Source organism: Pseudoalteromonas sp. R86517 (genome assembly GCF_042466295.1).
Taxonomy (GTDB): domain Bacteria; phylum Pseudomonadota; class Gammaproteobacteria; order Enterobacterales; family Alteromonadaceae; genus Pseudoalteromonas; species Pseudoalteromonas atlantica.
In genome coordinates this window covers 749,730-807,400 of sequence record NZ_JAXHCB010000003.1, presented here as the reverse complement: position 1 = coordinate 807,400, position 57,671 = coordinate 749,730, and the positions used below count along the sequence as shown (strand labels likewise).

At 40.7% G+C, this 57,671-nt stretch carries 50 protein-coding genes (2 of these 50 cut by a window edge); 38 read left to right on the top strand and 12 right to left on the bottom strand.

Annotated elements, in window-relative coordinates:
- On the bottom strand, positions 1-823 hold the beginning of the coding sequence (gene pqiB, locus SJY38_RS20290; RefSeq protein ID WP_029771939.1) for an intermembrane transport protein PqiB. 833 nt of this gene lie to the left of the window's left edge; the window shows 823 of its 1,656 coding nt (coding positions 1-823); its start codon is at positions 821-823; its stop codon lies off the left edge, out of view.
- Positions 820-1,986, bottom strand: a complete 1,167-nt coding sequence (locus tag SJY38_RS20285) for a paraquat-inducible protein A (RefSeq protein ID WP_273586432.1) — start codon at positions 1,984-1,986, stop codon at positions 820-822. Before SJY38_RS20285 ends, pqiB begins: the two co-directional genes overlap by 4 nt.
- Before the next feature lie 206 nt (positions 1,987-2,192).
- Between SJY38_RS20285 and SJY38_RS20280 the strand changes: the two genes are divergently transcribed.
- Positions 2,193-2,879: an ABC transporter substrate-binding protein gene (locus SJY38_RS20280; RefSeq protein WP_273586297.1), complete on the top strand. Its 687-nt coding sequence runs from the start codon at positions 2,193-2,195 to the stop codon at positions 2,877-2,879.
- A gap of 24 nt (positions 2,880-2,903) precedes the next feature.
- Here SJY38_RS20280 and SJY38_RS20275 read toward each other — a convergent pair whose 3' ends face one another.
- A complete protein-coding gene (locus SJY38_RS20275; protein ID WP_004588723.1) occupies positions 2,904-3,725 on the bottom strand; it encodes a thioesterase family protein in 822 nt (273 codons plus the stop codon).
- A 241-nt stretch (positions 3,726-3,966) separates the two neighbouring features.
- On the opposite strand from SJY38_RS20275, the gene dnaK reads away from it, so the two are divergent.
- The 9 genes from dnaK (at position 3,967) to SJY38_RS20230 (ending at position 13,267) form a co-directional block, all read left to right on the top strand.
- Positions 3,967-5,886, top strand: a complete 1,920-nt coding sequence (gene dnaK, locus SJY38_RS20270) for a molecular chaperone DnaK (RefSeq protein WP_273586298.1) — start codon at positions 3,967-3,969, stop codon at positions 5,884-5,886.
- Positions 5,887-6,087: 201 nt separating this feature from the next.
- A complete protein-coding gene (gene dnaJ / locus SJY38_RS20265; RefSeq protein WP_024031901.1) occupies positions 6,088-7,230 on the top strand; it encodes a molecular chaperone DnaJ in 1,143 nt (380 codons plus the stop codon).
- Positions 7,231-7,531: 301 nt separating this feature from the next.
- Positions 7,532-7,993 (top strand): Cys-tRNA(Pro) deacylase, encoded by a 462-nt coding sequence (gene ybaK, locus SJY38_RS20260; RefSeq protein WP_248443890.1) that lies wholly within the window; start codon positions 7,532-7,534, stop codon positions 7,991-7,993.
- A gap of 120 nt (positions 7,994-8,113) precedes the next feature.
- Complete coding sequence (locus SJY38_RS20255) at positions 8,114-8,518, top strand: DUF1761 domain-containing protein (RefSeq protein WP_004588719.1); 405 nt, start codon at positions 8,114-8,116, stop codon at positions 8,516-8,518.
- Positions 8,519-8,575: 57 nt separating this feature from the next.
- Positions 8,576-8,944: a response regulator gene (locus SJY38_RS20250; RefSeq protein WP_024031358.1), complete on the top strand. Its 369-nt coding sequence runs from the start codon at positions 8,576-8,578 to the stop codon at positions 8,942-8,944.
- Between the two features lie 148 nt (positions 8,945-9,092).
- Positions 9,093-9,344, top strand: a complete 252-nt coding sequence (locus tag SJY38_RS20245) for a hypothetical protein (RefSeq protein WP_054981853.1) — start codon at positions 9,093-9,095, stop codon at positions 9,342-9,344.
- Between the two features lie 186 nt (positions 9,345-9,530).
- Entirely contained in the window at positions 9,531-9,797 is a 267-nt protein-coding gene (locus SJY38_RS20240; RefSeq protein WP_004588716.1) for a hypothetical protein, read from the top strand.
- Positions 9,798-9,968: 171 nt separating this feature from the next.
- The gene (locus SJY38_RS20235; RefSeq protein ID WP_377110681.1) at positions 9,969-11,693 is read left to right on the top strand and encodes an ATP-binding protein; all 1,725 of its coding nucleotides are present in this window, start codon (positions 9,969-9,971) and stop codon (positions 11,691-11,693) included.
- Between the two features lie 155 nt (positions 11,694-11,848).
- Positions 11,849-13,267 (top strand): coniferyl aldehyde dehydrogenase, encoded by a 1,419-nt coding sequence (locus tag SJY38_RS20230; protein ID WP_055253983.1) that lies wholly within the window; start codon positions 11,849-11,851, stop codon positions 13,265-13,267.
- A gap of 71 nt (positions 13,268-13,338) precedes the next feature.
- On the opposite strand, the gene SJY38_RS20225 is transcribed toward SJY38_RS20230, so the two are convergent.
- Complete coding sequence (locus SJY38_RS20225) at positions 13,339-14,064, bottom strand: tetratricopeptide repeat protein (protein ID WP_024032214.1); 726 nt, start codon at positions 14,062-14,064, stop codon at positions 13,339-13,341.
- A gap of 597 nt (positions 14,065-14,661) precedes the next feature.
- On the opposite strand from SJY38_RS20225, the gene SJY38_RS20220 reads away from it, so the two are divergent.
- From SJY38_RS20220 to SJY38_RS20190, 7 genes are all read left to right on the top strand, one after another.
- Entirely contained in the window at positions 14,662-15,522 is an 861-nt protein-coding gene (locus SJY38_RS20220) for a DUF6279 family lipoprotein (protein ID WP_138579079.1), read from the top strand.
- Between the two features lie 417 nt (positions 15,523-15,939).
- Positions 15,940-16,959: an XdhC family protein gene (locus tag SJY38_RS20215; protein ID WP_138579077.1), complete on the top strand. Its 1,020-nt coding sequence runs from the start codon at positions 15,940-15,942 to the stop codon at positions 16,957-16,959.
- Position 16,960: 1 nt separating this feature from the next.
- A complete protein-coding gene (locus tag SJY38_RS20210) occupies positions 16,961-17,569 on the top strand; it encodes a nucleotidyltransferase family protein (protein ID WP_138579075.1) in 609 nt (202 codons plus the stop codon).
- Positions 17,570-17,763: 194 nt separating this feature from the next.
- The gene (locus tag SJY38_RS20205) at positions 17,764-18,252 is read left to right on the top strand and encodes a (2Fe-2S)-binding protein (RefSeq protein WP_029771953.1); all 489 of its coding nucleotides are present in this window, start codon (positions 17,764-17,766) and stop codon (positions 18,250-18,252) included.
- Positions 18,253-18,264: 12 nt separating this feature from the next.
- The gene (locus SJY38_RS20200; protein ID WP_138579073.1) at positions 18,265-20,556 is read left to right on the top strand and encodes a xanthine dehydrogenase family protein molybdopterin-binding subunit; all 2,292 of its coding nucleotides are present in this window, start codon (positions 18,265-18,267) and stop codon (positions 20,554-20,556) included.
- Positions 20,557-20,640: 84 nt separating this feature from the next.
- Positions 20,641-21,612, top strand: coding sequence for a GTP 3',8-cyclase MoaA (moaA, locus tag SJY38_RS20195; RefSeq protein ID WP_138579071.1), 972 nt, complete (start codon positions 20,641-20,643; stop codon positions 21,610-21,612).
- A gap of 143 nt (positions 21,613-21,755) precedes the next feature.
- The gene (locus SJY38_RS20190) at positions 21,756-22,793 is read left to right on the top strand and encodes a GGDEF domain-containing protein (protein ID WP_171036114.1); all 1,038 of its coding nucleotides are present in this window, start codon (positions 21,756-21,758) and stop codon (positions 22,791-22,793) included.
- An 8-nt stretch (positions 22,794-22,801) separates the two neighbouring features.
- On the opposite strand, the gene SJY38_RS20185 is transcribed toward SJY38_RS20190, so the two are convergent.
- Positions 22,802-23,740, bottom strand: coding sequence for a LysR family transcriptional regulator (locus tag SJY38_RS20185; protein WP_004588705.1), 939 nt, complete (start codon positions 23,738-23,740; stop codon positions 22,802-22,804).
- A 120-nt stretch (positions 23,741-23,860) separates the two neighbouring features.
- On the opposite strand from SJY38_RS20185, the gene SJY38_RS20180 reads away from it, so the two are divergent.
- The 5 genes from SJY38_RS20180 (at position 23,861) to SJY38_RS20160 (ending at position 33,118) form a co-directional block, all read left to right on the top strand.
- Positions 23,861-25,027: an efflux RND transporter periplasmic adaptor subunit gene (locus SJY38_RS20180; RefSeq protein WP_138579069.1), complete on the top strand. Its 1,167-nt coding sequence runs from the start codon at positions 23,861-23,863 to the stop codon at positions 25,025-25,027.
- A 9-nt stretch (positions 25,028-25,036) separates the two neighbouring features.
- Positions 25,037-28,189, top strand: a complete 3,153-nt coding sequence (locus SJY38_RS20175) for an efflux RND transporter permease subunit (RefSeq protein ID WP_377110675.1) — start codon at positions 25,037-25,039, stop codon at positions 28,187-28,189.
- Positions 28,182-29,591: a TolC family protein gene (locus SJY38_RS20170; RefSeq protein WP_054981863.1), complete on the top strand. Its 1,410-nt coding sequence runs from the start codon at positions 28,182-28,184 to the stop codon at positions 29,589-29,591. The genes SJY38_RS20175 and SJY38_RS20170 overlap by 8 nt, the downstream gene beginning before the upstream one ends.
- 14 nt (positions 29,592-29,605) lie before the next feature.
- The gene (locus SJY38_RS20165) at positions 29,606-30,634 is read left to right on the top strand and encodes a zinc-binding dehydrogenase (RefSeq protein ID WP_248450333.1); all 1,029 of its coding nucleotides are present in this window, start codon (positions 29,606-29,608) and stop codon (positions 30,632-30,634) included.
- Positions 30,635-30,862: 228 nt separating this feature from the next.
- Positions 30,863-33,118, top strand: a complete 2,256-nt coding sequence (locus SJY38_RS20160) for an acyl-CoA dehydrogenase (protein WP_004588700.1) — start codon at positions 30,863-30,865, stop codon at positions 33,116-33,118.
- Positions 33,119-33,292: 174 nt separating this feature from the next.
- On the opposite strand, the gene SJY38_RS20155 is transcribed toward SJY38_RS20160, so the two are convergent.
- Positions 33,293-33,550 carry a phage integrase N-terminal SAM-like domain-containing protein gene (locus SJY38_RS20155; protein WP_004588699.1) on the bottom strand — a complete coding sequence of 86 codons (258 nt, stop codon included), beginning with the start codon at positions 33,548-33,550 and terminating at the stop codon, positions 33,293-33,295.
- A gap of 240 nt (positions 33,551-33,790) precedes the next feature.
- Here SJY38_RS20155 and SJY38_RS20150 point away from each other — a divergent pair, with 240 nt between their 5' ends.
- The 12 genes from SJY38_RS20150 to SJY38_RS20095 all read left to right on the top strand — a co-directional run bounded on the left by SJY38_RS20150 (position 33,791) and on the right by SJY38_RS20095 (position 45,231).
- A complete protein-coding gene (locus SJY38_RS20150) occupies positions 33,791-34,186 on the top strand; it encodes a hypothetical protein (RefSeq protein ID WP_138628008.1) in 396 nt (131 codons plus the stop codon).
- 125 nt (positions 34,187-34,311) lie between these two features.
- Positions 34,312-34,545, top strand: coding sequence for a DUF6429 family protein (locus SJY38_RS20145; RefSeq protein ID WP_044056436.1), 234 nt, complete (start codon positions 34,312-34,314; stop codon positions 34,543-34,545).
- Positions 34,546-34,736: 191 nt separating this feature from the next.
- Complete coding sequence (locus SJY38_RS20140; protein ID WP_286743223.1) at positions 34,737-35,024, top strand: hypothetical protein; 288 nt, start codon at positions 34,737-34,739, stop codon at positions 35,022-35,024.
- 6 nt (positions 35,025-35,030) lie between these two features.
- Complete coding sequence (locus SJY38_RS20135; RefSeq protein ID WP_286743221.1) at positions 35,031-35,267, top strand: hypothetical protein; 237 nt, start codon at positions 35,031-35,033, stop codon at positions 35,265-35,267.
- Between the two features lie 100 nt (positions 35,268-35,367).
- Positions 35,368-35,853, top strand: coding sequence for a hypothetical protein (locus SJY38_RS20130; RefSeq protein WP_286743219.1), 486 nt, complete (start codon positions 35,368-35,370; stop codon positions 35,851-35,853).
- Positions 35,854-36,094: 241 nt separating this feature from the next.
- A complete protein-coding gene (locus SJY38_RS20125) occupies positions 36,095-37,069 on the top strand; it encodes a transposase (RefSeq protein ID WP_286743216.1) in 975 nt (324 codons plus the stop codon).
- 276 nt (positions 37,070-37,345) lie between these two features.
- The gene (locus SJY38_RS20120; RefSeq protein WP_286743213.1) at positions 37,346-38,305 is read left to right on the top strand and encodes a phosphotransferase; all 960 of its coding nucleotides are present in this window, start codon (positions 37,346-37,348) and stop codon (positions 38,303-38,305) included.
- Between the two features lie 144 nt (positions 38,306-38,449).
- A complete protein-coding gene (gene upp, locus SJY38_RS20115; protein WP_004586497.1) occupies positions 38,450-39,082 on the top strand; it encodes a uracil phosphoribosyltransferase in 633 nt (210 codons plus the stop codon).
- A gap of 9 nt (positions 39,083-39,091) precedes the next feature.
- Positions 39,092-40,330, top strand: a complete 1,239-nt coding sequence (locus tag SJY38_RS20110) for a uracil-xanthine permease family protein (RefSeq protein ID WP_054981874.1) — start codon at positions 39,092-39,094, stop codon at positions 40,328-40,330.
- Positions 40,331-40,466: 136 nt separating this feature from the next.
- Entirely contained in the window at positions 40,467-42,212 is a 1,746-nt protein-coding gene (locus tag SJY38_RS20105) for an HAD-IIB family hydrolase (RefSeq protein WP_286743208.1), read from the top strand.
- Positions 42,205-43,428: a hypothetical protein gene (locus tag SJY38_RS20100; protein ID WP_029771978.1), complete on the top strand. Its 1,224-nt coding sequence runs from the start codon at positions 42,205-42,207 to the stop codon at positions 43,426-43,428. Before SJY38_RS20105 ends, SJY38_RS20100 begins: the two co-directional genes overlap by 8 nt.
- 24 nt (positions 43,429-43,452) lie before the next feature.
- Complete coding sequence (locus tag SJY38_RS20095; RefSeq protein ID WP_004586493.1) at positions 43,453-45,231, top strand: sugar phosphorylase; 1,779 nt, start codon at positions 43,453-43,455, stop codon at positions 45,229-45,231.
- Between the two features lie 105 nt (positions 45,232-45,336).
- Here the strand turns inward: SJY38_RS20095 and SJY38_RS20090 are convergent, their stop codons facing one another.
- Together SJY38_RS20090 and SJY38_RS20085 are read right to left on the bottom strand one after the other, a co-directional pair.
- Positions 45,337-48,183 (bottom strand): TonB-dependent receptor domain-containing protein, encoded by a 2,847-nt coding sequence (locus SJY38_RS20090; RefSeq protein WP_377110673.1) that lies wholly within the window; start codon positions 48,181-48,183, stop codon positions 45,337-45,339.
- Between the two features lie 563 nt (positions 48,184-48,746).
- Positions 48,747-51,599 carry a TonB-dependent receptor domain-containing protein gene (locus tag SJY38_RS20085; protein ID WP_029771981.1) on the bottom strand — a complete coding sequence of 951 codons (2,853 nt, stop codon included), beginning with the start codon at positions 51,597-51,599 and terminating at the stop codon, positions 48,747-48,749.
- Positions 51,600-52,125: 526 nt separating this feature from the next.
- Between SJY38_RS20085 and SJY38_RS20080 the strand changes: the two genes are divergently transcribed.
- Both SJY38_RS20080 and SJY38_RS20075 read left to right on the top strand, forming a co-directional pair.
- Positions 52,126-52,515 (top strand): cytochrome b562, encoded by a 390-nt coding sequence (locus tag SJY38_RS20080; RefSeq protein WP_029771982.1) that lies wholly within the window; start codon positions 52,126-52,128, stop codon positions 52,513-52,515.
- A gap of 200 nt (positions 52,516-52,715) precedes the next feature.
- Complete coding sequence (locus SJY38_RS20075; protein ID WP_029771983.1) at positions 52,716-53,102, top strand: OsmC family protein; 387 nt, start codon at positions 52,716-52,718, stop codon at positions 53,100-53,102.
- A 51-nt stretch (positions 53,103-53,153) separates the two neighbouring features.
- Here the strand turns inward: SJY38_RS20075 and ykgO are convergent, their stop codons facing one another.
- On the bottom strand, positions 53,154-53,288 hold the full coding sequence (gene ykgO, locus SJY38_RS20070; RefSeq protein ID WP_004586489.1) for a type B 50S ribosomal protein L36: 135 nt from the start codon (positions 53,286-53,288) through the stop codon (positions 53,154-53,156).
- Positions 53,288-53,551 carry a type B 50S ribosomal protein L31 gene (locus SJY38_RS20065; protein WP_004586488.1) on the bottom strand — a complete coding sequence of 88 codons (264 nt, stop codon included), beginning with the start codon at positions 53,549-53,551 and terminating at the stop codon, positions 53,288-53,290. Before SJY38_RS20065 ends, ykgO begins: the two co-directional genes overlap by 1 nt.
- Before the next feature lie 224 nt (positions 53,552-53,775).
- On the opposite strand from SJY38_RS20065, the gene SJY38_RS20060 reads away from it, so the two are divergent.
- On the top strand, positions 53,776-54,042 hold the full coding sequence (locus tag SJY38_RS20060) for a hypothetical protein (protein WP_024031803.1): 267 nt from the start codon (positions 53,776-53,778) through the stop codon (positions 54,040-54,042).
- Between the two features lie 189 nt (positions 54,043-54,231).
- Here the strand turns inward: SJY38_RS20060 and SJY38_RS20055 are convergent, their stop codons facing one another.
- Together SJY38_RS20055 and SJY38_RS20050 are read right to left on the bottom strand one after the other, a co-directional pair.
- Positions 54,232-55,275 (bottom strand): metal-dependent hydrolase, encoded by a 1,044-nt coding sequence (locus tag SJY38_RS20055; RefSeq protein ID WP_377110672.1) that lies wholly within the window; start codon positions 55,273-55,275, stop codon positions 54,232-54,234.
- Positions 55,276-55,541: 266 nt separating this feature from the next.
- Positions 55,542-56,429, bottom strand: a complete 888-nt coding sequence (locus tag SJY38_RS20050; RefSeq protein WP_286743181.1) for a LysR family transcriptional regulator — start codon at positions 56,427-56,429, stop codon at positions 55,542-55,544.
- Positions 56,430-56,543: 114 nt separating this feature from the next.
- Between SJY38_RS20050 and SJY38_RS20045 the strand changes: the two genes are divergently transcribed.
- On the top strand, positions 56,544-57,671 hold the 5' portion of the coding sequence (locus SJY38_RS20045) for an MFS transporter (protein WP_004586485.1). The gene runs 45 nt beyond the window's last position; the window shows 1,128 of its 1,173 coding nt (coding positions 1-1,128); its start codon is at positions 56,544-56,546; its stop codon lies beyond the right edge, outside the window.

Genomic DNA, 57,671 nt, shown 5'->3' with positions numbered 1-57,671 from the left:
GTGCTTCTTTGTAGCTTTGGCTTAGCGAAAAGTTGTGGCCGTCTTGGGCTAAGTCACCTGGGGCTTGTTGCTCTGGTAAGCCAACCGAAATACCGCCTTTGAGGAGTTTACTTAATGAGCCGGTACTTATATTAATACCATCGGCCGACAAATCTATTTCAATGCCGGCATTAACCCAAAATATAGAGTTTAATGTTATGAGGTTTTGATACGGTTCGTTAATAAAAATACCGTACTTCATTGCTTGGTTTTTCCAGTCAAAAGTAGCGGTTTCTATTTGGCCTATTTTATAGTTTTTAAAAAATATCCCAGTGCTTACCTCCAGTACTTCAGCGTTGTAGCTGAGTAACTGAAAACGCCCACCTTTTACATCTTTACCAATAAGGGCCGGCTCGTCTTGTAATACAAAACGCTCTTTTAGTTTTTTACTCTCCCCCGGTGAAAACTCTAAATAAACACCCGACAAAAGCGTACTCATACCACTAATGCCAGTTTCGTCTATACGGGGTTTAACAACCCAAATTTTAGCATCGTCGGTGAGGAGCTCATTATAGTTTTTGTCTATTTGTGCGCGGGCAATAACGCTATCTTGAGAGTCAGAAAGGCGTATAGCATCAATTTGACCAATTTTAACACTGCGCACTTTTATTTCTGTTTTACCTGCAATAATGCCCTCTGCGTGGGGCATTTTTATATAAATAGTAGGGCCTACATTTGCTTGGTATTGATACAACATCCATATACCAACTAATAAGGCTATCAGTGGAATAATCCAAATAGCAGAAATTTTTGGTTTTGTTGTTACATTAGCCGTTTCGGTCATGCTTTATTCTCTGAATGTTTGTTTTTTGGTGTATCCCACAACAAGCGCGGATCAAACGCATGTGCAGCCATCATTTGGCATATTACCATAACAGTAAAAAATACAATGCCTAGCCCTGGGGTAATTGACATTAAGTTGCCTAGTTGCACTAAGGCAACGAGTATAGCAACAACAAATACATCGATCATTGACCATTTGCCAATAAATTCAGTAAGTTGATAAATTTTAGTATAGCCTTTTGTGTGCTTGTTAGCAGGTTTTGCCACCATAAAGCATAAAAAGCTAAGCACAAAGGCTTTGGCCAGTGGCACCACTACGCTGGCCAAAAATATAATGGCAGCAATGGGGTAGGAACCACTTTTCCAAAGTGTTAGTACGCCGCCAATTAAGGTTGACGGTGACACATCACCCAGGCTGGTGGTGTGCATTATTGGTAATAGATTTGCAGGTATGTAACACAGCACAGAGGTCACTAACCAAGCCGTTGCTTTTTGAACACTGTTGGGGTTTCTTACATGGGTTTTAGTGTGACAACGCGGGCAAACATTACTTTTACACAGCTGATGGCATACGTGGCAAGCTTTAATGTTTTGATCAATAGCGCGTTTGGCATGTGCTGCGTCTTCAAGTGTTGTTGCTGGTTTAATATGTGCCCATAAGCGCGGCTTATTTAAATGGGCAAGCGCCGCAATATACATAATAACAAAGCCAATATATGCCCAAAAGCTGGTGCCAAAACTAATGTCGGCAAGCGACATAATTTTAACCATGCTTACTAACACGCCAATTAAAAATATCTCAGACATGATCCACGGCTCAAGGGCCAAGGTAAACTTGAGCAATCGCCTAGCGATGGCCTCAGGCAAGGATTGCAAAAGCCCAAGATGCATTGGAATAAGAATGATCAGTAAGCTCATTGGCAGCGCAATAATGCTTAAATCAATAAATAAGCCAAGTAACTCACTGTCGTAATTAAATAAAATTCGGGCAGCATCGGGCAGGGTGATGGTTTGCGTTATGCCGCTGCTACTAAATGAAATAAATGGGTAAAACATGCTGCTTAATAGCATTAGTAATGAGCCAATACTTAGCGCAACTACTTTACTGTCGTTGTTTACATCGCCTTCGCACAACTTATGGTGACAATGCGGGCACACTGCCATTTGCTTATCGGCTATTGCGGGTATATCAATTATTAGGTCGCAGCACGGGCAAATTGTTTGCAAGTTATAACCATCAAAGAAGAATGTTTACGCAATTTTGCTATATTTAAGTTATTAATACAACGCGATTCATCATTAAGCGCAATAACAATATGTTAAGGATAGATGTGAGGCTGTTATTACTTTGCTTTATTAGCTGTTTTTTTATGAGCCCGCCAGTGTCTGCCGCTTGGCAAAAACAGCCAATTGTGATTGCTGCCAGTGCGACTATTCCTCCCTATGTAATAGAAAAAAAAGATACGGGTATACAACTTAATATAATTAAAGCGGCACTTATTGAGCAGGGCTTAGACAATATTGTGGTTATTTACATGTCTAACAAGCGCGCCGAGCAGCAACTGCATAGCGGTAATGTGGATATACTGCTTAATTACGCAGGAAAGCGCGGCGCAGGTATTTACCCTAGTCAGCCTGTATTGAGTTACAAAAATGTGGCGGTATCACTTAAAAAGCGCAACTTTACTATTGAGACGATAAATGAACTAAACAATAAAAGTGTATTAGGATTTCAAAATGCAACAGCTTATTTACCACCCCCATTTGCAAAAGGGGTTGCTCAGTTTGCAAGTTATGAAGAAGTAGTCAATCAGCGTGCGCAAGTCGATAGGCTAATGAAAGACTGGGTGGATGTAATTATTCTCGATGAGCGCATATTTCATTACTATAACAATGACTATGCGCACTCATTACCCGTTAATATTCACCCAATTTTTCCAAAAGCCCCACGCCCTGCTTATTTTAACAACGCAGTGCTGCAAAAAACATTTGATAAAGGCCTGCTATCTATAAAAGCAAAGGGAAAATATCAACAAATAATGAGTGGTAACCACTAAGCTCATTAGTAAGCTAAGCGGTACTTAATCAAACAAAGCAACGGTTTGACGTGTCAAAGCAATTAGCTCCCCCGATTGCGACCAAATACAGCCATCTTCTAAGCCATAACCCCCTTTAGCATGATGTGTAATTGCTTCAAAGCCTAACCATTCACCGGGTGTAAGCGTTGGCTCTTGCACAAATTCTAAATACCACGACATGCTACTTGCAGGAGCTGGCTGTTTAAACATTTGTAATAATGTAGGAGGCCATGCATCGGTAAGGGCTATTATATGTGCTTCGGTAATTGCCTCTGGGGTATGTTTAAAGCGCATCCAGCCGCCTAAATGCGAGGTCTGTGCAGCGCTAAAAGGCATAGCGCCTTGCTGCGGACATAAATCAACATGCTGAAAAAACTCAGGCATTTGCCCTTCAATAAACGGCAATGTATGACGTGCATCCACAGGCTTTAATCTCATTTCTTTACTAACCGGTACATTAACACCCGATTGCCTATCAATAGCAAAGCACGCTTGGACAATAACGCACACTTGTTCACTCTGAATCACTTTAGCTAATACCTGAGTACTGCTTTTACCTTGGCGTAAAATTTCAACTGACAAAGAAAAAGGCGTGTCGGCAAGCAGCGGCCCAACAAAATTAGTGCTCAAAGACAGTAATCGTCTACTTGGGTCAATGTGTTTTCTGATTGCTTGATAAAGTAGTGCAGCAGAAAGGCCACCAAAAGCGGTTCTACCTTGGCACCAATTAGCAGGAAACTCCATTGTATTGCTGTTATTGGCAAGCGAAGCGGAAGAAGAGTTTGAAATAGCAGAGGCTTGTTTTAATAAGTCATCAAAATGCATCGTTAATATCCTTGAAATTATCATTATCAGACATATATAGCACATAACAACTGGTCAGACTAGTTGTGTTGAATAGGTGTATTTGGCGTAAAAAACATCAAACCCTACTTTTATTAAGGTTTTTTGTTAAATAAATTACAAAAAATGAATTTTTTTTCATTTTTACAGTTGAATTAACTTTGTGGCATCCCTATTTACTAGTCATCGAACGTATTAACGAATTTGAAGTTGGAGAAGATTCATGGGTAAAATTATTGGAATCGATTTAGGTACTACAAACTCTTGTGTTGCAGTACTTGATGGTGATAAAGCACGTGTTATTGAAAATGCGGAAGGCGATCGCACAACCCCGTCTATTATTGCTTACACGCAAGACGGTGAGACTCTAGTAGGTCAACCTGCTAAGCGTCAAGCGGTTACTAACCCAACTAACACGTTATTTGCAATTAAGCGTTTAATTGGTCGTCGTTTTGAAGACGAAGAAGTACAACGCGATATCGGTATTATGCCGTTCAAAATCATCAAAGCTGATAACGGCGATGCATGGGTTGAAGCGGGCGGTGAAAAACGCGCTGCACCACAAATTTCTGCAGAAGTACTTAAAAAAATGAAGAAAACAGCAGAAGACTTCTTAGGTGAAGAAGTAACTGAAGCTGTAATCACAGTACCTGCATACTTTAACGATTCACAACGTCAAGCAACAAAAGATGCTGGTCGTATTGCGGGTCTTGAAGTTAAACGTATCATCAATGAGCCAACAGCTGCTGCCCTTGCTTACGGCATGGACAAAAACAAAGGTGAAAATGTTGTTGCAGTATACGACTTAGGTGGTGGTACTTTCGATTTATCAATCATTGAAATTGATGAAGTTGAAGGCGAGCACACATTTGAAGTACTTGCTACAAACGGTGACACTCACTTAGGTGGTGAAGATTTCGATAACCGCGTAATCAACTACTTAGTAGCTGAGTTCAAGAAAGACCAAGGTATCGATTTACAAAACGATCCGCTTGCTATGCAACGTGTTAAAGAAGCGGCTGAAAAAGCGAAAATCGAACTATCATCTGCACAATCTACAGAAGTTAACCTTCCGTACGTAACTGCCGATGCATCAGGTCCTAAGCACATGAACGTTAAACTAACGCGTGCTAAACTTGAGTCATTAGTTGAAGACTTAGTAACTAAGTCAATTGAGCCACTTAAACGTGCTCTAGCGGATGCTGATTTATCTGTAAATGATATTAACGATATCATTTTAGTAGGTGGTCAAACACGTATGCCACTAGTACAAAAAACAGTTGCTGAGTTCTTTGGTAAAGAGCCACGTAAAGATGTTAACCCTGATGAAGCTGTAGCAGTAGGCGCGGCAATTCAAGGTGGTGTATTAGCAGGTGACGTTAAAGACGTACTATTACTAGACGTGTCTCCATTATCGCTAGGTATTGAGACAATGGGCTCAGTAATGACCGCGCTAATTGAGAAAAATACAACGATTCCTACTAAGAAATCGCAAACTTTTTCTACAGCAGAAGATAACCAATCTGCCGTTACGATTCACGTACTACAAGGTGAGCGTAAGCGTGCTAGCGACAACAAATCTCTAGGTCAATTTAACCTAGAAGGTATTCGTCCAGCACAACGTGGTACTCCACAAATCGAAGTAACTTTCGATGTAGATGCGGATGGTATCTTACATGTATCAGCGAAAGATAAAGATACAGGTAAAGAGCAAAAAATCACGATTCAAGCGTCTTCAGGTTTAAGCGATGAAGAAGTAGAAAAAATGGTTCGTGATGCAGAAGCTAACGCTGAAGAAGATAAAAAGTTTGAAGAGCTAGTAGCAACTCGTAACCAAGCTGATGCAATGGTACACGGTACTCGCAAGCAAATTGAAGAAGCTGGCGATGCGCTACCAAGCGAAGACAAAGATGCAATTGAAGCAGCTGTTGTTGACCTTGAAGCTGCTATTAAGAGCGATGACAAAGCAGAAATTGAAGCTAAAACGCAAGCACTTGCTGAAAAGTCTCAAAAGCTAATGGAAATCGCTCAAGCTAAAGCGCAACAAGGTGGCGAAGATGCAGGCGAGCAACCACAACAGTCTGCCAAGCAAGACGACGATGTAGTTGATGCTGAGTTTGAAGAAGTAAAAGACGACAAGTAATTGTCAGCTAAGCTTCTAACTAGCCTAAACAACATGATTTGCTCAAGTTTTTAGGGTAGGATGAACTTTTGAGGCGCGCAGGCTACAGCTTGTCGCGCCTTTTGTATGTATTTAAGGTTTAAAATTTTCATGATAAATCGATGTGATTTATCGGTTTATCCCGCAGCCTAGCTGCAAATAGAAAAGAGTAGTGTGATAGATATGTCAAAACGCGATTATTACGAAGTTCTCGGCGTAAGCAAAGATGCAAGCGAGAGAGACATAAAAAAAGCGTATAAACGCTTAGCGATGAAATATCACCCAGATCGTACCGCCGGTGATAAAGATCTCGAAACTAAATTTAAAGAAGTAAAAGAAGCTTACGAGATTTTAACCGACGATCAAAAACGTCAAATGTATGACCAATACGGCCATGCTGCCTTTGAACAAGGCGGTGGCGGCGGTCACGGTGGCTTTGGCGGTGGTGGTCAAGGCGATTTTGGTGATATTTTTGGTGATGTGTTCGGTGACATTTTTGGTGGCGGTGGTGGCCGTCGTCAATCGCGTCAACAACGTGGATCAGATTTACGTTACAACATGGACCTAAGCTTAGAAGAAGCGGTCCGTGGTAAAGAAGTAGAAATAAAAGTACCTACATGGGTTAGCTGTAAGCCATGTGATGGCAGTGGTGCAAAGGCGGGCTCTAAGCCTAAAACATGTACTACGTGTCATGGTGCTGGCCAAGTACAAATGCGCCAAGGTTTCTTTGCTGTTCAACAAACGTGTCCAACGTGTCAGGGGCAAGGTCAGATTATTTCAGACCCATGTGATAAGTGTCACGGACAAGGGCGCGTTGAGAAAACGAAAACGTTGTCAGTTAAAATTCCAGCAGGCGTAGATACAGGCGATCGTATTCGTTTAACCGGTGAAGGCGAAGCGGGTATGCACGGAGCGCCAGCTGGCGATTTATACGTGCAAGTATCTGTACGCGAACACCCAATTTTTGTACGCGATGCGAATAACTTGTACTGCGAAGTGCCAATTAGCTTTACTACCGCAGGTTTAGGTGGCGAAATTGAAGTGCCTACGCTTGATGGCCGTGCAAAACTTAAAATACCGTCTGAAACACAAACGGGCAAAATGTTCCGTATGCGTGGCAAAGGTGTTAAATCGGTTCGTAGTGGTGCTCAAGGTGACTTAATTTGTAAAGTAGTGATTGAAACGCCAGTTAACTTAAACGAGCGTCAACGCGAGTTACTTAAAGAGTTAGACGAGAGCATGGGCAAAGATAGCTCAAAAAACCGTCCTAAAGAGCAAGGCTTTTTTGACGGCGTTAAAAAGTTTTTTGACGATTTAACTAAGTAATTAGTTATCGTAAAAACTAAAAAAAACGGTGCTTGATGCACCGTTTTTTTTGGCTCAAATTCATGTGATTTAACCATTTTACTGGGCACGACTTAGCAATATTATAAAGTGCGTATACTCAATCGATTAATTCACTGAGCTATTTTGTTGCCTTAGGCAATTGACCCACATTGCTTTACCCTTTGTACCTATACCCTCGTCAATAAAAGGCTTTTTACGTATCTGCTATTAAGTTACTCTTCAAAATGATTAACCCTTATTGTAGATTAATAATGCGCTTAAAATGATGTGGCTAAATTGTATGACCCCGGCAATAGAATTACTGAAAAAACAAAATGTGCCTCACGATGTACTCAGTTATCAACACGATGCTAATACAACGCGTTATGGCCAAGAAGCCGTTGAAAAATTAAACCTTAACAGTGAGCAGGTATTTAAAACCCTCGTGCTTGAAACCAATGAAGGGCAGTTAATTGTTGCCATTACACCGGTATCCCAGCAAGTAAATTTAAAGCAATTGGCCAAACTGAGTCACGCTAAAAAGGTCGCAATGGCAAGCGCGCCAAAGGTACAAGCCGCTACAGGGTATATCTTGGGAGGGGTTAGCCCGCTTGGGCAAAAAAAGCGCCTAACCACTTTTATTCATTCAAGCGCTATGGCCTTTAAAACAGTGTATGTAAGTGCAGGTAAGCGAGGGCTTGAGGTAGCGCTTTCGCCAACCGATTTAAAGGCACAAACGCGTGCCACCTATGGCGATTTTTAAAAGCCTCCACAAAAACCAACGCGCCCTATACCATATATTTTAAAGGCGATAATTTGCTGCTTAGGGTATTTTTAACTACAGTCAAAATACCCTTGTACACTATGCATTATGGCAGTATGTATGAATTTTACTGATGTTAATTTTTTTGCCGTGCTTGTGGCGGCGCTTTCCTCTTTTATGCTTGGCGGTATTTGGTATTCAAACGCTTTTTTTAAAAATGCCTGGTTAGAGTGTACAGGCCTTACGGAGCTTGATTTACAAACAGCAAAACCTGCGTTAATTTTTGGCGGCAGTATGGTACTTGCACTTTTGTCGGCGGTGGTGCTTTCATTATTTTTAGGTAAAGAGGCCGGAATGGGAGAGGGCGCCTTTACAGGTTTTGCCATCGGTTTGTTTTGGGTAGGTAGCTCGCTGGGGCTCAGTTACATTTATGAGCAGCGGCCAATCAAGTTATTTATAATTAATGCAGGGTATTACACATTACAATTTACATTAATGGGTTTTATTATAGGTGTATGGCCCTAAGTACGCTAGATAAGGCGCCACCTTTAAGCTAAGCGCTAAAATACAATAAAGATAATTATGAAAATATTAGTCGTTGATGATATGCCACTTATGCGCCACGTATTAATTAATATGTTAAGGCAGCTTGATTACAAAAATGTTGTGGAGGCAACTGACGGCCAACAGGCGTTAAAAATACTGCGTCAGCAAAAGTTTGATTTAGTAATAACCGACCTACATATGCCTAAAGTAGACGGTGTAAACTTGCTTGATAATATACGCCACGACCAAGCCTTAGTCGATTTACCTGTTATTATGGTCACGTGCGAAGATAACGCTGATACAGTAAAACAAGTTATTAAAGCAAAAGTGTCGGGGTTTATTATTAAACCATTTAATATGAATGTGTTATCAGCGCAATTAAACCGTTTGTTTTTTAGAGATTAGCGAAACGCTTTTATGGTGTTTTATATCGTACCTATTATTTAATCCCCTGCGTTTTCTCCACCGCTTATTAGGCTAGATTCTGTAACGTTTTTATTTATTAACTGCTAAAATGCCTGCTTTGTATCAATGTAGGTATGTTAAGGAGTGTATGGCTAAGCCAAATAAAAAAGGGCCGACTAAAACTGTCGATATTTTTTGCTCTGCTTGCAAAGCGGCGCTGTTTAAATATAGAAAAGGTGGCAAAGGCGCTTTAGTAAAGTGTTTTATAGAGCGAATAACCCAAGATTACACAACTACACCGTGTATTTGCCCCCAATGCGAGCGCCCATTTGCGCGCTCAGCAATCATACGCGGTACGCCAGCTTATAAAATAATTGGCGGTAAGGTTACCTTTAAATAACCCAATACGTTTAAAAATGTAATAACTACAAAAACTTAGATTTGCTGCTTAGTAAGGCGGACAATTGACCTTGTACCAATAAACAAGCCTGATATACTCGCCCGGTTTTGCTGTTTCAATGATTGAAAAACACCCTCCCCAAGGATAGGGCCAGTTAGTTGGGTTTTTTAAGCAAAGGATAAACGTGTGATAGCACTGTTATTTGATATTGTAGGTATGGCGGGTACTTTCTTAGTTGTTGGTGCATTCTTTTTATTACAACTTAATAAAGCATCCCCAACGGGGTTATTGTACAACATAATGAATTTAACAGGGGCAATTTTGCTGTTAATCAGTTTGTGTTACAACTTTAACCTTGCAAGCTTTGTAATTGAGATTTTCTGGATTGCAGCTTCACTGATCGGCTTATACAAGTACGCTAAAAATAAGCCTCAATTAGCCACTAACTCTTAATTTTAGTACCGCTAATGATGTTTACTGTTGCGAGTCAGTACAGACTTGCAGCAGTTTATAAATAAATTAAGATTTATTGTATTTGTTAACACAAAGTTTCTGTTGTTAGCGCCCATAACCCGTTAAACTAGCGCCCTTAAATTTTATAGCTATTTTGTTGTGAGCTAGGGCATGTTCTCCTTTTCTAAAAAACTTCTTTTATCTTTTGTTGTACTGATAGTGCTATTGTCGGTCGTGTTTTGCTATGGCCGAACTCATTATTATAATCAGGCCGAGCAAAAAGCAGCCCAGCAAGCAACTCAGTTAAAGCATTATATTGATGCTGAGCTTGCGCGTTTTTCAAAAATTCCTCAGCTTCTTACCTATAACAATGAGGTTATTGATTTTTTAGGTGCGGCGCAAAATAACGAAAAAAAGATTAATAACTACTTAGCTGATATACAACAAGCCAGTGGTGCCTCAGATATTTATATTCTTGATGAACAAGGCGCTGTGATTGCAAGCAGTAACTGGCAGGCCGATCATAACTTTTTAGGCAGCGATCTGTCGTTTAGACCGTATTTTAAGCGCGCATTTGCAGGGGAGAAAGTAGCGTATTTTGCCGTAGGTATGCGTACAAAAGAGCGTGGCATCTATTTTTCACAAGCCATTTATAACAATAATCAAGCGGTAGGGGTTGTTGTTTTAAAAGTTAATGTGAACAAATTTGAAAGTGACCGTGAGCTTTTAAATACCGCCAAGGGCAGCCACTTTTACGTGCAGCTAGAAGATAGCGTGATTGCTATTTCAGATATGGAAAATTGGCGCCTGAATACGTTTTCTACGCTTGATATTACTCATCGGCGAGACATCGCTCAGCGTCGAGCGTATTTAGATTATCAACCTAAGCTGATTGCCCATTCAAATTACACATCACAAAGGTTACTGTTTAGCACAATTGATGAGCATAACTATTTATCGGTAGAGCAAAAATTACGTTTTTTGAACGCATCGGTTACCGTATTAGTAAATGTATCTAATGCAAATATTGCCCAATTACCGGCGTTATTTGGCTTTGTGGTAATTTATGCGCTTATTATTGCCCTAGGGTATGTTGTTTTAAGGCGCTTTGTTGGCGTTAAAAAGCTGGTTTATTCCCATCACAGTGTCAGTCAGGAAATTAGTGCACGTACCAATGCTTTTAAAGCACAGCAAGATGCGCTTGTACAATCAACTAAGCTTGCAACAATTGGCCAGCTTAGCATGGGCTTTAACCACGAAATTAATCACCCGCTTAATACCATTAATACTTACTTAGCCAGTGCTAAACGCTTGCTAGCTAAAGGAAAGTTTGAAGCCCTAAACGAAAATTTACAGTTTATTGAATCCTTAGTAGCAAGAGTGCATAAGATAGTTGCACAGCTAAATTATTTTTCTGATTCTGCAAAAGCGATTATTAGCGAAGTGCCATTAAGTGAATCAGTAGCCAAGGCACTTGAGATTAATAAAAACCAGCTAAAGCAGGACAATATAAGTGTTTTACCGCCTAAAATTGACAGCCAATTAAACGTGTTAGCAGATAAAGCGGCCCTTGAAGAAGTGTTAGTTAACTTAATATCGAATGCCAGCCAAGCAATGCAAGGGTGTATTACTCGCGAGCTGAGTATCAGTGCCAATTATCTAAATAATAGTGTGCAACTGTGTATTGAAGATACCGGTCCAGGCATAGAAGTGCACGATATAGAGACTATTTTTGAGCCTTTTTACAGTACTAAATCGGTTGATGGGCTAGGGCTTGGGTTGTGTATTTCTAAGCAAATTATTAGCGCGCTTAATGGCACGCTAAGCTCACAGAACCGCGAGCAAGGCGGCGCTAAATTTATTATTACGCTTCCTTGTGAGCCGCTAACGAGCTAAATAAAAGTAATTTAAGGGCTAAATTATTGAGCGAGTAGTGGTTAATTGTGGCTATTTGTTCCTACAAAAACGGTAATTTTTAGATAGTTAGTGTTATTGCTCGAAAATCAGAACGGCGTTATAGTCGTAGCAAAATGATACACGAGTAGCACCTTTTGGATACTGATAGCACACACACACCGTCACTCAGCGATACGTTTAATGAGCTGCAAAATAGCTTTTTAGCCCAGTCGTACCTCCCGATAGATAAGCGTATCGTATTATTAAAAACGCTGCACAAACGAATTGTTAGCAATGAACAAGCGCTTATCGATGCAGCATCAAAAGACTTTGGCTACAGAACCGCGTTCGATACGTTACTTGGCGATATTCTGCCAACGGTTCAGGGTTTAGCGCACATAATTAAAAAACTGCCAAAATGGGCAAAACCCAGTAAGCGCTCAACTAGCTTGAGTTTGTGGCCATCAAAAGTGAGTGTGACTTACCAGCCACTTGGTGTAGTTGGTGTGATTGCACCATGGAATTACCCCATACAATTGGCATTAGTGCCTGTTATTACCGCCATTGCTGCAGGTAATAGAGTTATGCTTAAGCTCAGCGAATTTACCCCGCATACTAATGCAGTCATCGAAAAAATATTTGCAGACGAGCTACAAGCGCACTGTAAAGTGGTGTTAGGGGCAAGCGATGTAGCGAGTGAGTTTTCTGCACTGCCATTTGCACATCTGCTGTTTACTGGCTCAACGTCAGTGGGCAAGCTGGTTATGAAAGCGGCCAGCGAAAATTTAACTCCTGTTACCTTGGAGCTTGGTGGTAAGTCGCCGGTGATCATTACTGAGCAAGCTAATATTAAAAAAGCAGCGCAAACATTATTGTTTGGTAAAATGGCTAATGCGGGGCAAATTTGTGTAGCCCCAGATTATGTATTTGTGCCTAAGGCCCTTGAGCATCAGCTGGTGCAGCAATTGTGCGAGCTTTATAAAAAGCACTTTAAAGACGGGGTTGAAGGCAAAAACTTAACGTCAATTATTAGCGATGCGCATTACACTCGTTTAGAAGGGTATTTAACACAAGCACAGCAGTTAGGTGCGCAAGTAATTAAGCCGCTAGATCAAAACCAGCAAGACAAACAAAAGCATAGAATGGGTTTGCATATTGTTACCGCGCCTAGCGATGATATGACGCTAATGCAAGATGAGTTATTTGGCCCCATTTTGCCTATTAAAACCTACGAAAAGCTCGATGAGGCAATTAGCTACATAAAAGCGCATAATCACCCTTTAGCGCTATATATTTTAGGCCAAGATAAGCACGCTCAAGATTACATCATGGAGCAAACATTAAGTGGTACAGTTGCTGTAAACGATGCCTTAGTGCAGGTGACAGCAGACGATGTGCCATTTGGTGGCGTTGGGCATTCAGGAATGGGGCATTATCATGGTAAAGAGGGGTTTTTAACCTTTAGTCACGCAAAAAACACCTTGGTGTCTAGCTCGTTTAACCCGCGTACCGCGCTTTTACTCAAACAGAGCAACCTTATTATTAAGCTGCTTAAATTTTTATATATTAAGTAAATTGGTATAAAAAAGGGCAAATGCGAGATGCATTTGCCCTTGTTAAACACTTAGGTTTTGCTAGGCGCAAATTAAAATAAGCGACCTTCACCGGCGTACGTGCCTGCGAGTATTTTTTCGTAGATTTTGTCGGCTTTTTCTTTTGCTTCTTCTATTTCTTTAGGTAGCATTTTACGCTCATCTAGCTTGCGGCTATGGCTTGCTTGCATGTTGCCGTTGTATTCTGCAATGGTGTTCCACACATACGACTTCTCTAAGTCTTTTGGCATGCCTAGGCCTTCAAAATACATGAGCGCAAGATTAAATTGCGCCAGTGAGTAGTTATTAGCAGCGGCTTTTTCGTACCACGTTCTGGCTTGTTTATAATCGCGCGTTACGCCCTCGCCATTTGCATACATAACACCTAAATTAAATTGTGCGGCGGGGAGGTTTTTTTTCGCTGCTTTTTCAAATAACGTAACCGCCATTTGCTTATCAAGCTTTACGCCTTTGCCTTCATCGTATAAAACCGCTAGCGCAAACATTGAGTCAGCGTGATTTTTTTTAACGCCTTCTTTATAAAGCTCTGCCGCTTTAAAGTAGTCGCGTGTAACACCATAGCCGCCCTCGTAAAGCTTACCTAGTTCGTAAATACCAGGGGCAAAGCCTTTATCAGCTAAATATTCAAATTCTTTTAGTGCCGTCGCAAACTCGCCTTCGTTGGCAGCTCTTATACCGTCTTCAAGAGTTGCATGTGCAAATGGGCTTGAAAGCAAAACGCCAGTGAGTATTAATGCTTTTAAATTAAACTGTGACATAGCCATGTCTCCAATAGGTAATAGTTGCAATGTGTATGTATAAAAACCTGTTTTATTGCAACACTTTGTACTTACTATTTAATAGCCACGTATAAAATGGTGCAAGTGCTTGGGGTTAAGTGAAATACTAACGCTTTGGTGATTATATGCTCGTTTAACACTTAGCCAAGCTGTTGTGGTAATTATAGCTTAAATAAGCAATTATATTGCTAATAATGCGCTGTTTATAAGCGTAAGATACAGATATTACAGAAAATTTAAAGCAGTAAAAAAGCGCAAGCCAAAGCCTGCGCTTTTAATGTCATATTAACCGTCACTAATATGAGCAATGTAGCAAGTAGAGATGAACTTTTATGCTATTACTTGGGTCGAGTAAATAATAGCCATTAAGCAGTCACGCGCTTAAAACAAAATGTCAGCATCCATGCTGTATTTCTTCCTTGGGCACTGAGGTCGTTACACTTTATTTATGCGATTAATTATTATTTAGATTTGACGGAGTGTCAACAGTAAATAATAATTATTATCAATTAAAGTAAATTAACATCTTTGCGTATTTATGTGAAAGTTTGAGAGAAAGCGTTAGTTGAGGATTTCATGTTTAAAATAAAAAATATAAAAGTTTCGCGCGTAGCCATTGCGCTCAGTCTGCTATTTTTGTGTAGTTGTTCGGCTTCGTTTACTTATAATAACTTAACGTGGCTTTCATCGTTTTGGGTAGATGACTACATTGACCTAAATAAGCAGCAAAACAAGCAACTCAAAAGTATTATTAACACAACCCAGCAGTGGCACCGCACCACGCAATTACCCGCCTACAAGCAAGATATACTAAATCTAAAAGGGTTATTTAATCAGCAGTTAGACTATCAGCAATTAAAGTCGCAAGTGGTATTGGCCAGAGCTCATTTTCAAAACATTCTTGAACATGCGCATATACCGCTCGCGCAGTTAGGGCTTACGCTTTCTTATGCGCAGCGCGAAGAGCTTATTGCTAATATCCAAACGCAAATTAACGAAGAATACGAAGAGTTTACTGAATTAACAGCGCAGGAGCGCAAAAGCGAACGCCTAGAAAGGCAGCTCGATTACTACAAACAATGGCTAGGAAAGTTAACCCCTGTGCAAACGCAGCTTATTACCCAAGCTAACAATGCTCATTATGACTCTTCATTACTTTGGCATCAGTACAAGCAAACGCGTTTAAATGCAGCGCAGCAAGTACTTTTAAATAAAGCGCTCAGTGAGGCTGAATTTGTAAAACAATTAAGCTATGTAATTACACAGCGAGAAGCGTATATGAGCGAAGAGTTATTAGCCAGTAATGATGCAAACTTAGCGCTCTATGTAAACCTACTTATTGAACTAAATACCACATTGAGTGAGCAGCAACGCGAGAGTGTAAATGATGAGTTTGATGAGCTAATTAATACGCTCACCGATTTAATTGAAGATTAATGCTTATTTAAGCCAAGGCTCGCATTAGCCAAAAAGCTAACGTATTGTTTGCTAATTAAGCATGTGTAACATTTTATAAATTATACGCTTATTAAGGAAGTTAGGGCGTGGCGTACTGCGGTGGATGAATTTACAACAGGGCGTTTGGTTTTTAGTCAGGGCAAAGCCTTTGAAGGCGATTTAATTGCACCTAGAGTGAAAAATTTCAATCCACACAGGTCACCTCGCCCTCGATAAATGCTAAGATAATATTTCATATTTAATAACGTCCTATCTGATCGATTTTAAAATATATCACGTACGCTTCTCACTTATTTGTTGTTTGATTATCCTCGTTATATCTAACAAATGAAGCAAAGCGACACCATGGTGATAATTAAAACGCGCGCATATTAAGGTTTGTAATGGCTGCAGTTTATGGTTACTGATTTAAAAGGAATGCTCAATACGTGGTATCCGCTTCGTGATGAACAACAATGGGTGCTCGCAACCTTGTACCAAATTGAAGGGTCTAGCTATCGAAAATTGGGCGCGATGATGCTTATTTCGAGCCTTGGCCAGCGCTTAGGCATGCTTTCGGGTGGCTGTTTAGAGGCTGATATTCAGCGCCACGCCAAACAGGTTATGACCTCATTACACTCTAAAACTATTACCTACGATGCAACCGATGAAGACGACTTAACATTTCAGCTAGGAATTGGCTGTGGTGGTGTGGTGCATATTATTTTGCAAAGCGTTAATAGTGAAAACGAATACTTACAATTAGATAGCATGTTTAATGCGCTTAAAAATAAGCAATCGGGGCACTACACACAGCAAATTAAACCTTTGGTGGCAAAGGGGTCTGGCGTTTTTAAAACTGTGGCGCAGCAGCACAACTTATCTTTAAACCGCAAAGCAGCGCTTTTAGAGCAAGATAAAGTCCAACGTTTAGAAGTGGCTATTTACCCCAGCGCACATTTATTAATTGTTGGCGGTGGCGCTGATGCGATACCAGTATACGCGTTTGCTAAACAACTCGGGTGGATGGTAAGTGTATGGGATAGCCGAGCTGCAAATGCTAAAAGAGACTACTTTAAGCAGGCCGATAATATTTTGCGTTGCCCAGCTGCGCAGCTTAAACAATTTTGCGAACAGCACAAAGTGGATGCCGCTGTTTTAATGGCCCACAGTGTAGAGCTTGACTCACAGGCGTTAGCCGCACTTGAGCAAAGCCAACTAAAGTACATGGGATTACTGGGGCCTGCACATCGCCGAGCGCAAGTGTTTGAACATGCAAATACAACGGTAAATAAGGTAGTAGCGCCTGTATTTGGTCCTGTTGGGCTTAATTTGGGAGGCGACTCGCCAGAGAGCATAGCTTTATCGCTCATTAGCGAAATTCATGCGGTATTTGCTAATAAAGATGCTACATCGTTAAGTAATTGGGGCAACTAAGGTGCGCATAGCAAAGGTTATTTTAGCCGCTGGGCAATCGTCGCGCTTTAACGGCTGTAAGCTTATAGCCGATGTAGGTAATAAACCAATGATTTGCCGCGCCGTAGATACCTTACAAGGTGATGACACATTACCCATATACGTTATTAGCGGTGCTTGGCATGCGCAAATTGAACACGCGTTACGTGGCTATAAAAATGTTGAAATACTGCATAACCCACACTGGCAAATAGGCTTAGGAAAATCCATTGCGCTGGCAACACACACTATAAGTAAGGCGCACTCATTAGAGGGGATTTTATTTATGCTGGCGGATCAGGTTGAGCTTAGTGCTACACACATAAATACTTTAATTACTCATTTTAACAACAACCCGTCGCGCTGGTGCGCTGATTATGGCGAGCGCCTTGGCGTACCTGCTGTATTTCCTGCCTGTGATTTTAAAACACTCGCAGCGCTAAATTGCGATAAAGGCGCTCAACATTTACTGCGCGATACACAGGTTGACGTTAATACCATTTTACTTAAGCAGGCAAGCACAGATATCGACACTCAACAGCAATTAAAGCAGTTTATTAATAATAACAACAACCTAACTGTAAGCGAATAAACTAAAAAATATAGCCTAAACTTTAGGTTAAACGTTTAAAACGAGATTAGATTTTTAACAGTTATGCCTGCGCGCATTTTAAATGTGCGCTGCAATGCAAAGCGTAATAGTTTCAACGTACGGTGGTATAAAAAGTAACGTGTATGGGTCATGCGTTACTTTAATTTTATTTAGGCTTAATGAAGGGGCAAGCTATGGTGACGTTTACAGTTAATGGCAAAGAGGTTAAATCGCAAGCAAGTGCAGATACACCTTTGCTGTGGGTTATTCGCGATGAAATAGGGTTAAAAGGAACTAAGTTTGGTTGTGGTATTGCTATGTGCGGTGCATGTACAGTGCATTTAGATGGGCAAGCAACGCGCTCGTGTGTATTACCCGTGGGCGCAGTGGCAGGAAAAAACATTACGACCATTGAAGGGCTTAACAACGCGCACCCGCTGCAAAAAGCGTGGGTAGATGAGCAAGTACCTCAGTGCGGTTACTGTCAGTCTGGACAAATTATGCAAGCTGCTACGTTATTAGCTGACAATCCAAATCCAACAGATCAAGAAATAGTAAATCATATGAATGGCAACTACTGCCGCTGTATGGCGTACAAGCGTATTAAATCGGCTATACAACGTGCAGCTGATGAATCGCAAAGTGCAGTACAAATGTTTAACCCCAAAGAGCTAGACGTGTAACTGGAGCCGACAATGAAAAAACTATTTCAAAAAAATACCGAAACCGTAGACTTAAACCGTCGCTCTTTTATGATTAGTACAGCAACTGCTGGCCTGGTTATGGCATTTGCTCCGGCAATATTTTCAGGTGAACTTAGCGCCAAAGAGTCGATTGCACAACAATCGTTTTCACCCACAATTTGGTGGACTATGAACCAGCAAGGTGAAGTAGTCGTTAGTATTGCCAAAGCTGAAATGGGCCAACACGTAGGCACCGCCTTAGCGCGTATTGTGGCAGATGAGCTTGAGTGCGACTGGGATAAAGTATCAATCACGTATGTAGATACGCACGAAAAATGGGGCTACATGGTTACAGGTGGCTCGTGGTCGGTGTTTCAAAGCTTTAAGCCGCTTTCACAAGCTGGCGCTGCGGGGCGTATAGCCCTTATAGATGCAGGGGCTAATATGCTTGGGGTTAAACCTGAGCAGTGCCACGCGAGCAAAGGGCGTATAATTGCAGGCGATAAATCGCTCAGTTATGCCGATATTGTTAAAAATGGTGAGTTTAACCGTACCTTTAGCAGTGAAGAAGTTGCAAAACTGCCGTTAAAGCCTGCCAATAAACGCCACTTAACGGGTTTAAAACAAGACTTTAAAGCGCTTGATATTCCGGCAAAAACAAATGGTACTGCCGTATACGGTATAGATGTAGAGCTTGAAGGCATGGTGTATGCGCGCCCTGTGATCCCACCAACACGCTATGGTAGCGAAGTGACACAGGTGGACGATAGCGCTGCAAAAACAATAAAAGGCTATAAAGGGTTTGAGATTTTAAACGACCCGAGTAATACCGTACAAGGCTGGGTGGTGGTTTTAGCTGACAATTACCCCAGTGCTATTAAAGCGGTAGATGCGCTAAAAGTAACCTATAAAAAAGGGCAAACAGCTAATGTTACAGAGGCCGATATTCAATCCCTAGGCGAAAAATTATGTAACGATAGCAGCGCTGGCACCTTATTTGTTAATGAAGGTGATACCGCTAAAATGCAGGCTGAGGCAACGCAGTCTCTTGAGTCACTGTACACCACAGCAACAGCAAGCCATTATCAATTAGAGCCGCTTAACGCAGTGGCAGAGTTTAAACAAGACAAGTGGATTATCCATACCGGTAATCAGTGGCAGTCTTTAACACTACCTGCATTGGCCAAGGCGTTAGAGGTTGAACAAAATAACGTTATTATTCGCCCTTATTATTTAGGCGGTGGATTTGGGCGTCGTTTATTTGGTGATTGGACTGTGCCTGCAGCATTAACAGCGAAAGCGATTGGCAAACCCGTAAAACTGGTATTTACGCGCGCCGACGATAGCTTATTTGATCAATCACGCTCTGCCTCTACAGCTAAATTAACTGCTTCGTTTAATGAAAATGGCGAGCTTAGTGCAATGGAACATGCTTTTGCAGCAGGCTGGCCAACAAAAGCAATGGCACCTGGCTTTTTATCACCAGGGGTTGATGGCAAAGGTAAGTTTGATGCATTTTCAGCCTCTGGAGCCGATCACTGGTACAGCATAGATAACCACCGTGCCCGCGCAATTAATAACGAATTAGCGCAAAGCACATTTACCCCAGGTTGGCTTCGCTCGGTAGGCCCTGGCTGGATTGCATGGAGCTTAGAGTCTTTTATCGACGAAATAGCGCACAAACAAGGGATTGATCCGGTTGAGTTTCGTTTATCAATGCTCGATGGCAAAGGTAAACAAGCAGGTAAAGCCCCTGAAAGCGTAGGCGGAGCGCTGCGCTTAAATGCGGTACTTAAAAAAGTGTCAGCGAAGGTCGCAAATGTTAAGCTGGGTGAAAATGAAGGCATTGGTTTCTCAGTAAGTTCAGGCCAAGAGCGTAATATGCCAGCGTGGATTGCCACAGCAGCCCATGTGCACGTAAATAAAAGCGATGGCAAAATTACGCTTAAGAAGCTTTACGCCGTGGTAGATGCAGGTTTAATTGTTCACCCTGATGGTGCACTAGCCCAGCTTGAAGGTTCGTTATTGTGGGGCACAAGCCTTGCGTTACATGAATCAAATAATTACCAAAACGGACAAGTAGCAGCCACTAACTTTAACACTTACTTACCACTTAGAATGCAAGATGTGCCCGATATGGACATAGAGTTTGTACAAAGTGATGAGTTTCCAATGGGCTTAGGTGAGCCTGGAGTAATTGGGGTTGCGCCAGCTATTGGAAATGCGGTATTTAATGCAGTTGGTGTGCGGTTACGTAATTTACCCATGAAACCCAATGAGCTTAAAGCAGGTCTTACGGCCTAGTTAAGTGCTAACAAAGCGCGTAAGGCACAGGCTTTACGTGCTTTGAACTTAGCGATGAATTATTAAAATGTTAAAGGCTTTTTTATGCTAGTCGACCCAGCAGGGCGAAAATTTAGTTATCTGCGTTTATCTATTACTGATGTATGTAATTTTAAGTGTGTGTATTGCTTGCCGGATGGTTATCAATGCGATCACGACCGAGACTTCCTTTCACTTAACGAAATTAGCAACACCGTAAACGCCTTTGCTCATCATGGCATATCAAAGTTACGCATTACTGGCGGTGAGCCAACCCTCAGAAAAGATTTTATAGATGTAATTCGTGCGGCAAAAGACACCCAAGGTATTACCAAAATAGCCGCCACTACAAATGGTTACTCGATGCATAAACATGTTAAAGATTGGGTACACGCTGGGCTCAATGCAATAAATGTTAGCATCGACAGCCTAGACCCACGTATGTTTAATACCATTACCGGCAATGATAAGTTTGCCACGGTTATGAAAGGAATAGACACGGCCCTAGAGAGCGGCTTAGATTCAGTAAAAATAAACAGCGTACTAATGAAACAGTACAATGGCCGTGCCCTTGAACCTTTTTTAGCGTATTTAAAGCACAGGCCCGTAACGATGCGTTTTATTGAGCTAATGCAAACAAACGACAATAAAGCATTTTTTGATGCTAACCATATATCAGGTCAATCCATAAAAGAGCAGTTGCTTCGCGCTGGTTGGCAGCCCATTATACGCGATGTAACGGCGGGGCCTGCGCAAGAGTTTTTCCATCCTGATTATTTAGGCAAAATAGGGTTAATAATGCCTTACAGTAGTGACTTTTGTGCTACCTGCAACAGGCTAAGAATTTCATCACTGGGGAAACTGCATTTATGTTTGTTTTCTGAGCAGGGTATATCACTTAGAGAATACATGAGTGATAACACTAATCAGGCATTAATTGATCAGTTAGCGCGTTATATAAAAACAAAAAAACCAACGCACTTATTGCACCAAGGTAACACCGGGGTCACTACAAACTTATCTATGTTAGGTGGGTAAAGGCGTAAATGTAGTGTAATTCGCTACTGAGTTTACTGTTTTCGCTACACAGTTTGATAAAATGACTGTTTTTACCTGTTTAGCTACTTGTTATATTTAATTTTAGCGTTACACTGAATTTTTTATTATTTTAAGTTTTTTGAATGGATATAGCAGCACTTAGTAGTACTAAATCATTAAGAAGAAACGTTCTGAAATGGATGTGCTTGTGTTTTGGTTTTGTCTCATTGTTTTTTGCTGCGTTTAATATTTTTTTAAATAACTTTGCGTTATTAGGCTATTTAGAAATAGCGCTCACTGTATTTTGTGCCTACACCTACCACCGCTTAAACACACACGCACTCGAAGTATGGCAATCTGTTGTTATGTGCATATTTGTCACCTTTGTTATTGTATTAGGTAATTATTTAGCAAAGCCAATAAATGGTTTGTATGTGTGGTCGTTTGCGTTACCTGTGTTGTATTACCTACTGTTAGGTAAGCGCTATGGCATTGTATTATCGGCTTTGTTGTTTGTACTCCAGGGAGCCATATTATTAACCAAAGCATCGCAACTTCCTCTAACAACGCTTAACTTCAGTGTAAATCTTGCCTTTGTTTATATCAGCATTTGGGCCATTTCTCATGTATTTGAAGGCAGCCGTGCTTTATCGTCTAAACGGCTGAAAAATCTGGCCTTGTTAGACCCACTTACTGGGGCTGCAAACCGTTTATCAATGAACCATTACTTTGCAGTAGAGCTTAAAGATAAGTCGCAACTTTATTTGTTTTTACTCGACCTAGATTTTTTTAAACAAGTTAACGACACCCATGGCCACGCAGTAGGGGATAAAGTGCTGATTGAAGTCGCCACTTTATTACGGGTTGTATTGGCAAAAGGGTATGTATTTAGAGTGGGCGGGGAAGAGTTTGCTTTACTTCACTCTTTTGCGTCACAAAGTGATGCATTGGCAATGGCCGAAACCATAAGAGAAAAACTCAACAATACGGCATTTGAGATTGATGGGCTAAAAATAAATGTAACTGCCAGTATCGGCGTTGTTAAGTATCGCCAAGGCGACACGCTTGAAAAGTTTGTAATTAAAGCAGATAAACAACTCTATAAAGCAAAAGAATATGGCCGCAATAAAGTTTACTTTCAAGCAAATGCCAACCTGATTGAAAAGCCTCAATTAGCCTAAGTACGAGGCTAGTACATTTGCTCAAAATTTGGGATGTTGTTTTCCCAAATTGGTTTGTCTTTACCTAGGTATTCTCTCACTGCATCAAAAAATAAACGTGTTCTTACCGGTAAGTCTCTGTGTGGGTACACCGCATACATATGGCTAAACTCTTTTAACTTAACATCCGTTAAAATGGGCACCAATTGACCTTGTGTAATTTCTTTATCGATAATAAATGCTGGCGCAACAAAGTAGGTAGTCCCTGAAATAGCTTTCATTAGCAGTACTTCAGCGTCGTTTGCTCTGTACACACTTTTTATTTTTAGCTCGCACGGCTCACCTTTACTATCGTAGTAATCTATGGTTTCTACGCGCATAGCGTTACTTGCATAACTTGCAGCGGGTAACTGCACCAGCTCTTCTATGGTTTGTGGCATACCATAGGTTTTTATAAATTCAGGGGCGGCTACAATAAGCAGCCTGTTACGGGCAATTTTACGGGCAATTAATGAGGAGTCTTTAGGCTCACCAATTCTAAATGCTAAATCAAACCCTTCAGATACAATATCAACTAGCCTATCGTCTAAACGTAGCTCTACTTCTACTTGTGGAAAACGTTTTTGAAAGTCGTTAAGCACAGGTTGTAAATAACGCCGACCAATTAATGTTGACGAGGTAACCTTTAACACACCGCGTGGCTCTAAGTGGTAGTTTTCGGCCATACGTACGGTTTCACCAAGTAGCTCTCTTAGCTCTGACGCCTTTTTAATCATTTCTGCGCCCGCCGCCGTTAACGAAAACGAACGGGTGGTGCGGTTTAATAACCTAACGCCTAGCTCGTCCTCTAACCGGCTGATTTGTTTAGATATAACAGAGCGGTCTATGTTTCTTATTTCTGCAGCTTTGGCAAAAGAGCCTTGTTCTACCACTTCAAGCAGCATTAAAAGCCGGCTTGTTGTATCCATTATGATCACCTAATAAATGCTATTGATGCCATTTTGGCATTAATGAATTTATAAATCTATGGTTTTTGTCCGCAAGTATAGTCCGTAACATGCCAGGTAAATAAATAAAGGAGCGTCTTCATGAATAAACATTTAATTGCTGCTGCATTAGCTGCGGCAACTCTATCCTTAGCGGGCTGTGCCGATGAGAGCGCACCAAATGCGCAGCAACAACAATTACAACCTATCGATGTAGCACAAGTTTTAATTAAACCAGTACAAAGCTGGCACACCTACACCACGCGTTTAGAATCGCCGCAAGAAGTTGCGTTAATGCCGCGTGTATCTGGGGTGATTGATAGCATTGAATTTAAAGAAGGTGATGTTGTTAAGCAAGGCGATGTGTTGTTTCAACTTGACGAGCGCCCTTTTGCAGCAGTTGTAGCAAGCCTAGAAGCGCAAATACACAGCGCAGAAGCTGCACTTGAACAAGCTAAAAGTGAAGACAAACGAGCAGTGCGCTTATTAGAACGTAAAGCTATTTCAACAGAACAAGCACAGGCGCGTACCTCAACGCTTCGCCAGCGCGAAGCACAACTGGCAGCGCTGCAAGCACAGCTTACCTCTGCAAAGCTCGATTTAGAATTTACATCAGTAGTTTCGCCGATTGATGGTGTTATCTCACGCGCAAATATTACCAAAGGTAATAACGTATTAGCGGGTCAAAGTGTATTAACGTCAATTGTTTCTAATAAAGCGATGTATGCCTACTTTGATGTTGATGAGCGTACTTGGAATAGCGCCTTTAACGATGTAACCGCACAAAGCCGCCAAACAGTTGTTATGCAAAAAGTAGGGCAAAAAGAGTTTGCTTACCAAGGCTATATTAATTTTATTGATAACCAAATTAATTCAGCAACGGGTACTTTACGTGTACGTGCGGTATTTGAACAAGATAACAATCAATTACGTGCAGGTTCTTTTGCTCGCGTTAAATTGGCAGCAAACGAAGTGAGCGAAAAAGTAATTATTCCTGAGCGTGCTATTGGCACCGATTTAAAAAATCGCTTTGTGTTAACCGTTGGCGAAAACAACGTGCTTGAATACAAATTAATAGAAGTAGGCGAGCGCTATGGTGCGTTACGCGCTGTTACTGCTGGCCTAAACGAAGGCGATATTATTGCGGTAAATGGCCCTGCACGTGTAGGCCCAGGTATGCCTATTTCGCCTAATACAGTCACAATTGATACCGATGGGGTTGCCTTTACACTGTCAAACGACAACGCCCAGTTAATGGCTAAGCAATAAGGTTTATCGATGAAATTTTCACACTTTTTTATTCAGCGACCAATATTTGCAGCCATGCTGTCGTTGGTTATTTTAATTGCTGGTGGTATATCACTGTTTCAACTTCCTGTAAGTGAATACCCAGAAGTTGTGCCACCCACTGTTGTGGTAACAGCAAATTACCCAGGTGCTAACCCTACCGTTATAGCGCAAACTGTGGCAACGCCGCTTGAGCAAGAAATTAACGGCACCGAAAACATGCTGTATATGTTTTCGCAAGGTACCAGCGATGGCCGCATGACATTAACGGTAACGTTTGCATTAGGCACCGACCTAGACCGTGCACAAGTACAAGTACAAAACCGTGTAAACAGTGCATTACCACGTTTGCCCGAAGAGGTGCAGCGCTTAGGTGTAGTAGCCGAAAAATCATCACCCGATTTAACCATGGTGGTGCATTTATACTCGCCTGAAAACAGCCACGACACAGCGTATTTATCTAACTATGCCGACATTCATATTAAAGATGAAATTGCCCGTTTACCGGGTGTAGGCGATATTCGTTTATTTGGTGGTGGTAAGTACTCTATGCGTGTCTGGTTAAACCCAGATGCATTAGCAGCGCGTGAGCTTACAGCCACCGATGTTGTGGCTGCTTTGCGCTCGCAAAATCAGCAAGTTGCAGCGGGTAGCTTAGGTGCACAGCCAATTTCTAACGACAGCCAATTTCAAATTTTGTTAAACGTAAAAGGGCGTTTAAACAGTGTTGAAGAGTTTGAAAAGGTCATTATTAAAGTGGGCGAACAGGGGCAATTAACGCGTTTGTCTGATGTAGCCCGTGTTGATTTAGGCCAAGATACCTATGCACTTCGTGCAGAGCTTGATAACCAGCCAGCACTTGCAATGCCAGTGTTTCAGCGCCCAGGTTCAAATGCAATTGAGCTCTCTGATCAAGTACGCGAAACCATGGCGCGTTTATCACAAGATTTTCCGGCAGGGGTTGAGTACGACATTGTTTACGACCCCACTGTGTTTGTACGTGGTTCAATAGATGCGGTTATAGCAACGCTACTTGAAGCCATTGTATTAGTTGTAATTGTGGTTATTGTATTTTTACAAACGTGGCGCGCGTCTATTATTCCATTGATTGCGGTGCCAATTTCGTTAATAGGAACGTTTGCTGTAATGCAATGGCTAGGCGTGTCTATTAATACTCTTTCGCTGTTTGGCTTGGTACTGGCAATTGGTATTGTAGTTGATGATGCGATAGTTGTTGTTGAAAACGTAGAGCGAAATATAGAACAAGGGCTTTCGCCTTTAGAGGCAACACGTGTTGCTATGAGCGAAGTAACCGGGCCAATTATTGCGATAGCGTTAGTGCTGTGTGCGGTATTTATTCCTACTGCATTTATTACCGGTTTATCGGGTCAGTTTTATAAGCAATTTGCACTAACAATTACTATTTCGACTGTTATTTCGGCGTTTAACTCCTTAACCCTGTCGCCTGCGCTATCGGCATTATTATTAAAGTCGCACGATGCAAAACCAGATGCATTCACGCGTTTACTTAATAAACTGTTTGGTGCGTGGTTATTTAAACCGTTTAACCGCGTGTTTGACCGTGGTGCTAAAGGCTACGAAAAGCTGGTACAAAAGCTTATACGTATGAGCGTTATTGTTATGGTGGCCTATGTTGCGCTGGTGGGCGGTACAATTAAATTGTTTGATACCGTACCCGGTGGCTTTATTCCACAGCAAGATAAGCAATATTTAGTTGCGATTGCGCAACTGCCAGATGCAGCCAGTTTAGACCGTACCGAAGATGTGCTCTCGCAAATGCAAAAAATAGCATTAGAAGTACCAGGCGTTGCACACACCGTGGCGTTTCCAGGCTTATCGGTAAACGGTTTTACTAATAGCCCAAATAGCGGCATTGTATTTACGCCACTTGAGAGCTTTGATAAACGTACCGACCCTAGTCAATCAGCGATGGCAATTGCCGCGCAGTTAAATCAGCGTTTTGCAGCTATTGATGCAGCGTTTGTAGCTGTATTTCCGCCACCGCCAATTCAAGGCTTAGGCACAACAGGTGGCTTTAAGCTGCAAATTGAAGATAGAGCAAATAAAGGCTTTGATGCACTATTTAATAGTTTGCAAACCATTATTGGTAAGGCGCAGCAAGATCCCGCGTTAATGGGCTTATATTCAAGCTTTCGCATTCAAGTACCACAAATGGATATTGATATAGACCGCGAGCAAGCACTTATTCAAGGTATTCCTCTTGATGAAGTATTTGACGCATTACAAATATATCTAGGCTCTGTGTATGTGAATGACTTTAATATGTTTGGTCGTACTTATCAGGTTAATGCGCAAGCTGATGCTGATTTTCGTCTTGACCCTGAGCAAATCCTTAACCTAAAAGTACGTAACAGTGCAGGAAATATGGTGCCGCTTGGCTCGGTACTTACAGTTACACCAACAATAGGACCTGACCGTGTAATGCATTACAACGGTTACCCAAGTGCAGAACTAAACGGCAGCCCAGCCCCCGGTTATAGCTCTGATCAGGCACAAACTGCTATTGAAACAATATTAGCCGACAACCTGCCAACAGGTATTGAGTACGAGTGGACAGAAGTAACGTACCAACAAGTACTTGCAGGTAACACCATGGTTTATGTATTCCCATTAGTTGTGTTGCTTGTATTTATGGTGCTTGCTGCGCAGTACGAAAGTTTACGTTTGCCACTGGCCATAATATTAATTGTACCTATGACTATTTTCTCAGCACTATTAGGTGTGTGGTTTGTAGGCTCAGACAATAATATATTTACTCAAATTGCATTAATTGTACTGGTGGCACTTGCCTCTAAAAACGCCATATTAATGGTAGAATTTGCCCGCGACCAACACGGCGGTGGGTTAACGCACTTTGAGGCAATATTAGCGGCGTGTCGTATGCGTTTACGCCCAATATTAATGACCTCAATTGCCTTTACAGCAGGGGTTGTACCACTAGTACTTGCAACGGGGGCAGGTGCCGAAATGCGCCACGCAATGGGTAACGCGGTGTTTGCAGGCATGATAGGCGTAACGGTGTTTGGCTTATTATTTACGCCCGTGTTTTACATGTTAGTTGTGAAAAAGCAGCAAAAAGCAAAGGGGATATCGCATGACTAATTTAATCGCTAAACCTATCAAAACGCGCTTAACGTTAAGTGCTGTGTTAGTGGCTGCTTTTTTATCTGGTTGCGCTAGCAAAATAGATACACAAAGCGAGCAAAACGCTATTAACGATTTTGTAGCTCAAGCAAATATTGCCAGCAATGTTGCCATTGCAGATGAAACAAATTGGTGGCACAAGTTAGAATCAAAGCAGCTAAATGCTTTGGTTAATAGCGCACTTGCCAATAACTACAATTTGCAAACAAGCCAATTAACGCTCAAAAGTACCCTTGCCCGACTTGGTGAGCAAAAAGCGCAATATTTACCCCAAGGCGGGGTAAATATTGGCGCAGCACGAAGCGATGCACCGAGTGTGTTTGACCGTCAATCGAGTGCTAACATAGCGCTTGATTGGCAGTTAGATTTATTTGGCCGTATTACTGCTTTGGTTGATGCTGCAAATGCATCGGCCATGAGCCAAGCCGAGCAAGTACGTTCACTGCAAATTGAAGTGGTATCGTCTGTTGTTAAAGGGTTTGTAAGCTATCAAGGTAATGTTGAAAAACAACACATCATAGCCATGCAAATTAACGCATTAGAGCAAAGCATTGAGGTACTTCAAGCACGTGTAGATGAAGGCGTTGCCAACGAGCTTGACCTAAACCGTACTATGGCACAGCTTAGGCAGCAAGAAGCCCTAATGCCCGCTATTGAGTATGCTAAATACAGCGACTTATCAACTTTAGCGGTGCTTACAGGTAAGCTTGCGCAAGACATTGCGATAGACAATGAGCAAAACCTGCTGGAGCAAAGCTTTAGCGTTGCGCTTAAAAATGCCAATAGCGCCATTGCCCTTCGCCCTGATATAAGCCGTGCATTGTATGATTTTAGCCAAGCCAACAGCTTAAGTGTGGCGGCAAGTAAAGCCTTACTACCTGATATTAGCTTATCAGCCTTTGCAGGCGTAGTGAGCATAGACAGCACGGGCTTAAAAAATACTGATCAGCAATGGCAAGTAGCCCCCCAGTTGCAATGGTCAATATTAAGTTACCCCGCACTCCTTGCTCAGCGCGACGCACAGCAGTTTTTAAGTGAAGCTGCCTACAGCGACTATCAGCAAATAGTATTAAATGCGGTGACTCAAAGTGAACTTTCATTGCAAATGTTGGTCAATCAACAACAGCAAGAGCGTTATGCTAAACAGCGCTATGGCTTTGCAAATAAAGCATTTTTACAAGCACAGGCGATGTACGAAGAAGGCCAAATACCGTACTTAGAGTTGTTAGATGCACGCCAGGATGTTTTAATGGCACAAGAAAACGCTGTTGACACAACTATTGCTACATTGCTTGCTAAAGTGAATGCTTATCAGGCATTTAACGGCCAATGGAGCTATGCACTGAGCAGTACAAAATAGGTAGAGTTAATTGAATGAGCAATACTGAATTATCACATCAAGGCAGCCCCTTACAAACAATGCGCGCTATTGTTTTATCACAACCAGATGAGCAAATACGCTTGCAAGATGTTGAGGTTGATATACCCGAGTGCGCCGACAACGAATTGTTGGTAAAGCTTGAGTATGTAGGCCTCAATCCTGCTGATGCCTATTTTGCTAAAACGGGATTTTGTAAGTGGCAATACCCTCATATTTTAGGCCTAGACGCCGTTGGTGTGGTAGTTAAAGCTAACAAAGGTGTGTTTCCTGGGGTTGGCGAACGAGTAATGTGGCATGCCAATATTGGCGAGCAAGGGGTACTGAGTGAATACACCACGGTGCCTAACTTTGCTGTATCGGTTGTGCCCGATGGGCTGTGCCCTGCAAAGGCTGCTACGTTACCGTGTGCTGGTATGGCCGCCCTTATTAGCTTAGATAAAATTGCAATTACTGAGGGCGACCAAATCCTAATCGAAGGTGGCTCTGGTGCGGTAGGGCAGTTTGCCATTCAATATGCTAAACAACGCGGTGCCGATGTATTTACCACCGCTTCAAAGCGTAATCACAAGCTGGTAAAGCAGCTAGGTGCCGATGTGGTATTTGATTATAACGACAAAAAGTTACGCGACAAAATTCGCCGCGAGCTTGGCCCGCAAGGGTTTGATGCTGTAATTGATACCATGGGCGGTGAATCAACGCTTAGAAATATTGAATTAATGCGCTTTTGCGGGCGTATCGCGTGTTTAAACTCGCTGCCTCATTTTGATCAAGATTTAATGTACCACCGAGCGCCTAATATTAGTGTGGTGTCTATTGGTGGTGCGTGGCTTGCCAATAGTTTATGTGCACAGCAGCGCTTAAGTTTTATGGGCAATTTATTGCTTGAAGGCGCGCTATCGGGCGATATTAAAACACCGGCAATCACTGCGGTTGACTTTACTGCTGACTCAGTCAGTGCTGCCTTAAATAACCAAATAGCGGGTGGCTTTACAGGCAAACACGTTGTGCAAATAAGCAATTAACGTTGCCCACCTTATTTTAAAAAATAGCTTTTTATGAGTATGGGGCTTAATTGTTGCCAAATAGAGGTATTTCAGCGCACAAGTGTAAGCCTTTTAGTTTCAACAGTTTACGTCACCGTAAAGAAAATAAATTGAAAAAACTGTTAATTAATTGAATAGAGTAATTGATCTAAACTGATTTTTATGACGTAATGTAGGTATTATTTATCTGGTCGGATGAGTTCAATCATGAGTTTACGTACAAAATTAAAAAAAGTATTACCAAGTATTTCAATCACTGAACAAGAAGCGCTAGACGCGGGTGATGTGTGGTTAGAAGGGTCTATCTATCAAGGTAAGCCAGATTTTAGCGCACTACGCGATGTGCCGGCTGCTACCCTAAGTGCAGACGAGCAAGCATTCTTAGATGGCCCAGTACAAGAGCTACTAGGCATGATTGACGATTCAGTTATTCAAAACGGTATTCACTTACCAGATGACATATTAGAATTTTTGAAAAAAGAGCGTTTCTTCTCGCTTATCATTCCTAAATCGTTTGGCGGTTTAGAGTTTAGCCCTTATGCAAACTCAACTATTGTGGCAACCATTGCAACTAAAAGCTCTGCAGTAGCGGTAACTGTTATGGTTCCTAACTCTTTAGGGCCAGGTGAATTATTACTTCACTTTGGTACACAAGAGCAGCAAGCGCATTACTTACCGCGTTTAGCAAACGGCAGAGACATTCCATGTTTTGCTTTAACAAGCCCAGAGGCGGGCTCTGATGCAGGTGGCATTCCAGATATTGGTACTGTCACCAAAGGCATGTACAACGGCGAAGAAGTACTTGGCCTTGAGATCACATGGGATAAGCGTTATATCACACTGGCACCAATCGCTACGGTACTTGGTTTAGCATTTAAAGTAGTGGATCCAGAAGGTTTACTAGGCGGCAAAGAAAACTTAGGTATTACCTGTGCGCTTATTCCTAAAGATCACCCAGGTGTAGAGCTTGGCAACCGCCATGACCCAATGGGTATTCGTTTTTATAACGGTACTACACGTGGTAACAAAGTATTTGTACCAATGGACTTTATTATTGGTGGCCAGAAAAACATCGGTCGTGGTTGGCAAATGCTGGTTAGCTGTTTAGGCGCAGGGCGTGGTATTTCATTACCTGCACTAGGTGTAAGTACATCACAAGTGGCGTTTAAATCAGCATCTGAATACGCAGCAGTGCGTGAGCAGTTTGGTTTAGCAATTGGTCAATTTGAAGGTATTCAGGAAAAGCTAGCAGACATTGCAGGTAAAACATACCTTCAAGAAGCAATGCGCGTACTGACAACTGAAGGCCTAGGCATGGGCTTAAAACCATCGGTTGTTACAGCAATAGCTAAATACCACATGACCGAGCTTGGCCGCGACGTATTAGACTCTGCAATGGATATTCAAGCGGGTAAAGCGATTCAAAATGGCCCACAAAATACCCTTGCAAGCGGTTACGTAGCACAGCCTATTGCAATTACAGTAGAAGGCGCGAACATTCTTACACGTAACCTGATGATTTTTGGTCAAGGTGTTATGCGTTGTCACCCTTATTTACAATCTATGGTTGAATCAATCCATAGTGAAGATAAAGGTGCAGATAAAGAGTTTAACGGCATTTTGCGTAAAACAATTGGTTACAGCACAGCAAATAGCTTACGTGCGTTCCGTTTAGGTGTTTTACCATTTACTGCAAGTGCAAACTCTGCATTACCCGAAGTACGTGAATACGAAAAAGCCGTGCATAAACTATCTGCAAAATTAGCAGTGTATGCTGACTTCTCGTTACTCGTACTTGGCGGTAAGTTAAAGCAGGCTGAAATGCTATCAGCACGTTTAGGCGATGTAATGAGCTTTTTATACGCGGCAATGGCATCAATTAAGTATTACGAGCAAAAAGTAGCAAGCAGCGAGCGCGAGCAAGCAGCGCCGTACTTCCACTATGCGACACGTTTTGCACTACAAAGCGCTGAAGAAGCACTGCATAAGTTTTTAGATAACTTCCCTGCAAGTGGTACTCGTAAGTTTATTCGTTTTGTAACAATGAACTACTCAACTAAAATGCCAAAAATTAGCGACGACTTAATTCGTGAATTAGCAAAACAAGCACAGCTTGATACCGCATTTAAAGCGCAAATTACGCATTTAGTTAAGCCTGTAGAAGGTGACGGTCATCACATAAACGAGCAAGCTTATAAAGCTAAAATGGCATCACTTGTTGAGCTGGCTAAAGTTAAAAAAGCGCTGCGCGCTAAAACAATTAAACCAGGTACACGTTTTGCCATTACGCTAGATAACGCATTAGCGGCAAATGTAATTACTGCGGATGAACATGCGCAACTAATTGATTACAACAAAAAACGTGAAAAAGCGATTCGCGTTGATGAGTTCGACTTTGACATGAACTTACTTGATGACAACGCTCAACCAGTTAACCCACTTAAAAGTGTAGTTAATCAATAAAATTCAATGATGCAAAGCGCCCGCTGTATCGGCGCTTTTATTCTTGATTAAAAAATTAGTGTGGAGCCTCGTTTGTTTAAAACCAAGCGGGGCTTTTTTATGTGTGTAATATAGAGGCAGGGCTAATGGTGGCTCATTTGATGGTCGTTTTGCTTGTTCAATTAGAGTAGCTGTTTAGTTTATTTTCCATACTTTAAATAAAAAGCTCAACGCATTTAAGGCTTGTGTTTGAGTATTAGGAGCAACATTTTGTTGGTTGACTAAATGATTTAAAAAAAGTTCGACCTCATTATCTCCCATCGTTGTTGGGTGCCTCATAGAGTTAAAACGAATAAACGAAGCTATCCAGTATAAATACGCTTTGATGGTACTTTTAGCATAATGCTTTAGATACATTTGTTCGGCTATCATAGTTAAAAAAGGTGATTTCATGATATGAATCTCTAGCAAAATTTAACTGTATATATAGACAGTGCATATTGTTTTGTCCAATATTACTGATCTCCACCATTTCGGTGTATTTTCGCACTGATTAAAAATAATTATCAGTTAACTAATTGTTTACAGGTGTTTATTTGATGGTTAAGATAAATGCGTTGTAATATATGGACATTTGTCGGTTTATAAAACGACAAATGTCGTAGACAAAATTGTTAAATGCCTAAAGGATTTATGAGCATAATTTCCGAAAATGACATAAGAGAATTCATTGAACCTTATATTGGAAAAGTGGTTAGTCGTGTCCGTCAAGGTCATGGTAGTGCCATTTTCTTAGAAGTAGATGATCTAACAATTATGATCGAATGGAGTTGGAGAGTTGAAAAAGGTAATCAAATTGCTTTTGGTAGTTGGTCGGAAGAAAGTGCTTTTAAAAATCATTTAGCGACATTAAACGGTTTATTTCTTTCTAATATTTCATTTCAATCTAGGCTCCCTGAAGTCGTTGTCGAGTTAACTGACAATACTTGGGTGTGTTCATTCTCTACAGTAGAAGGTGATCCTGAATGGGCTTTAATTACACCTACTAATACTTTACTGTCAAAAAGTGGTTGTTTAGCTTTCGAGTAAACGGCACTTAACAAGTTGCTTAAACGGACACAAACAGCTGGCTGTGCTTCGTTCCTCGCTATTATAGCCAGCCATTTTTAGCCGCTTAGCAAAGCGTTAGTAGCCATATGAAAATGGAGACAGCAGTGGAAATAGATGAAGATAAAATCGATGAAGCGGCACTTGCTCTGTTTTACCTTACTCTTCATGACAAGTTTGGTAGGGCTTGGAAACAAATAGATTGGAGTATCACCGATCGGCTTTATGAAAAAGGATATATTCACGATCCTGTTGGCAAATCTAAGTCTGTTGTTTTAACTGAAGAAGGTCTTGCCAAATCAGAAGAACTTTTCAAAAAGTTATTCGTCAAAAGTGAGTAAGCGTTGTGCGCAATTTTAGCTGTTACTCTAGGATGTATTAGCGTGGCAACTAACAAGCCAATAAACGCACTCACTGCGTTCGCTGGGACGCATACACGCGGGGCGGCTTCGCCATTATGCCCCACGTGCCTGCGCCCGTTATTGGAAAGTTATATGTTTCTTGATATTGGTGCATATTCAAAGAAAATCAAATGTTTAAATATGAAACACCTCCATGGGGAGCTAAGTTAATTTGCTTTTGTTATCTGGCTGTATCTTGTTTGATGCTGTTTGCTTTTTACACTTATGGTAATTGGGCAGGTAATTCTCCTGTAGTTTTTAAATACATTTTTGTTATGTTAGGTTTGATCTTCATGTTCCCGGCTTTAAAGCCAAGTAACTGGCGTGGTTGGGTTTACTTTTCAGCAGACAATCGAGGGATAAGTTTCCCAACTTCATTCGATGAAGTTAATAATCAGTCGTCTCTTAATGTTGCATAGGAAAATGTGGGTATTATAAAAAGTGAAACCCTTCATGGTCAGGTAAAAGGAATTACAATAGAGTTAAATATTTCACAAGCTGATATTGATTTACACTTTCGAAAAACAGATCTAACAAATAAACTTTTAGGCTTAAACAATAAAAGAGGTAACTTTTTTGTCATTGCATACGCAAACAATGCGTTTCAAAAAGTTTCTAGTGTTGTAAACACATTAAATGAAATTAAGCGCTCAAACATATAACAAACGCATTAAGGGCGGACGCAAAAAGCTTGGCTGCGCTCATTCTTCGCTTAGTATAGCCAAGCTTTTATGCGCCACTTATGCGGGCGTTAGAGGCACTATGAAGTTAGCAACCATTTTTCTAGCCCTATTCTTGCTATCAGGATGTGGTACAGAAGGTGTTGATATGGAAATCAGTGATGTTGATGACTGGTTTAAGGTAAATGAAACTGAAATAACTTCTATCGTTGAATTATTTAAGAGCGACAAATGTTTACGTAGAGTTGAACTCGGCTCAATGAAATATATCAGTCAAAACTGTGAAAACAATTCGTCTCAAGAAACCAAAATAAAAGAAATACAAAGTAAGCTAACAAGCCTTGGTGTTGTTCTAGCTGTTGCGCATACATTCGATGATGGAAATTTTGTTGCGAGTATATTGATAAACAGGAGAGGTATTGCAGTATCTGGTGGAGGTCTTGAAATTAGTTACTGGGAAAAATTTCCTGTTTATTTAAATGATGAACTCGAGTGTGGTGCAATTGAAGCTCTCTACAAAGAAAAGTGGTACGCAGAGATTTTAAGCTCTGAAGATCCGTGCCTCTAACAAGTCAATTCAGCGAAAAATAAACAAGACACCCATCCTAAATTTTGCACTTTTTGAAGTTTAAGCCTAGCCCTTATTTAGCAATAATAAACTAGACACCCATCTTAAATTTTGCACTTAACGCAATTAAAGGCTAGCTTTTATTTAGAGCAATAATAAACTAGACACCCATCTTAAATTTTGCACTTAACGCAATTAAAGGCTAGCTTTTATTTAGTGCGAAAAATAAGCAGAGTGTCTTATGGCAATTGCAAGAAAGCGACAAGTAAGTTTGGTTGATACAAAATACTATCATTGTGTTTCACGGTGTGTTCGTCGTGCATTTTTATGTGGCGAAGACCGTTTCACTGGTCAATCTTACGAGCATCGACGAGGATGGGTTGAAGATAAGCTGGGTGAATTAGCTAGGGTATTTTGTATTGATGTGTGCGCTTATGCCGTAATGAGCAATCACACCCATTTAGTACTGTATGTAGATGATAAAAAAGCAAATAGGCTGAATGATAAAGCGATTGTTATTCGCTGGCATAAACTCTGTAAAGGCACATTGTTAACGCAAAAATACATACAAGGCGAGAAGCTAAGTAAAGTTGAACTCATCTTTTTCAACCAAACGGTAAAACAATACCGAGAACGTTTAGCAAGTATTAGCTGGTTTATGCGCCTGTTAAATGAAGATATAGCGCGTAGAGCAAATAAAGACGATAATTGCACAGGGAGGTTCTGGGAGGGGAGATTCAAATCGCAAGCTTTACTTGATGAAGCCGCAATTACAGCGTGTATGGCCTATGTAGATTTAAACCCTATTAGAGCCAAGATGGCTAACACGCCAGAAGAGTCAGACCATACCAGCGCTCAAGTACGCTTAATATGTGCAAAAGAAGGCAAGCAGCCAAAACAACTACTTCGCTTTGCAGGCATGTCACGTCAAGTAATGCCAAAAGGGCTGCCGTTTGAGCTTAAATCGTACCTTGAACTCGTTGAGCTAACAGGGCGAGTAATGCGAGAAGATAAGCAAGGGCATATAGATAATATGACCCTTCCTTTGCTAGAAAGGCTTAATATATCATCAGAAAACTGGTTAAAACTCACCACACAATTTACGCGCATATTTCATGGTGCAGTGGGCAGGCCAGCCTCACAAGAAGGGTATTGCGAAAACTTAAACCGAAAGCGGCGAGCGAATATCAGTAACTGCGCAAAGTTATTCGCTTAGAGCCAAATCACTTTTTGAGCACTCCAACTACATAATGTAGGTTTTTTTGTGGCTGGCATTTGAGCTTTATTTAGTAATACCTCTATTTTAAAACTCAAATTATTTTTGGACAGTTAAAAAACATAAATTCATTAGGTAACTTTAACTTTTTGTAATTCACTTTGTAGAAATTAAGGTGGGTGTCACTTTAAAAAGAAAGGGGCTATGGATGCTATCGTTTTATTAAAAATACCTTCTAATGTTAAACTATAAAAAACTTAATGACTTAATATAGCTATGGCATTTTACCTTCCTCTTTTACAGCCTCATTTTAAACACATTGAAATGGGCGATACGCTAACATCGCTTTGGAGCGGGTGTGGCAGTATTGTCGAGTGCATACTTGATGCTGAGCCATGTGTTATTAAAGCGATTAAAATACCACGCCACATAAACCATCCAAAAATTAAGCAAAGCGAATTTGCATTAAAGAGAAAGCAGCAGTCTTATAAAGTTGAATATAATTTTTATAGGTTATACAGCGCGTACTTACCGACAAGCGCTAAAAGTATTACCTGTATTAATGCAATTAATGATGGTGATGATTATGCGTTAGTGTTTAAAAACTTTACGCAACATGGTTTTGCTCAAGCAAGTGCGCTTGACATAAAACCAATACTTACGTGGCAAGCCCATTTTCATGCCTTTAATTTAAATAAGCCCGCAAAGGGCTTATGGCAACAAGGGAACTATTGGCATTTGAGCACACGGCCAGATGAGTTTAATAAGTTAAAACAAAGCGCTGACAAAAAGTCCGATATTAAAAATGCGGCTCATAAAATTGATAAAACACTGCAAGCATCACACTACAAAACCTTGATACATGGCGATGCTAAGCTTGCCAATTTTGCTGCAAATGAGCAAAGTGAAATACTCGCTTATGACTTTCAGTATGCAGGGGCTGGGGTAGGGATTTGCGATGTAATGTATTTTATGACCAGCTGCTTAAGCAACGAGCAATTACATACCTGCGCCGATGAGTATTTACGTTACTACTTTAGCCAATTAAAAAATGCGCTTTTAGTGTATCAACCGCAAATAAATGCTGATGACGTGATTGCAAAGTGGCATGCATTATGGCCATTAGCTTGGGCCGATTTTTATCGTTTTTTAGCGGGCTGGAGCCCAACTCATTTTAAAATAAATAGCTACATGATGGCGCAAGTAAATTTAACGTTATCAGATAACAATTTATAAACATAAAGTAGTGTGTCGCTTGCATAAATATCAAGCAAATCAATGCATTTTGGCACGATCTATGAAAACTTATTTAAAATTGCAGGTCAAATGACCTTTTTTAATATAAAATACCGACAATTCTTGTATCAGTAGGTTTTTATCATGTCAATTCACGTAATTTCACACCCTCTAGTTCAACACAAATTAGGCTTAATGCGCGCTCACGGTATAAGTACTAAAAGCTTTCGTGAATTATGCTCAGAGGTAGGTACTTTATTAACCTACGAAGCAACTAAAAACCTACAGTTAGAAGATAACGAAATTACTGGCTGGGACGGCAACAAATTAAAAGTAGAGCACATTAAAGGCAAAAAAATTACTGTTGTGCCTATTTTACGCGCAGGCCTTGGCATGATGGATGGCGTAATGTCATTACTCCCAGCGGCTAAGGTAAGTGTAGTGGGCCTTGAGCGTAACGAAGAAACGCTTGAGCCAGTACCTTACTTTGAAAAGTTAGTAGGCAATATTGATGAGCGCTTAAGCTTAGTTATAGACCCAATGCTTGCAACTGGCGGCTCAATGATTGCTACTATCGATATGCTTAAAAAAGCAGGCTGTAAAGACATTAAAGTAATTGTACTGGTTGCTGCACCTGAGGGCGTTGAAAAAACATTAGCCGCTCACCCTGATATTGAGATTTTTACTGCCTCAGTTGATAGCCATTTAAATGAAAAGGGTTACATTATCCCAGGGCTTGGCGATGCAGGTGACAAAATTTTCGGTACGGTTTACTAAGGTTTAACAGTGCAAAATAATTCTACATTTTCTATAAAAACCATTTTAACCGGCGCCCAAATGTTGTTTGTAGCATTTGGTGCGTTAGTGTTAGTGCCTTTATTAACGGGGCTTGACCCAAGTGTCGCTTTGTTTACAGCGGGTATAGGTACTTTATTATTTCAGGTAGTGACGAAAGGCAAGGTGCCTATATTTTTAGCGTCATCATTTGCGTTTATTGCGCCTATTATTGCCTCAGTACAAATGTGGGGCGTACCAGCCACCATGGGTGGTTTAATGGCAGCGGGCTGTGCTTATATGCTGTTAGCGCTATTGGTTAAATTTAAAGGGGTGGCAACTCTTCATAAAATTTTGCCGCCTGTGGTCGTCGGCCCCGTTATTATGGTGATTGGTTTAGCCCTTGCACCGGTTGCGGTAAATATGGCAATGGGTAAAAGTGGCGACGGCAGTATTGAACTTATTGCTTACGATAAAGCCATTATTATTTCGCTGTTTTCTCTTGTTGTAACACTTATTTTTGCTGTGTGGGGCAAAGGTGTATATAAGCTGATCCCTATATTAGCCGGTGTTATATCAGGTTATGTTTTATCACTGGTAATGGGTGTGGTTGAATTTGGTAGCGTAAACGAAGCGAGCTGGTTGGCTGTACCAAACTTCACATGGCCCGAATTTAAGTGGCAAGCCATTCTCTTTATGGTACCTGTTGCCATTGCACCTGCTATTGAGCATATTGGCGATATGATGGCTATTAGCCAAGTAACCAATAAAGACTTTTTAAAAAAACCAGGCTTACATCGCACCTTATTTGGTGATGGCTTAGCCACTGCCGCTGCCTCTTTATTTGGTGGTCCGCCAAACACTACTTACTCTGAAGTAACTGGCGCAGTGATGCTGACCAAAAACTTTAACCCTAAAGTAATGATGTGGACAGCCATAATTGCTGTGGTACTGGCCTTTGTGGCAAAAATGGGCGCTGGTTTACAAACAATTCCTGTACCTGTGATGGGTGGCATAATGATTTTGTTGTTTGGCTCAATTGCAGTAGTGGGCTTAAATACGTTGGTTAAATCTGGTGATGACTTAACTGCACCCCGTAATTTAAGTATTGTGGCACTTATATTAGTATGCGGTATTGGCGGTATGCATATTGGGGGTAGCCAATTTAGCTTAGAAGGGGTTAGCTTGTGCGCCATTTTAGGTATTGTACTTAACCTAGTATTGCCAAAAGCCGAACCAGAAACTGATTAATTTTGCACTGTATGTAAAATTTACGCACCAAAATAGCGCATACTAATTGCGCTATTTTTGTAAGTTACTAATAATTAAATAAAAATAATAGTGGTCTAGTACCTGCATTTGTTACTTCATAATATAAGGAGTTACTATGTCAGAGGCCAGTATTGTGGATATAACCCCATTTTTAGCAAAGCACCAATTGCCTTTAAAGTATCAGTACCTTAGTGAGCAATTTTTTATCCCGCTTGCACACGATATTCTAGAATCAAAAAAAAATAACACCCCTATTTTTGTCGCCATAAATGGTTGCCAAGGTTCAGGAAAAACCACCCTCGCAGATTTTTTAGTTACTTGGTTTAGTAACAACACGCCGTTTACCAGTGTCGCGCTTTCTATTGACGATTTTTACTTATCTAAAGCGCACCGCCAAGGACTTGCCAAAGACGTACACCCATTATTTGCCACCCGTGGTGTGCCTGGCACCCACGATGTAGGGTTAATGAATACCACCATAAGCCGGTTACTTGCAAAAGAGGTTGGCGTGCCTTTGCCTAAATTTGACAAGCATCACGACGATTGCAGCCCCGAGCAAACATGGCAATGTAACAATAAACCCATTGATATTATTATTTTAGAAGGTTGGTGTGTAGGTAGTGAACCACAACCGTTATTTTCTTTAAGTGAGCCTATAAACAAGTTAGAAACACAGCACGATAAAGAAGGCGTGTGGCGTCGTTGTGTAAACAGTTGCCTAGCAAATGAATACAAAAGTGTGTTTAGTAAAATAGATTATACGGTGATGCTCAAAGCGCCGAGCTTTGAAGATGTATTTAAGTGGCGACAAGAGCAAGAGCAAAAGCTTATTGCTGCTAAAGGCGAGGGCGATGGCACCATGAGTGATGAGCAACTGGTGCACTTTATTTCTCACTTTGAGCGTATTACTCGCGAAAACTTAAACACCCTAAGCGCTAAAGCTAACGCCCTTATAGAGCTTGATAGTAATCGCGATATTAGTGCTATGCACTTAACCAGCGACGATACGCTGCAACCTATTATATTTACCGACTTAGATGGCACGTTACTCGATCACGCCGATTACAACACTAAAAATATCAGTAGCTTGCTGCAAGACTTACAAGCAGCCCACATTCCTGTGGTGTTTAATACGAGTAAAACATTTTGCGAAGTGGTTGAGCTTAAAAACGAGCTTAATATTCAACAGCCTTTTATTGTTGAAAATGGCGCGGCTGCTTATTTACCCGTTGATTATTTTGAGCTTAAACCCATTGGCTGCACACAAGTAGGGGCGTATTGGTGTTATGCATTTGCATCACCCTTATCTAACTTACTTAGTGATTTAGACTCCTTAAGCAGCGAATATAAATCGCATTATAAGTTATTTAGTGATTTGTCGAGCGAGCAAATATCATCCCTCACCGGGCTTGATGAAGCGCATGCAAGGCGCGCTCAAACACGCGATTTTTCAGACCCACTTTATTGGCACGGAAGCGATGAATTACTTAATGCGTTTGTAAACGATGTTAAAGCTCTCGGCTACGACATAAAAATAGGCGGGCGGTTTATACATATTGCTAAAAACACCGATAAAAGCGCTGCACAGCAGTGGTTAGTTAAACAAATTTCACAACATTTTAGAAAGCCTCTCACGGTAATTGCACTAGGTGATAGTGACAACGATAAGCAGATGCTAGAGCAAGCTGATATCGCCATTATCATACATAACCCAAGCAGTAAAAAGCCGGTTAAGTTAACACATAACAAGGCGCGTTATTCGCAATCGCCCGCTCCACTGGGTTGGATTGAAGAAATAACCACATTGCCTTGTATTAGCAGCATTTTAAATACTATTGAGGAGCGAAAATCACATGGCTGATTTTTATCAAAATGGCATCATCACAACCTTACATAACATCGCCGATAGACCGGTAGAAGCGCTTGAAGAAGAGCTAATTAGTTTTAGTAAGCAACGTCCAATGGGGTTAATACTCCCTTCGTTGTTTAGTGAGCTTGAAGGCCCAGCGCTGCAAAACATTGTAAAAGAACTCAGAGAGGTTCCTTATTTATCGCAAATTACCATAGGTTTAGACAGGGCAGACGAGTCACAATACCGCCATGCTTTAGGCTTTTTTAAAGAGCTTAACCAAAACCACAAAGTGCTTTGGAACGATGGTCCCCGTTTGCAAGCGCTTGATAAAGAATTACAAGAGCTAGGCGTTGCACCGCGTGAGCTTGGTAAAGGCAGAAACGTGTGGTATTGCATGGGTTATAAATTGGCCACCTCAGAGGTAGAGTCGATAGCCCTGCACGACTGCGATATTTTAACTTACGACAGAGGTTTGTTAGCGCGCTTAATTTACCCTGTAGCACACCCGCGTTTTAATTATGAATTCTGTAAAGGCTTTTACCCACGTACTGCAAACGGCAAAATTAATGGCCGAGTATCGCGCTTATTAGTAACGCCGTTATTACGATCGTTCAAAACTATTTTAGGCAATACCGACTACCTTGAGTACATGGATACCTTTAGATACCCGTTAGCAGGGGAGTTTTCGTTTAGACGTGATGTGCTAAACGATATTCGTATCCCGAGTGATTGGGGTCTTGAAATTGGCGTACTAAGTGAAATGTACCGTAATTATTCGCATAATCGCTTATGCCAAGTGGATATTGCTGATAACTACGATCATAAGCATCAGGAACTTTCTCTTGATGACCAAAACGCCGGTTTATCTAAAATGTCGATAGACATAACCAAGGCACTATTTAGAAAATTAGCCACTCAAGGGGTTACTTTTACCAGCGAAACAATTCGTTCTTTAAAAGCAACTTACTACCGTATTGGTTTAGACTTTATAGAAACGTACCATAACGATGCACTGATGAATGGTTTAACCTTAGATGTGCACCAAGAAGAAAAAGCCGTAGAAATGTTCGCCAAAAATGTTATGGAAGCAGGTCAGCACTTTTTAGATAACCCAATGGAAGCGCCATTTGTGCCAAGTTGGAACCGTGTTGTATCAGCCATGCCAGATGTTTTTGAGCGCTTAAGAGAAGCGGTTGATCTTGATAATAAAGAATTTAGTGAATAAATAAAACAATAATAAGGGGCGCGTGTGAATACAGTAAGTGAATTATTTTTACAGCGGGTAGAGCAACATCTACATATTATTTATAAAGATGTTGAACTGCCCTTAAGTATTACAGAGCTGGCTGAGCAGCTTATAACTATAATTTTAGGCGACAGCCCGCTGCGCGACCCTACACCCCATACAAACCGTTGGGACGAGCAAGATATTATACTAATAGCCTATGGCGACTCTATTATTAAGCACGATGAGGGAGACCAAGCTGTTGCAAAACCGGTAGAAGCACCGCTTAAAACCTTGCACCGGTTTATAAAAGAGCAGTGCGATATGCAGCTTAATGCTTTGCATATATTGCCATTTTACCCGTATAGCTCTGATGAAGGCTTTGCGGTAATGAACTACGTGCAAGTAAATGAATCGCTAGGTGATTGGCAAGATATAAAAAATATTGCCAAAGATGTAAAGCTAATGGCAGATTTAGTGATTAATCACTGCTCTAGCCGAAGTGTATGGTTTGAAAACTTTTTAAACGATTTAGACCCCGGCAAAGATTACTTTAAAACGGCAAGTTTAACCGATGATTTATCTAATGTAGTACGCCCGCGTACGTCACCGCTATTAAATACGGTGACCACACCAAGCGGCGAAAAACATGTATGGTGTACATTTAGCCACGACCAAGTTGATTTTGATTTTGGTAACCCGGAAGTTTTAAAAGAATTTATAAGCATTATTCGCCATTATTTAGATAATGGTGTGCGTTTGTTTAGGCTAGATGCGGTTGCATTTTTATGGAAACAACTCAATACAAATTGCATTAATTTACCGCAAACGCATGAAGCAGTTAGGCTTATTCGCACCCTAATAGAGCATACTGAGCCAAGCGTTGTCATAATTACCGAAACAAACATACCAAACCAAGAAAACCTCTCTTACTTTGGTAACGCCAACGAAGCCCACAGTATTTATAACTTTGCCTTACCGCCTTTATTACTGCATACATTACTCAGTGGAGATAGCACGGCCATTAAGCACTGGATGATGAGTATGCCGCCTGCGCAAAACGGCACCACATACTTTAACTTTATTGCCTCGCACGATGGCATTGGACTTAGGCCAATAGAAGGCTTGTTACAACCAAGCGAAGTAGCGTCATTGGTGAGTACGTCTATGCAGTTTGGTGGGCGTGTATCAATGCGCACCAGTAACGATGGTACGCACACACCGTATGAACTAAATATTGCACTTTTTGATGCATTACAAGGCACGCACAATGGGCAAGATAAGTTTGGCCTTGAGCGGTTTATGTGTGCACACGCCATTATGTTTGCGCTCGAAGGGATCCCTGGGCTTTATATTCATAGCTTGCTTGGCACAACGAACGATTACGAACGCTTTGAAAACTCACAGCATAACCGTGCAATTAACCGTCATCGTTGGCAAGAGTCAAAACTATTATCGGCTTTAGGTGATAAATATAGCCATCATCACAAAGTGTTTAATGGTATTAAGCATTTATTAGGTATTCGAAAAAAACAAAGTGCATTTCACCCTAATGCCACGCAATTTACGCTGCACTTAGCGGGGGGGTTATTTGGTTTTTGGCGGCAAAGTATAGACAGGCGTCAAAGTATATTTTGCGTTTATAACATAAGTGATAAACCACAAGTACTTACCCTTGCAGATTTAAACTTAATTAACACCCAGCAGTGGTTTGATTTAGTGGCTAATGAAACAATTACCGAGGATCAACTCACTATAGAGCTAGAGCCTTATCAAAGTGTATGGTTAAGTAATATTAAATAAAGTGCAGTCATACCAATTTGCAAAATAGATCACTTAACTAAGCTCATTGGTATAAAAAGGCTCGCAGTGCGAGCCTTTAACTTAATTAATAAACGTTGTTACTAATTATAAGCTGTAGCTTAAGTTAATGTAGCCAAAGCGGCCAATGTTATCGTAACTTGCGCTGTTTTCGCCTGTCCCGCGTGTACCGTACGGAAGTTTACGATTAAATAGGTTATCAACACCTACTTTAACGCCTAAGCCGCTATCGAAGTTGTAACCCACTGTCATATCGGTAATAAAGTATTTACCGTAAGACATTTGGTTACTTGGGTTCGAGTTACTCGCAAGCTCTACATTTGTGTATAAATCAACTTCGCTGATAAAGCGTGTTTCAACCGTTGAATAAAAGTTATCCATTAAGTAGCTTACAGATAGGTTAGTCTGCCATTTCGCTTCGCCGGTTGTACCTGCGTACTCAATATATGAACTAGGATCATCCTGGAACGGGTAATCTTTGCGTTCAATAAGGTAAGTACCAATTAAACGTGTTTTAAAGCTACCTTCTAGCGCATCAAAGTCATAGCCTAGTTCAAAATCAACACCAGACGCCTTTTGACCAGCTACGTTAAGCACTGAGTTTTGAATCAGCGAAATTTCACCACTGGCATTACGTGTAATTAAATTACAGTACTGATTGTCTATACCTGTTGTGCTATCAACACAGCGGTCGAGAATTTCTTGCGCGTCGATTGTGTCAATTGCATTTTCTAGATCAATTTCCCAGTAATCTATAGTAAGCACAGCGTTTTCTAAAAACTCTGGTTGATAAACAATACCTACCGTTGTACTTGTAAACTCTTCACCTTTAACATCACGGTTACCGCTTGTTAAGCCATCTAAAGAGGCTGAGTCGTAACCTGAGTTAAAGTCACTTGCAACACCTAATGCAGCACAGTTTGCTGTGCGTGTTGCTGCATTTGATAAATTAGCTATGTTTTCAGCGCGGCACGGGTCTTCTACATTGTAGAACGTTTGGCTTGCTGCACCAAATACTTCACTTATGTTAGGCGCACGAAGTGCTGCAGATTGCGTTACACGCACACGTAGTTCATCGTTAACAGTCCAATCAAGGCCTAGTTTCCAGCTAGTTGCTTCGCCAATTGTGCTGTAATCAGCATGACGTACTGCGGTATCAAATACTAAATCTTGAATAAGCGGTAAGTCAGTTAAAATAGGCATAGTTGCTTCAAAAAATGCTTCACGCACATTAAACGAGCCTTTATCTTCGCCTAAAGCGTTAAAAAATGTACCTTCTGCGTTATCTGGCTCTTTTGTTTCGCTTTCTTCTTTACGGTATTCAGCACCAAACGCAACACCTACGTAACCTGCTGGTAATTCGAAAATAGCGCCATTGGCAAGTGAACCAGAAACCACGGTTTGCTTAATAGTTGACGTACCTACAGATACCGTATTTATGTAATCAATCGCTTGCTGAGATGGTGCGCCAAAACCCATAATGTTTACCGGTACACAGCCATCAGCTTGTGCAGCAGCGCTGCGACATACGATGTTGCCATCTGCATCTTCAACGGCATCAAGGGCATTAAAGTAGTTGGCTAAAATCATATTAGCGCCATTTTCGCGCTCTAAGTCAGTTTGACCATACACAACTGATGTATCTAATTCCCAATCTTCAAACACAGTTCCTTTTAAGCCTGTAACAAAACGCGTTGTTTCACGGGTATTATTTTCAACGCGGCGGCCAAGGTCACTCATCATGCGGTTTATCATGATTGAATCAACGCCTTCCTCTTGCATACGCGCTTTGATATCTGGGTCTAGGTAAGGGTTATCAATTTTAATGCTGTTGTCGCTGTCAAAAAAGAAAAACGCAGGTTGACCTATGCTTTTGCCTTGGCTGTTTACGTATTTTGCATCAAAGTAGACGTTTAAATCGTCGGTAACATCGTAGTTAACTTTAAAGTTTACGTTGTAACGCTCAAACTCAGGTTGTATTTCTTCAAATTGGCCTAGGTTAAAAAAGTCACATTCTGCACATGAATATGGATCTGCGTTATTGCCTATGTATAAGTCACGAGCACTGCTATCCGGGTTAAAGCTATTAATAAATTTACTTGGATCTTCAAGTGCATAAACACCTGCATCATTGATGGCGAAATAACCCGCATTAGGTGTTAAAATTTTATCAGGAAAGTCAGCACTATTTTTGTTCTCATCCGTTTGGGCTTGGTTAGGTAAGCTGCTAAAAGATGTGCTAGTCCAAGGGTGGTCAAGTGCATTTAATGAATCTTGGCCTGAGTACTCAATAGCAAAAGCGGCATTACCACGGTCGTTATCAAAATTAGAGCCGTACGAGAACGTTGCTTTTTCGTTGTTGTAGCTGTTTAAATCGGCAAAACCACGGGTAACGCTAAAATCCATACCTTCAATGTTGTCTTTTAATATAAAGTTGACAACACCTGTAACCGCATCTGCACCGTATACAGCTGATGCACCACCAGTAATAATTTCTACTCGCTCAACCCAGACGCTCGGAATAGTATTTGTATCTACAGCTTGAGAACCCGCTGAGCTAGATACGTGGCGCTTACCGTTTACAAGTACTAAGGTACGGTCGGTACCCATGTTACGTAAATCAAGAATGTTTAAACCAGCAGTACCAATAAAGCGGCCTGAGTTAGCCATTGAATATGTATTGCCAAGTGCTGGTAAGTTGTTTAGCGCTTCACCAATGTTTACAGCGCCAGTATTAATTAGCTGCTCGCCGCTTATAACTGTTACTGGTGCCGGTGCAATAGCGCCTTCACGTAAAATACGCGAACCCGTTACTTCAACGCGTTCAATTTTTGTCGCTTGCTCATCTTGTGCAAGTACAGAATTACTCGCTGTTGCAGCAGCAGTAATTAATGCACATTTAATACTAGTAGAAAGTAAATTATGACGTTTCATGTGTTTCCCAAAGGAGATTTTATAATAATTAAATACATTAACTTTTTAGCTAAATACACAGTGCATTTAGCCTAAGCCCTATAACTTTTGTTATAGGGCCGGCGATTATTGCATGCTGAAACAATGAATAGAAGCGTCGTAATTTTTGCTTTTTCAGTAAGTTAACTCTTTATTAAATTGTCTAAAGTTGCCGCTTGTTAGTATTAACGCAACAATAAATCACTCGGGTTTTGTTAATACTAATGAGGGTTAAAAGGGCTTAGTGTTACATTTTTTGTTGTTTTACAGGTGTGTTTACGTTTGGTTGATTTATTGGTTTGTTTTTTAATCTTTTAATGGCTTTGAAGTTGGCGTGGGGCTTAACTATGTTTTGCTCGTAAATTGAACTGCTGAGTTGAAAGTGAGCTTTAATGTGTTTTTAATGTAATTACTTTGTGTCGGTTGGCCCCGAAAAAGTAACATGATGAAACAGTTATATGTTTCTAAAAACAATAAATTGAGTAAATTTCATCTAAAAAAATAAAAAAGGCCCAATTAAGGGCCTTTCTAGGGAGGGTTAAAAACTAAAAATCGTATGATAAGTTTACATAGCCAAAACGGCCAATATTATCGTAACTTGCACTACCACTACCTGTACCGCGTGTACCGTATGGAAGCTCTCTGTTAAATACGTTATCTACACCTAATTTAACACCCATGCCATTATCAAAGTTATAACCTACTGTTATATCTGAAATAATATAAGTGCCATAGTTCATTAAGCTACTAGGGTTAGGGTTGTCTTCAAGTTCTTGTTCTGTGTATAAGCTCACTTGTTCAATATATCGAGTGCTTAAAGAGGTGTAGAAACGCTCGTAGCTATACTCTATATTAATGTTAGCTTGCCACTCAGCTTCGCCAGTTGTACCCGCATATTCAATGAACTCTTCTGGTTCATCTTGGAATGGGAACTCTTTACGTTCAATTAAGTAAGTACCAATTAAACGGGTTGCAAAGCTACCCTCAAGGGCATCAAAGTCATAAGCAAGTTCAAAATCAATACCAGAAGCTTCTTGGCCTGATACGTTTAGAACTGAGTTTTGAATTAGCGTAATTTCACTGTTTGCATCACGCGTTATTAAATCACAGTATTGATTTTCAATACCTGAAGTGCTGTCGACACAGCGATCCAGAATTTCTTGAGATGCAATTGTAGAAATCGCATCTTCTAGTTCTATTTTCCAGTAATCTAGCGTTAATACTGCATTTTCAATGAAATCAGGCTGGTACACTAAACCTATCGTTGTACTTGTTGATTCTTCACCTTTAACATCACGGTTACCGCTTTGTAAGCCTTCAAGTGTTTGTGAATCGTAGTCTGATTCAAAGCCAACTGGTACACCAAGCGCAGCACAGTTAGCACGGCGAGTGTCGCTATTTTGTAAATCATTTAAGTTATCGGCTAAACAAGGATCATCTACGTTATAGAAAGTCTGGCTAGGTGCGCCAAAAATTTCACCAATATTAGGCGCTCTTAGTGCCTCAGACTGTGTAAATCGCAAGCGTACTTGGTCATTAACAGTCCAATCTAAGCCAAGCTTCCAGCTTGTTGCATCACCAATGGTGCTGTAATCAGCGTAACGCACAGCTGCATCCAGTACTAAATCTTGAACAAAAGGAAGATCAGAGACTAAAGGGATAGTGGCCTCAGCAAAAACTTCATTTACATCAAATTCGCCCTTATCCTCACCTAAAGCATTGAAGAAAGTCCCCTCAGCGTTATCAGGTTCAATTGTTTCACTTTCTTCTTTACGGTATTCAACACCAAATGCCATACCAACATAACCTGCCGGTACTTCAAAAAGTGCACCATTTGCCAGCGAAGCTGAAACCACTGTTTGTGTGATTTCAGAAGTACCGGTCGATACGGTATTAATATAATCAATGGCTTCTTGGCTAGGTGCGCCAAAACCCATAATGTTTACAGGCACACAGCCGTCAGCACGTGCAGCTTCACTACGACATACAATGTTGCCTTCGTCATCTTCAATTGCATCAAGCGCGAAAGAATAGTTATCTAAAATCATATTAGCGCCATTTACACGCTCAAGTTCGGTTTTACCACGAACCACTGAAGCATCTAGATCCCAATCTTCTAAAACTGTTCCTTTTAAACCCGCTACAAAGCGCGTGGTTTCACGCGTGTTATTTTCGATACGACGACCTAAATCTGTCATCATACGTAAAACATTAATCGAGTCGACGCCTTCACCATCATTAGCCTCTTCCATTAATGTTCTGACGCTGTCATCTAAGTATGGGTTATCTATACTGATTGTATTTCTAGGATCGCCAAAGAAGAATGCTGGTTGACCAATGCTTTCACCTTCACTGTTGACGTATTTTGCTTCAAAATAAGCATTTAAGTCTTCTGTTACGTCATAGTTGACTTTGAAATTAACATTGTATCTTTCAAATTCAGGTTGTATTTCATCAAATTGTGCAAGGTTAAACGAGTCACAATCGGCACACAGTAGTCCATCAACATTGTCACCAATATAAATATCACGCTGTGTTCCATCTGGATTAAACGTATTTACATAGCCGTTACCTACGCTAAATACGCCTGCGTTATTAATTGCATAGTAGCCTGCATTTGGTGTGTAAATTTTATCAGGAAAGTTTGGGTCATCTTTATTAGCATCAGTTTGTGCTTGGTTGCGTAAACTTGAGTAAGAGCCGTCTGTCCACGGGTGATCAAGTGCGTTTAATGAGTCTTGACCAGAGTATTCAACTGCAAATGCTGCGTTACCGCGGCCATTATCAAAGTTTTTACCATATGAAAAAGTGGCTTTTTCGTTGTTATAATCACTTAGATCAGAAACCCCTTTAGTCACACTTACGTTTAAGCCTTCAATGTTGTCTTTTAAGATAAAGTTAACGACGCCCGTTACCGCATCCGCACCATAAACGGCCGATGCACCACCGGTAACTATTTCAACGCGCTCAACCCATACACTTGGAATAGTATTCGTATCGACTGATTGAGAGCCCGCAGAACTTGAAACATGGCGCTTTCCATTAACAAGTACTAAGGTACGGTCTGTACCCATATTACGTAAATCAAGAATATTTAAACCGGCAGTACCAATGAACCTGCCTGAGTTTGCAAGTGAGTATGTATTACCTAACGCTGGTAATTTGTTTAAGGCTTCACCAATATTAACTGCGCCGGTGTTAATAAGATCTTCGCCAGAGATAACGGTAACAGGGGCTGGGGCTATTGCGCCTACACGGCTGATCTTAGAACCTGTTACTTCTATTCTTTCTAATTTTTTTTCATCCTCTTCTGCCGCTAATGATGAAAATGCTAAACCTGCAGTTGAGAGACAAAGTGCAGCTTTAATACTGTGAGAGACTATATTAAACGTTTTCATTGAAATTCCCTAGATGATTACTTGTGATTTTAGGTACAGCTCTTGTGCAATGTGTATTAATTACTACGAGCTGTTTATTTATTATTTACATTGCACATTAACAATTAACATGGATATATATGGGAACAACTAATTTTCGCTGAAATCACAATAAAATAAGCCCAAATACAGTGTTAATTAAATGAAAAAAACATGCTTAACCTTTGTTTTAAAATAAGATTATTCTTTTAATTGAAATTGTTGTCACTGTTTTTAAGTTGTATTTAATATACGTAATTCATGTATTTGTATTGATGTTTTTGAGTTTTTATTAGGCGGTGTTAATTTCTATTGTCCCTTTTATGGGGTGTGTTTTTAAGGTGTATTATTTGTGTTTACTGTTTAGTTACATTTATAAAGGTAATACTTGTTACTTACTCGTTTATTGTAAAGCCCCTTTACAGTTACCTAGCTTCCTATGCGCCTTGAGTTACTTTATTACGTAAACTTGATACACTTATACTGTTTTTTATAAATAGGTTTTACCATGAAGTTTTTAGTTTTAATTTTTACTTTTGTATTCAGTACTGCGGCCTTTTCAGAGCAAGAAGTTGATCTCGAAGTTAATATGAAAAATACAGGCCTTGCATATAAAAATGCGGTGCAAGCAGTAGGTATAGGTGGCTTTAATACCGCCATAGATAAGTTTATTACTTTGGTTGAAACCAGTAAAAAAGCGACCTTTCATAAAGAAGCACAAATGTCGCTACAAGGGCTAGATAAAGTTATTGCGCAAGCAAAGTTGGCAAAAAAATTAGCGAATGAGCGCGGGCTTGATGCAGCAAAGCCAGCCCTTAAAAATATAGATGATTTACGCAAGAAGTATCATGAATTGCACGAGCCTCCAGGTTTTTTTGACTTATTGTTTGGTAATTAACCTCAGCTTTTTTGTAAATTAATGTCGAGCAGTTATTTCAGCGCTACATATGCTAACTTTTTCGCAGTAGCGCATTATTGATGCGCAGATTTGTGATGTTTTAATAAAATGTATAGCTGCAGATTAAAAAGTTTGAATGCTCATTTTTCAATATTTTAGTAAAGCTCTTATCTAGGGTGCAGATTAATTAAGGAATAGTAATGGAAATTTCAGTGTCATTGTTAGAGGGTCAAAAACAAAGTGCAAAATTTGGCGACCTTGAAGTAATAAGCGATCAAAGTATTAGTGCTGGTGGCGGTGCCGAACACCCAGAACCGTTTGACTACTTCTTAGTAAGCATGGTGCTATGTGCTGGGTTTTATGCACGTAAATTTTGTGAGCAACGCGATATCTCTACACAAGGGATGACGCTTACGCAAAATAATGAAAACGTAGATGAAGAAGGTAAAAAATTATTTTCTATCGAAATTAATTTACCAGATGGCTTTCCTCAAAAATATAAAAAAGCACTTATTGCTGCGGTTAATACGTGTACTGTTAAAAAAGTGATTCAGGCCCAACCTGAGTTTTCTGTAGTTGTTAAATAAAAAATACGGGTAAACATGGTTCGTTTACCCGTATACTTCACGGAATTAGTGTTATTTTTTCTTCATTCCTTGTACTGCTTTAAAACGTGGATTGTCTTTACATATTACAAAAACACGTCCTTTTCGCTTCACTATTTGACATCCTGGTCGTTGCTTAGCGCTTTTAAGCGAGCTTAATACTTTCATTACTCACCTTTTTTGGCAGTAGATAAGTTTTTAAAGCGACGGTTAAACTGCGCGACACGGCCGTCACTAGCCACTGTTTTTTGCTTACCAGTATAAAATGGGTGCGAGTCGCTAGACACATCAATAGGCACATACGGATACGTTTTCCCTTCAAGCTCAATAGTGCGGTCTGTTTTAATGGTTGAGCCAATAATGAAGTAGCTATCGGCAGCTGTATCGTGAAAAGCAACCACGTTGTAATCTGGATGGATATTAGGTTTCATAATACGCCTTAAGTTGTTATGTGATAATATAACTATAGGTTATCGCGTTTACGGCATGTGTGCAAATGATTTTTACTCTCATTTACTGGCATTTTTGCTGGCTAATTGCGCAAACAATTCAAAAAATAACCACTTAAACCAAAAATACTGGCTATTAGTTTTTAGGCTGTTATAACTATATAAAAAGTGTTAACAAGAAAATTTTTACGGTTTAGAGGTAAGCTATGAGCGACGCAGCACAACAAGAACAAATAGACCAAGGGGTGATGGAAACCCTTAGAGAGCGCGATCACACAGTCTTATCTGAGCAAATTAATCCAATAGACTGTACACACAACGATATTATTGAGCTATTAGCACAATATATGGCGTTAAGTGAGCAAGATAACGACGAACTATTTGACGATTGGTTTGATAATCTAAATAAAGAACAGCACACTGTTTTAAAAGTGTTTGAGGTATACCGCGGCCAATACGAGCACCAAAATTAATACTTAGGCGCAGCTGAAACGCTCACTTAGCTGCGCCTTATTAATTAACCACCAACCTGAGCTTTGGATAATAAAATTATCTCAAGCTGCTAATTTGTTTTGTTTTCACTTAAAATTTTTAGCTAGCGAAAGCAAACTTAAATATTTTAACGCCAGCTCAGATTAATGAATGCAATTATAATCAGAGTGTTAAGGCGTTTTCATACAGTTTTTGTCTGCATAGGGAGGGGCTAAACTGACATCAGGGTTCCAAATTCTACCCCACACTTTACTTAGGCTACTTAAATTTGAGCGCTGATTTAGTTTTTCAAAGTTGCTTACCTGCACTCCTTTGTTGGTTTTTTCACCAACTGCAAAATTAAATACGTAATAACACTCCATGCCCATACGTAAGTCAGATAAAACAATTTTATTTTGCTGCTCTTTCACGCTATAAAAACCTTTAGTAAACCACTGCAAACGTTTTATGCCCCATTCATTTTTAATATCGTTTAGCAAAGCGGGGCTTGTGTTATAGCTGTTTATTGTAACCTCTTCAGGGGAGTCAAATACCGAGGCATAACTGATGTAATATTGCCCATCAGACATCGCAACAACTCGCCATAGCAAGGTTGTAAGCGGGGCGGGGGTGCTTACATAGTTATTAATGTGTATGTGTTTATGTGCAAACGCGGCGTCTATTTTATTGTTAATTATTACTTTTAAAATAAGAGAGCTACATAAATAAAGGCTACTGAGCACAAGCATAGCGGCGTTAATTTTATAAATGCGCGGTGTGTGTATTTTAGGTATTAAAGTGCGCAGAAAGGCCAAGAATAACGGCAGGGTGTACAGGGGATCGATTATAAATATATTTGAAATAGCAAAAGGGTGCTCGCTAAGCGGCCAGATTAATTGCGTACCATATACTGTAAAGCTATCAAGTAATGCATGGGTCGATAAACATAAAAATACCAGCCAAAACCAGCGTGCTTTATGTATTTGCATACCGGAGTGTATTTTTAAAATAAGCCAAACAATAAGTGGGCTAATTAATAAATGCACTATAAACGAATGGCTGAAACCTCGATGATAAGTAAATGCCTCCACTGGCCCGCCATAAGGAATAAAAACATCTAAGTCGGGTAAAGTACCTAAAGCAGCACCCCATAAAGCGGCTTTTCGGCCAATTTTATTACCTAATACGGCGTAACCTACTGCGCTACCTAAAACTACCTGCGTTAACGAGTCCATTTTATTCCTTCTTATTTAGGGTGTTAGTTATGCTGCCCTTGGGCTTAAAACCAATCCACAATAATACTTAATCATATTGCGGGGCTAAACGTGTCGCTACCTGCGTTAAAAAATTTTAATTTACGACTGCATGGATGCAGAAGGTAGAGCAATGCAGGAGCAATTGCTGAGAACAACGAAATAGCAAATTTTTTGCTTAGCTATCCACACGTTTTTCCAGTCACAATATAGATTACTTAATTAAGCGTTTGGTATAAAAACGTCACTTACAATTTCAGCAGTGGTTTTATAAAATCTAAAAAAGCCATTATACGCGACGATACAGCACTGTTTTTGTAATACACCGCTTGCACAATTTCGCGGTTGTTTGGCGTGCTGATACTCCCTGGCAGTATTTCTATTAGCTTGCCTGATTTTAAATCATCACCAATCATAAAGTGCGAAAGCAGCGCCACCCCTTGGTTTGCCAAGCATAGCTGGCGTACAGTTTCGCCGCTACTGGCAGATAAGCCAAAATTTAAAGCTGTGGGCGATTTTAGCGGCCAGTTATTAAGTTTGGGCGAGTCGGTAAAACCAATGAGTTTATGCTGGGTTAAGTCGCTGGTGTGCGAAATAGTCGGTGTATGTTTAAGGTAACTAGGGCTTGCAACTAAATGCAATTTACTTACGCCGAGCTTTTTTGCATGTAGGTTAGAGTCTTTTAACTCACCTATACGAATTGCTAAGTCGGTTTTATGTTCGAGCAAGTCAATAATGCTGTCGTGGGAGGTTATATCAAGCGTAATGTGAGGATATTGCGCATTAAATTCAGCAATTAAAGGTACCAATTGGTGCAGTACAAAGGGGCTTGCTGCGTCAATACGTAATTTTCCACTAGGGGCTTGTTTTAAAAGCTTTATGGCTTCTTCGCCGGTTTGTAAGGTGTTTAAGCCATCGCGAGCATATTTAATAAAGGTATGGCCCTCTTCGGTTAGTTCTAATCGGCGAGTGGTCCTATTTAGTAATGTACATTGTAACGTGTTTTCAAGGCGAGACACGGCCCGCGACACTTTTGCTACTTGCTGATCAAGCAAATTAGCTGCTGCTGAAAAGCTTCCGCTATCTACTACCGTTAAAAACATTTCTAAGTCTTCGGTTTTTGCATGCTGAGCCATACGTGAGCACCTTACTTTTGCATTAATTACAAAAGTATTTTGTCACTAATGCTATTTTTTGCAAACACATTTTTAGTCAAACTGTAAGTCTTAACTAATAATGAGGATTTAATTATGCCATTGGCTTTGTGGGCGCTCACCTTAAGCGCATTTGCAATAGGAACAACCGAGTTCGTAATAGTGGGATTAGTGCCTACTATTGCAAACGACTTAGGCGTAAGCCTACCTTCAGCGGGTTTGCTAGTTAGTTTATATGCAGTAGGGGTTGCCATTGGTGCACCAGTACTGACCGCACTAACTGGGCGTTGGAACCGTAAAATTGTACTAATAAGCTTAATGGGCTTATTTGTTTTAGGTAACTTACTTGCATGGCAAGCGCCTAGTTACGAAACATTAATACTAGCGCGTATTTTAACAGGCTTGGCTCACGGGGTGTTTTTCTCAATTGGCTCAATGATTGCCACAAGCTTAGTAAGTAAAGATAAAGAAGCCAGTGCTATTGCTATTATGTTTACCGGACTTACTGTAGCGCTAGTGACGGGTGTGCCACTAGGCACTTGGATTGGCCAACACTTTGGCTGGCGAGCAACGTTTTTAGTGGTGTCGGTACTGGGTTTAATCGCTTTAATTGGCAGCGCTATTTTAGTACCAAAAAACTTAAAACAGTCTATTCCGGCAACGTTTAAAGAGCAGCTTCAGGTTATTGTTAAGCCGCGCTTATTACTCGTATATTTAATGACAATTTTAGGTTACGGCGGCACGTTCACTGCGTTTACTTACTTAGCACCTATTTTAGAGCAAGAAACAGGTTTTGCTCCTTCAGCGATTGGTTTAATTATGCTGGTTTACGGTGTATCGGTAGCCATTGGTAATATTTGGGGCGGAAAACTGGCTGATAAACGCGGCCCAATTAGCGCACTGAGTATTATATTTAGCGCGCTGACAATTATTTTATTGGCTTTTACTTTTACGATGGAGTCAAAAGTAGCGGCCGTACTGACTATTTTAGTATGGGGTGCATTTGCGTTTGGTAACGTACCGGGCTTACAGCTTTATGTCGTAAAACAGGCGCAAAAGCATACTCCTAATGCGGTAGATGTCGCATCGGGCTTAAACATAGCAGCGTTTAATATTGGTATCGCACTGGGCTCAATTATTGGTGGCAGTGTAGTAGAGGGCATGTCACTTCAAGATACCGCTTGGATTGGCGCAGCAATTTGTGCTCTAGCATTAGTAGTAACT

Excerpts from the sequence above, each read along its gene's own strand:
- SJY38_RS20285 (WP_273586432.1), bottom strand. The coding sequence starts at position 1,986 with ATGGCAGTGTGCCCGCATTGTCACCATAAGTTGTGCGAAGGCGATGTA.
- SJY38_RS20280 (WP_273586297.1), top strand. The coding sequence starts at position 2,193 with ATGAGCCCGCCAGTGTCTGCCGCTTGGCAAAAACAGCCAATTGTGATT.
- SJY38_RS20275 (WP_004588723.1), bottom strand. The coding sequence starts at position 3,725 with ATGCATTTTGATGACTTATTAAAACAAGCCTCTGCTATTTCAAACTCT.
- dnaK (WP_273586298.1), top strand. The coding sequence starts at position 3,967 with ATGGGTAAAATTATTGGAATCGATTTAGGTACTACAAACTCTTGTGTT.
- dnaJ (WP_024031901.1), top strand. The coding sequence starts at position 6,088 with ATGTCAAAACGCGATTATTACGAAGTTCTCGGCGTAAGCAAAGATGCA.
- ybaK (WP_248443890.1), top strand. The coding sequence starts at position 7,532 with ATGACCCCGGCAATAGAATTACTGAAAAAACAAAATGTGCCTCACGAT.
- SJY38_RS20255 (WP_004588719.1), top strand. The coding sequence starts at position 8,114 with ATGAATTTTACTGATGTTAATTTTTTTGCCGTGCTTGTGGCGGCGCTT.
- SJY38_RS20250 (WP_024031358.1), top strand. The coding sequence starts at position 8,576 with ATGAAAATATTAGTCGTTGATGATATGCCACTTATGCGCCACGTATTA.
- SJY38_RS20245 (WP_054981853.1), top strand. The coding sequence starts at position 9,093 with ATGGCTAAGCCAAATAAAAAAGGGCCGACTAAAACTGTCGATATTTTT.
- SJY38_RS20235 (WP_377110681.1), top strand. The coding sequence starts at position 9,969 with ATGTTCTCCTTTTCTAAAAAACTTCTTTTATCTTTTGTTGTACTGATA.
- SJY38_RS20225 (WP_024032214.1), bottom strand. The coding sequence starts at position 14,064 with ATGTCACAGTTTAATTTAAAAGCATTAATACTCACTGGCGTTTTGCTT.
- SJY38_RS20220 (WP_138579079.1), top strand. The coding sequence starts at position 14,662 with ATGTTTAAAATAAAAAATATAAAAGTTTCGCGCGTAGCCATTGCGCTC.
- SJY38_RS20215 (WP_138579077.1), top strand. The coding sequence starts at position 15,940 with ATGGTTACTGATTTAAAAGGAATGCTCAATACGTGGTATCCGCTTCGT.
- SJY38_RS20205 (WP_029771953.1), top strand. The coding sequence starts at position 17,764 with ATGGTGACGTTTACAGTTAATGGCAAAGAGGTTAAATCGCAAGCAAGT.
- SJY38_RS20200 (WP_138579073.1), top strand. The coding sequence starts at position 18,265 with ATGAAAAAACTATTTCAAAAAAATACCGAAACCGTAGACTTAAACCGT.
- moaA (WP_138579071.1), top strand. The coding sequence starts at position 20,641 with ATGCTAGTCGACCCAGCAGGGCGAAAATTTAGTTATCTGCGTTTATCT.
- SJY38_RS20190 (WP_171036114.1), top strand. The coding sequence starts at position 21,756 with ATGGATATAGCAGCACTTAGTAGTACTAAATCATTAAGAAGAAACGTT.
- SJY38_RS20185 (WP_004588705.1), bottom strand. The coding sequence starts at position 23,740 with ATGGATACAACAAGCCGGCTTTTAATGCTGCTTGAAGTGGTAGAACAA.
- SJY38_RS20180 (WP_138579069.1), top strand. The coding sequence starts at position 23,861 with ATGAATAAACATTTAATTGCTGCTGCATTAGCTGCGGCAACTCTATCC.
- SJY38_RS20175 (WP_377110675.1), top strand. The coding sequence starts at position 25,037 with ATGAAATTTTCACACTTTTTTATTCAGCGACCAATATTTGCAGCCATG.
- SJY38_RS20170 (WP_054981863.1), top strand. The coding sequence starts at position 28,182 with ATGACTAATTTAATCGCTAAACCTATCAAAACGCGCTTAACGTTAAGT.
- SJY38_RS20165 (WP_248450333.1), top strand. The coding sequence starts at position 29,606 with ATGAGCAATACTGAATTATCACATCAAGGCAGCCCCTTACAAACAATG.
- SJY38_RS20160 (WP_004588700.1), top strand. The coding sequence starts at position 30,863 with ATGAGTTTACGTACAAAATTAAAAAAAGTATTACCAAGTATTTCAATC.
- SJY38_RS20155 (WP_004588699.1), bottom strand. The coding sequence starts at position 33,550 with ATGAAATCACCTTTTTTAACTATGATAGCCGAACAAATGTATCTAAAG.
- SJY38_RS20150 (WP_138628008.1), top strand. The coding sequence starts at position 33,791 with ATGAGCATAATTTCCGAAAATGACATAAGAGAATTCATTGAACCTTAT.
- SJY38_RS20140 (WP_286743223.1), top strand. The coding sequence starts at position 34,737 with ATGTTTAAATATGAAACACCTCCATGGGGAGCTAAGTTAATTTGCTTT.
- SJY38_RS20130 (WP_286743219.1), top strand. The coding sequence starts at position 35,368 with ATGAAGTTAGCAACCATTTTTCTAGCCCTATTCTTGCTATCAGGATGT.
- SJY38_RS20125 (WP_286743216.1), top strand. The coding sequence starts at position 36,095 with ATGGCAATTGCAAGAAAGCGACAAGTAAGTTTGGTTGATACAAAATAC.
- SJY38_RS20120 (WP_286743213.1), top strand. The coding sequence starts at position 37,346 with ATGGCATTTTACCTTCCTCTTTTACAGCCTCATTTTAAACACATTGAA.
- upp (WP_004586497.1), top strand. The coding sequence starts at position 38,450 with ATGTCAATTCACGTAATTTCACACCCTCTAGTTCAACACAAATTAGGC.
- SJY38_RS20105 (WP_286743208.1), top strand. The coding sequence starts at position 40,467 with ATGTCAGAGGCCAGTATTGTGGATATAACCCCATTTTTAGCAAAGCAC.
- SJY38_RS20100 (WP_029771978.1), top strand. The coding sequence starts at position 42,205 with ATGGCTGATTTTTATCAAAATGGCATCATCACAACCTTACATAACATC.
- SJY38_RS20090 (WP_377110673.1), bottom strand. The coding sequence starts at position 48,183 with ATGAAACGTCATAATTTACTTTCTACTAGTATTAAATGTGCATTAATT.
- SJY38_RS20085 (WP_029771981.1), bottom strand. The coding sequence starts at position 51,599 with ATGAAAACGTTTAATATAGTCTCTCACAGTATTAAAGCTGCACTTTGT.
- SJY38_RS20080 (WP_029771982.1), top strand. The coding sequence starts at position 52,126 with ATGAAGTTTTTAGTTTTAATTTTTACTTTTGTATTCAGTACTGCGGCC.
- SJY38_RS20075 (WP_029771983.1), top strand. The coding sequence starts at position 52,716 with ATGGAAATTTCAGTGTCATTGTTAGAGGGTCAAAAACAAAGTGCAAAA.
- ykgO (WP_004586489.1), bottom strand. The coding sequence starts at position 53,288 with ATGAAAGTATTAAGCTCGCTTAAAAGCGCTAAGCAACGACCAGGATGT.
- SJY38_RS20065 (WP_004586488.1), bottom strand. The coding sequence starts at position 53,551 with ATGAAACCTAATATCCATCCAGATTACAACGTGGTTGCTTTTCACGAT.
- SJY38_RS20060 (WP_024031803.1), top strand. The coding sequence starts at position 53,776 with ATGAGCGACGCAGCACAACAAGAACAAATAGACCAAGGGGTGATGGAA.
- SJY38_RS20055 (WP_377110672.1), bottom strand. The coding sequence starts at position 55,275 with ATGGACTCGTTAACGCAGGTAGTTTTAGGTAGCGCAGTAGGTTACGCC.
- SJY38_RS20050 (WP_286743181.1), bottom strand. The coding sequence starts at position 56,429 with ATGGCTCAGCATGCAAAAACCGAAGACTTAGAAATGTTTTTAACGGTA.